This is a genomic window from Paraburkholderia sp. Ac-20340, assembly GCF_017104965.1.
Taxonomy (GTDB): domain Bacteria; phylum Pseudomonadota; class Gammaproteobacteria; order Burkholderiales; family Burkholderiaceae; genus Paraburkholderia.
The window spans coordinates 1-57,671 of record NZ_JAAGPR010000032.1; the positions used below are offsets into that span (position 1 = coordinate 1).

Genomic DNA, 57,671 nt, shown 5'->3' on the forward strand with positions numbered 1-57,671 from the left:
CGATCTGCTTGATACCGCCCGACGAGCCGATGCCTTGGTAGTTCACCTTGCCGCCGCCCGACTTTTGATAGGCATCCGCCCATTTCGTGTAGATCGGTGCTGCAAAGGTGCTGCCCGCGCCAGTGATATCGGCAGCGTGGGCGAGCGAAGCGAACAGTGCACAGGCGGCAACAACAAGAATCCGGTTTTTCATGACGACTCCATTCTTTTCGTGACAATTACAGCGTCGGCACGATAGGCGCGGAATATTTCAAAACCGTGAAACATGGGTAATTCGCTTCAAAGAATAATCCTCGACGCAGAGCCAGCATATTTAACTCATGAACTTGCTTAGGCGAACCTTAAGAAAGCGCCATGAATCCATGGTTTTTTGAATATTTTCTATCGCGCAAATCATTACAGATTGAACTGAAGATCACGTCGAGCGATCAGAAACGGCGAACTGAATGTTGTCGAATTATTAGGCTATTTTTACAATTATAAATTCACTTTTATGTGCCATGTAACTAAGTTTCTCTTAATAGTTGCGTTGTTATCGTGATGTCCGCTTACACAGTGCGTGCTGCTTCGATCATGAGACGCCGCTATCCAATACATCGCTCGTCCATTCGTTTGTCACCCAACTCCCTGCACATGGCCATCATTCAACGCAGTCTTGTTGCAACAGTCTGTTTGCTCATCGGCATTTCGGCTCAAGCAACAACTCCTCAGCCTGAGAAAACGCTGGCCATTCCCGGCGCCCCGCTTGCGAGCTTCGATATTGGCTTTGCCAGCCACGGTCTCTATGCGCTCGCGGATCGCTCGAATGCGTCCGTCGATCTGTTCGATACTCACACGCTTCGCTTCGAAGGGCGGCTGACGGGCTTTACCGGTGAGAAGGCGACCGATATGTCCGGGCCGAATGGCATCGTCATCGTCGGCAAGAAGATTTGGGCAGGAGACGGAAATAGCGATATCAAGGTCATCGATATTGCGTCGAAGAAGACGCTCGCGACGGTCTCGACCGGCGGCAGCAAGCGTGTTGACGAGCTGGCTTACGATCCTCAGGAGCAGTTGATTGCCGCCGCCAACAACGCTGACGATCCCCCTTTCGTCACGCTGATTTCAGCGCGAGCGCCCTACGATGTGAGGGCTAGACTCTTGCTGCCCCAAGCCACGGACGGCATCGAGCAGCCCGTCTGGGAACCGGCGACCAGGAAGCTGTTGCTTGCGGTGCCCGTACTCGACGGACACAAGGATGACGGCGGCATCGCCGTGATCGATCCGCGCAGCGCGAAGCTGGAGCGCATGATTCACGTCGCGCGCTGCATGCCCGCAGGACTGGCAGCGGGTCCGGATGGCCAAATCCTGGTCGGGTGCAGTAACGATGCTGTCGAAGCCGGATTTCCGGCCAAGTCGCTGCTGATCGATTCGCGTACTGGCACCGTCACTGCTTCACTCGACCAGGTCGGCGGTTCCGATGAAGTCTGGTATGACGCCAGCTCCGGGCGCTATGGTCTGGCCGCCGTCGCCAACCCCGGCGGCCCAGTGATGGGATTCGTCGACGCACACAGCAAGCGCTGGCTGGGCAATATCCCGACGGGCAAAGCGGCGCATTCGATTGCCGCCGACGACCACAAGTTTTTTGTGCCTGTTGCGGCAGGCGACACGACCTGCACGAGCGGTTGCGTCAGGGTATATCGTTAGTCCGTTGATACCGGGCAGGCTACGCGTATCGAGGCAGCGCCTCGATACGCTTTTCAGCAACGCGGCAACTCATTGCGATTTATGTGCAATTGGCCTGGGCTACCCGCTTGTGCCGGGCTGACTACTTGCAACGCTCGTCACCTGGTTCGCGAATCGCCCAATTCACGGCTGCGTCGAAAAGCGCGTTGCCATTGGCGCTGAGCTTTTCAAACGAGCGATTACCGAGAAACAGCGCGACACGACGCGCGGGCGCGACGAAATCGTAGTCCATAGTCGCCCCCTTCTCGTAAGCGAAAACCACCGCATGGGTCGGTTCGCCAGCGATGGTCGCAATGATTGTCGCGCCCGGCCCAGGCTTGCCCCATCCGATTTCGTCGTCTCGCGGATAGACCCAGCGCTTTCCGGCCGGCACGCCGCCCGCGAGCGGGCTCGGTGCATTCACAACGTTCACGTAGTGCTCTTTCACGACCTCGCCGAAGTCCTCGCCCTTTTTCTGACCGGTGAAGCGCAGCGAATCGAACAGATCCGATTCCCACGTCAAGAGTGGGACAGGGACGTCGCGAAACGGCGTCCCGACCATATCGCGCGCGCTGACTACCGACGAGATGATGACCAGGTCTTCGCCTTTCGCAGCCGAAACCGGCGCATCCTCGTCGACGAGTTTGACGACCATTCCGCGTTGCTCCAGATGCGCGACCACCTTGTCGTCTTCTTCCCGGTCGCGATGATTGAGTCGGGTAACGTACAGCACGTTCTTGCCGGTCGTGACTGCATCGGCGCCCGGCCCCGCTTCGCGAGGCGCCGCCGCGGCAGCCGTGCCTGCACCACCCAACGCGAGCAACGCAGCGAGCAACGAGGCCACCCGCAGTAGCGTGCCTCGCGACCCGCGCGACGCTGTGACGCGCGAACGCAATGACAGATTCATATTCATGGTTGTTCTCCTATCAGAAATCGATTGTCGAGGTCAACGAGATGGTCCGTTCGAGCCCAATACCCAATTGACTCGATCCCGCCGACGCCCAGTAGTGTTTGTTGAACGCATTCTCGACATTCAACTGAAACGTGGCGTTGCGTCCAAACAGACTCGTCTCGTAGCGAGCGCCAGCGGAGAACAGCGTGTAGCCGGGGATATAGGCCTGATTCGCGTCGTTGATCGGACGCTGGCCTACGAAATACGCACCGCCGTTGATCGAAAAGCCATAAAGATGCGGCACTCGATAATTCAGAAATACGCTGCCGGTGTAACGCGGTGTGTTTTCCGGGCGCTTGCCGAGCGTGGTGGAATCGGTGCTGTCGACGAGCGTCGCATCGAGCCACATTCCGGTCGTGACGATCGAGAGATCGCGCGTGATGTCGCCCTGATACGAAAACTCGATACCTCGATAGCGGCCCACACCGTTCAGGGCGTAGACGCCGTCAGCATCCGTGCTTGCAGACGGTTGCCGAATCTGGAACGCAGCGATCGACGCCAGGGCGCCGTTATTGAAGCGATGCCTCAGGCCGACTTCCACTTGTTTGCTCACCGCCGCGGGCAGAATCTGATACGCGTTTGTGGCCGTCGCGGGCGCAGTGCCAGCAGACTCAAGCCCTTCGATATAGCTCGCGTAGACGCTCGTTCTCGGCGTGAGCTTGTACACGATGCTCGCCGACGGCGACGTGTGGTTCACATCCTGCGTGACCGTTTTCGCTTGCGTAGCGTGATAGGACGAATACCGCACGCCCGCCGTGAAGTCGAGATGCTTCGTCAAGCCGATGCGGTCGAAAAGGTAGGCGCCCTGGTTACTGATGTGCTGCGCGTAAAAGGCCTTCGACGAACCTGGCGTCAAACTCGTGATACTGATCGGCTCATACAGATTCTGCGTCGCCGTGTAATAGTAAGTCGTGAAATCAGGCTGGAATAGCCAGTTTTCGTTGACGCCGAACGTGACGTCGTGCGTGACAGGCCCCGTGTCGAACAGGCCATTGATTTCCGCGCGCACATTCTTGTTCTCGTAGAACTGGCCATTCTGCTGGCTGCCCTGAACCTGGCCGGTTCCCGTATCGACGTTGTACTTCTGGAAAATCCAGAGCCATCGATTGCGTTGCGTGATCGATTGACCAATCGACACATTGGCGCTCCAGTTGTCGTTGATCAGATAGTCGGCGCGCAGAATCTGTGCAATTGCGGTGGATGTGGTGGGCTTGTCGTTCGGCACCAGCAATTTCGACGCGTCTGGCAGCGAGGGCAACGTGATGACGCCGTTGACGGCAGTGAGCGGCGTAATACCGGCCTGCTCGACCACACGCTGATCGATGTGCTCGAGGTCGTATTTGAGCGTCAATCGATTCGTCGGCTTCCAGTCGAGCGCGACGCTCTCGAACATGCGATAGCCGCGGTCGCCACTGATAGGCGTCTCGACATGTTCGGCCATCGCATTGACGCGAATACCGAACTGCTTGTCCGCACCGAAGCGCCGCGCAATATCGACGTGCGCGCCGACCGAACCATGCGAATCGACCAGCGTCGACACCGACGTCACCGGCGTGTCGCCCGCGCGCTTCATCACCATGTTGACGATCCCGGCCGGCGCCGCGAAGCCGTAGTACAACGCCGAAGCCCCCTTCAGCACTTCGACCCGCTCCTTATCCTCCATCGGCATCCAGATGTTGTTGTCGATGGGCAGTACGCCGTCGAGGTAATAGCTTTGACGGTTGTCCAGTGCAATGCCGCGAATGGAAAGCTGGTCATACGAAATACCGCTCAGCTGCTGGCGCGTGACGCCCGCTACATTGCGCAACGCGTCGTACAAACCCGTTGCGGCTTGCGCTTTCAGCACATCGCTCGTGACGACGCTCACGGTGGCAGGAACATCGAGCGCGTCGAGTCCGCGGTATTGACCCGTCTGAACGGTTTTCGGCGCGTAAGGGCTGACTGCCGACTCCTTCGCGGTCTTGACCACAATGGGCGCCAGCGTGGCCCCCTCTGCCGTCGCATTCGTCACGGTGGACGCCGACGCGGACGTGCTGGGAGCGGCAACCAGTTCGTCTCCGAAAGCGCGACCATCGGCGAACCCGCCATAGACGACCACAGACAGCGCAACGGCGATAGACCGGCGTCGTTTCAAGGTGGAGCGTTGCCGCGCCGAAGAGGCGCGACGGACCTGGCGAGAAGATCGATTCATGGCGGAGAAGGAGAAAATAACGAGCAAAGCTGCGCCATCGAACGTCTTGCGTTCGAATTGGCCGACACAGAGAAAATTGAAACAGGCAAGCCGTGGAAACGTCGTTCCACGCTTGCACCAAGGCGAAAATCGCCAAACGGCTAGCGGTTCAGCCTGAAGCGTGCACGACTGAACGTGCCACTGTCCGGTCGATTCCCTGCAATTGAGGCCCACGCATAGAAAGTAGGATTACTAATCGTCCTATCTGACAACATGAGCACACGTGCACGAGAACGCACCACACCACTCTGGCTGGTTTTCAGCAGTGAACAGCTCCGCTGACTGTCACGGAGGTCTGCTCGCTGCTAAAATGAGAATGGTTCGTATTTATACTTTAAAAATTCAGATTTGGCAATTCCCTCGCAAAATCAATGAGATGAACCGCGTTTAATGAACTTTATTTAATGTTCGGGGGACGTTTTGAGGGCTGTCCTGCCGATTTTTTGACGAGATTTCGCCATGCCAACAATACTTGTCGTCGAAGACGACGCGAAAACACTCCGCGAAATCAAGGCCGCGCTGGAGGATCACGGATATCTGGTCGAAACCGCGACGACGGGCGCGGAAGGACTCGCGTGCGCAACTTCGCGCAGCCTTGACGCGATCATTCTCGACCGGATGCTGCCAGGCGGGATGGATGGCCTCGAGGTGTTGGGCGCACTTCGCGACGCGGCATCAACAACGCCTGTGTTGATTCTCAGCGCACTATCGACCGTTGACGAGCGCGTGAAGGGATTGCGCACGGGCGGTGACGATTACCTCGTCAAGCCATTCGAATATATCGAGCTGACTGCCCGGCTCGATTCTTTGGTTCGTCGCGCGCAGACCTCTATCCAGGAACCAACGTATCGCATCGGCCAACTGCATGTCGACCTGGTCAGCCGCACTGTGCGATATGCAGGAAAGGAAGTCGAACTACTACCGCGCGAGTACCGGATTCTCGAGTATATGATCCGTCGCGAAGGGCAAGTGGTCAGCCGCACGATGCTGTTTGAAGCGGTCTGGAATTACCGCGTAGGCGAGCGCACCAATGTTATCGATGTACATATCAGTCGCCTGAGAAAGAAACTCGACCCGACGGCAACGGCGCCCATCATTCATACCGTTCGCGGATCTGGTTATGTCCTTCGTGCGCCTGATTGACCTTCGACGCACCACAAGCTTTCGGCTTTCGGTGCTATTCCTCGGCATCTTTGGCGGCATCTCGGTGCCTCTGTTCGCCTATCTGTATTTTTCGATTACCGGTTTCGAAACGAAGCGGGTGGATGACTGGCTAGGTCGCGAATACGTTGCCATGCAGCGCAGTTCACCAGCGAGACTGTCCGCTCTTTTCAATGTACTGGCTCAAAGCGACCCGGACCAGCAGCGCCCAAACGGTCTCTTCAAGAACGACGGTCAATATATCGCTGGCTCCTTGACCAGGCTGCCTCATGATATTGCCTCCGTGGGAGAGCCATTCACCATCCGTTTGCAGCAGGGACCCATCAATCAGACCGCGCGCTGTATTGCTGCGAATCTTCCGGGTAACCATATCGCGATGCGATGCCAGAACGCGCGCGAGCTGAACAGTTTCAACAGCGGCCTCGTCAAAGTGCTGTTGATAGGCGCGGCTATCGCCCTCGCAATTGGCCTGGTCGGTGCGGCGTTAATCGGACTGGGTTCACTTCGTCGCCTGGATGCCGTCACAGCGACAATCAGGCAAATCGTTGACGGAGACCTCTCGCAGCGTTTGCCGACGCATCGACGCCACGACGACCTCGAAAGCCTGGTACGAGTGGTCAACGGAATGCTCGACGAAATCGAGAGACTGATGAACGAAGTAAAAGGCGTCTGCGATGCGATCGCACACGACCTGCGTACGCCGCTAACGACGATGATTGCCGGGCTCGAGCGGGTGCAGCGGCGTGACCGGACGGTTGACGACTATCGTCAGGCGCTGAACGAAACCCTCATCGACGCCACGGACATGCTTCACACTTTCAACGCGCTGCTTCGAATATCGGAAATCGAAAGCGGTGTGCGCCGCGAATCGTTCGTGGAGGTCGATATGGCCGCGATCGTCAGTGACGTGTATGAATACTATGAGGCATCTGCGGAAGAAAAGCGCCTTACATACCGATGCGAAATCGAAGGCAATTGTGATTTTCACCTGAAAGGCGACCCGAATCTATTGTTCGAAGCGCTGGCCAATCTCATCGAGAATGCCATCAAATTTACGCCAACAGGAGGGCGGATCGTGGTCAGCCTGGTCCGCCTTGAAGGCCGCATTCAATTTTCTGTTCACGACAATGGCCCCGGCATCCCCGAAAACGAGCATCAAGCTGTGTTGCAGCGCTTTTATCGCGGCGAGACCAGCAGACATACTCCCGGAAACGGACTTGGGCTAAGCCTGTCGAATGCAGTCGCCGCAATGCACGGCATGACGCTGATATTCGATCGCGTCGCAAAAGGCTGCCGCGTTATGTTGATTGAAGCAGACGGAGCCGTCGACGTTCATGAGACCCGCATTCAAGGCAAGCGCACTGCAACACAATCCACCCAGAAAGCAACCTGGCAGTGAAACTTGCATGCGCCAATATCGGGCGCATCGGCCTCCTTCCGTGTGTTCGCTCAACTTCCTTAAGAAACGCTTAAGGAAATGCTCATTCGAAAAAAAACAACGGAGTAGTCGACGGCACCATTGAAATCGATGCCGCGAGCATCTTTTTCCTCATATGTATTGCGAACAGTTCTCATTCGCGCTATCGTTAACAAATTGAAAGGCACCGTCATCGCAAGAATTCATTAACAAAAACATAGACTTACGATCATGTCACTTCGGGTTCGTCAATCTCGTCAATCGCCACCGTCTTCCCGCAACGCCGCGCAATCACAGCACGCCTGGGCATACAAGCCGCTGGTTTCGGCCCTCCAGATTGCCCTCGCAACTGCTTGTAGTTTTTCGTTTAGTACCACTACGTATGCGCAGCTATCGGGGCAAACTGATTCGTCCAGCCCCGACCAGTCGAAAGCATTGCCAGCGGTGAAAGTGAACGCGAAGGCGACAGCCGACGAACTCCCCACCGCTTACGCGGGCGGCCAGGTTGCCACCGGTGGCCGTGTGGGCTTACTCGGTAACAAGAACGTGATGGACACGCCATTCAGCGTGAGCAGCTACACATCGAAGCGCATGCAGGACCAGCAGGCACAGACGCTGGCCGACGTGCTCAACAAAGATCCGTCGATTCGTTTCACCGGGCAGACCGGCGGCGTGACGGATTCGTTTTATATCCGAGGCTTTCCGATTAACGAAGGCAATGTCAGCGAATTTGCGTTCGATGGCGTGTATGGTGTCGTGCCGAATTATCACGTCTTCCCCGAGTACGTGGAGCGCGTGGAAGTTGTGAAGGGACCGGCCGCCCTGCTCTACGGCATGTCGCCCAATAGCGGCGTTGGCGGTGTGGTCAACGTGGTGCCGAAACGGCCGTTGGCGCAAGATCTCACACGCGTGGGCGTTGATTACACGTCGGATGCGCAGTTCGGCGAACATGTCGATCTGAGTCGGCGTTTCGGTAATGATCGCCAATTTGGTATTCGCTTCAACGGGCTGCATCGTCAAGGCAGCACGCCGCTCGACAATCAGCATTCGCGCTCGGAAGTGGGAGCGCTCTCGCTCGACTATCAGGGCGAGCGCCTTCGCGCGACGCTCGATTTCATCACGCAGTACCAATGGGTGGACGCACCGACGCGCCCCTTCCTGCTGACCTCCGGGCTGGCTGTGCCGTCCGCGCCCGATGGCGCGCGCAATGTCACGCAGTCGTGGGGCTGGTGGAAATCGCTAGATCAGTCGGTACTGCTGCACACCGAATACGACGCCAGCCGCAATGTCACGATCTTCGCCGATGCGGGCACCGCAAAGACGGACGTCTCGCGTCTGTCCGACCAGACGCCGACCATCCTCAACGCGGCCGGCGACACCCGCTCCACGCCGCAGAACTGGAAGTTCCAGGTCAATCGCTGGAGCGCCGATACGGGTGCCCGCGCCCACTTCGACACCGGGCCGGTTTCGCATCAGGTGACGTTGATGGCCAGCATCTACCGCGATCGCATTGCCAATGGCAGCAATTCCGGCTCGGCGATTCTCTCGAATATCTATTCGCCGATTGCAAGCCCGGAGCAGGACATCGCCTCGCCGTCGCGCGTGCCGAAAGTATCTTCGTCGCAACTTTATGGCGTGGCGCTGGCCGATACGCTCAGCGTCCTGAACGACCGCGTGCAATTGACCGCCGGTCTGCGCCAGCAGCAGATTGAATCGGACAACTTCAACACCAGCACGGGCGCGAAGTCGTCCTCATACGATAAGGGCGCGGTGACGCCACTGGTTGGCATCGTGTTCAAGCCTGTTCAATATGTGTCGCTTTACGCCAATTACGTCGAAGGCCTGAGCCGCGGCGATATCGCACCGACAACGGCGTCGAATGCGGGCCAGGTGTTCGCCCCTTACAAGGCGAAGCAGGAAGAATTCGGCGTCAAGCTGGACTATCACAGCGTCATGGCCACGTTGGCCGCGTTCCGTATCACGAAGCCGAGCGGCCAACTGTATGGCACCGTCTACGCAGTCGATAGCGAGCAGCGCAATCAGGGCCTCGAATTGACGTTCGCAGGTGAGCCGCTGAAGGGCGTCCGTCTGCTTGGCGGCGTGACCTATATCGATGCCGAACTTACGAAAACGAACAGCGCTTCGACCGTGGGCAATCGCCCCGTTGGCGTGCCGCGCTGGATGGCCAACCTGGGCACCGAGTGGGATCTGCCATGGGTGCATGGTCTGACGCTCACCGGTGGCATTAATTTCACTGGCCAGGAATACTTCGACCAGGCCAACAAGCAGTCTGTGCCCTCATGGACGACCGTCGATATCGGCGCACGCTACACCACGCCGATTTACGGAAAATCGACTACGTTCCGCGCTGGCCTGCTCAACGTCTTCAATCGCAATTACTGGTCGGGCGTAGCCTCGTACGGAACGATCTCGCTCGGCGCGCCGCGTACGGTGTTCGCATCGGCGAGCGTGGACTTCTGATTTTGAACCTCTGGCGGAGATGAGAATGCAAAGTGATGTGCTGCTCGAATTGAACAACCCCAACGATGCCTGCCTGTCGCCGCCCTTAACGCTTGCGCCTTTACTCGGCGAGGAACTGCGCCATTTGCTGCAGGATCCGCAGACCTCGCTGGCTGCCTTGACGCAGCAATATGGCTCGCCGCTCAACGTGGTCGTGCCTCAGGCGCTCGCCGGCAACGTCGAGCGTCTTCGGACGGTCTTCCGCCGTCATGGCGTGACGCACGAAATCTTCTATGGCGCCAAGGTCAACAAATCGCCGGCCCTTGTTCGGGCCGCGGTCGATGCGGGTGTCGGCGTGGACGTGTCGAGCATCTACGAGATGCGCGACGCGCTGCATGCCGGTATCGAACCACGCAATCTTTGCGCAACCGGACCGGCAAAAACCCGCGTCTTTCACATGGCGCTCGTGGCCAATCGAGCGCTGATTTCCGTCGATTCCGTCGAGGAACTGGACGATATCGAAGCTATTGCTCGCGAAGTACAACCGGAACAACCTGTACGTGTTCTGCTACGGTATAAACCGGCCGATTCGCAGGCAAGCCGGTTTGGTCTTGAGCAGGCCCAGCTTTTTTATTTACTCAAACGTTTGGCATACCTAAAAAATATCATTTCGTTTGAAGGTTTCCACTTTCATCTCGCCGGCTATCGTCACGAACCTCGGGTGGCGGCGCTCACACAACTCGTATCGTTAGTCGAAGCCGCACGTGAAATGGGATTGAATCCAGCCATGATCGATATCGGCGGCGGCCTGCCTGTTCGCTATGTCGATCAGGAGCGCTATCGCGCTTACCTCGAAGGGCAGAACCCGACGCACTATCGCAATGCGTCGGTCCCCCGCTCCTTTTATCCCTATGGCGGCGCAATAGATGCAGCCACATGGCTCGATCGACTGCTTGCCTCGCCCTGTATCAAAGGCTTATCGGTTGCGGGTTATCTGAAGTCCCAGCAACTCACGCTGGCCATCGAACCAGGGCGCAGTCTCGCCGACCAGGCTGCGCTTTCCGTGTTTCGCATCACGCGTGTCAAATCGCTTGCGGACAATGAAGCTGTGATTTTCGCCGAGGGCAGCAGCTTCAGCGCCTGCGAAACCTGGTTCGGTTCCGAATTCCTGATCGATCCGCAGCATGTGCCGCTTTCCGATGCGCCCGGACGCCAATCCGGGCCGGTGCGCGCCTGGGTTGCCGGTCATAGCTGCCTGGACGAAGACGTCATTTCCAATCGCCTGATTGATTTTTCCGTGTATCCGCATGCGGGCGATCTGCTGGTCTATGCCAACACGGCTGGCTACCAGATGGATCTGCTCGAAAACGAGTTTCATCGTCATCCCATGCCACGTCGCATCGCGGCGACGTTCGACGCGCGCGGCCAGATGACTTTCTCACCCGACGATCGAATGGAGGAACGCCATGATTTTGAATAAAGTCACTGACCTGATTGGCAACACGCCGATTCTTTGTCTCGATGTCCCCGGTAAGCACGCACGCCTGCTCTTGAAAGTCGAAAAGAACAATCCTGGCGGCAGTATCAAGGATCGCATGGCCCGCAACATGATCGTGGCTGCGCTGAAATCCGGTCGATTGAGTCCGGGCGGCGTGGTGGTCGAATCGTCGTCGGGCAATACGGGCATTGGGCTGGCGATAGCTGCGGTCGAATTCGGCCTGCGGTTTATCGCGGTGGTCGATCACCATGCGGCGCCCGACAAAATCGCTGTCATGCAGGCGCTGGGCGCGGAAATCCGCTATGTGGAAGGCCACTATCGCGAGGACGAGGTCGCCGTGGTCGAGCGGCAACGCATGGCTGCGGCACTGGCCAGCGAGATCCCGGGCGCGGTGTTCATGAACCAGTCGGACAATGCAGCCAATGCAGGCGGCTATTCGGAATTCGTGCGGGAAGTCGTCAGCGAAATCGGCGGTATCGATGCCTACGTGGGATGCGTCGGCACGGGAGGTTCGATGACCGGCATCGCGCGCGGACTCAAAGTCCACAATCCGCAAACGAAAACGATAGCTGTCGAACCGGAGGGCTCGATCGTATTCGGACAACCTGGTCATCCTTACTATCAATCCGGAACTGGCACACCGGCCGGCGACACGGTCGGACTGGTGCTGGATTACAGCTGCATCGACATGGGTGTGCAGGTATCCGATTCCCACGCGTTCGAAACCGCTCGCTATATCGCGCGACGCACCGGCCTGCTCGTGGGTGGATCGACGGGCGGCGTGATCTACAAGGCGCTGGAATTCATTCATAGCGGTGTGATTCGCGGCAATGTCGTGGCGGCTGTGGCAGATGGCGGCGAAAAATATCTGCATACCGTCTTCAGCGAAAACTGGCTCGAGGAGCGCAGTCTTCTCGATCCGCGCGTCTGGGAACGCCTCGACGGCTGGCTCGGCCAGGCAGACGCCGAAGAAGCGCCGCGCGAAGTGCCACGCCTGCACGCGGTCCACGCCGCATGAGCGCCGCTGCAACGGTTGACCCGCTCAACGTGGTGGTGTGCGGCGGCGGTCGCACAGGGCACCTCGCAGCGGTGCTGTTCGCTCGCCTGCCAGGCGTGCACGTCACCCTCTACACCAACAATCCCGCCGTGGTGGAAAACTACCAGCACGACGAAGGCGTGACTGCCATCCTGCCCGACGGAACCCGTTGTTCGGCGCAGCTCGACGCGGTGACAAGCGATCCCGGAGCAGCGTGCCGCGAGGCAGACATCGTCATCGTCACTGTTCCGGCCCACGTGCGGCCACAACTGCTGGAGCAGATCGCGTCCGGCCTGCCCTCGCACAAGCCGGTCTATGTGGGCGCGATTCCGGGATTTTGCGGCTTCGACTGGCTTGCCGAGAAAACGTTTGCCGATCGCGATAACGTGGTCATCTGGGGCATGAAGGACGTCCCGCATATTGCGTCCGATCTGTGTCCAGGCGTGTCGGTCAGAATGGGCGGCGCGAAAAGCGCCCTCTACGCCGCGACGCATTCGCGCGAAAGCAAGCACGCGCGCGAGGCGTTGCTCAGGCATCTTTCCCGGCTCTATGAAGCGAGCGTCGAATTGCTGGGCGACTACCTTGAAATCACGCTGACGCCCGGCAATCCGATCATGCACAGTTCGGTTCTTTACGGACTGATCGGACCCTACGGGCAATGGCACGAAACAACGTTCGCCCAATCGCTTTGCTGGTGGTCCGATTGCCCCGAACTCGGCGCGTATTTTCTCGAACGCAGCGACGAAGAGAATCAACGGCTCTGCAAGGCACTCGAACAGCGCCTCGATATCGACCTGTCATCGGTCAAGCCGTTGAAACAGGAAATTGTCGAGGCGTACGAGGAGCAGATTGCCGATCCGCGCACCATGCTCTCGGTGCTACGCACGAACCAGGCATACGACGCCATCGCGTTGCCGCTCGTGCACGAAGCACATCGCGACGGTTATGTCATCGATCGCGAACACCGCGCTTTTCACGAGGACGTAGCGTTTGGCCTTTCATTGCTCGTGGAAATGGGCCGCCGTCTCAACGTGCGTCTGCCGCATATCGAAGAAGTCTTTCAATGGAATGTGTCGTATATGCAGGGCCTGCGCAGGTCCGCACTCGACTACTTTCCTGAATCCTGGCCAGCCTGAAGGCGGAGTTTCATGAAATCCAATCTCTCCATTTTGCAGTCCAATCACGCGTTTTACGCCGAACACCGGCAAGACGCGGAAGATGCAGCGCGACGCAACGCGGTGCGACGTCTCGTGCGCTGCCTCTTTGCCGAAGGCATCCTCGATGCCCGGGCTCTCGAATTCTCAGCCGATGGACGCGGTGCGTCGCTTGCGTTAGCGAATCGCAATGCCCGGCTGCTTTTCACCGATCTCGAAGCGGCCCCTGCGAACACGTTCATCAATAACGGCGAACTGGTTCTTGCCGATGCCGACGGTACTCGCACCACCCTCAATCAGCCGGACCGGTTGATCGATGCGTTGTGCCCTTCTTTCGACTTCAAACCGGGCGACGACGGCGTCGCGGGTCTCAAAGCGGATATCGCCAATAGCGTCGCCAACGACGCGCTCGCACGTATCTATCGCGATGCCTGGAACGCGGATCTGCGCGAGCGCATCCGCGTGGCAGGATCAGGCGGCTTGCTGGGCTACATGCGCAAACATCTGAGCGTGCGTCAGGCCGCGGTGGAACTCGACCAATGGGGCTCGCTCGAAGGTCATCCGTTCTATCCCACGTGGAAGAGCAAGCCCGATCTCGATGCGGAGGAAGTCGCCGCGCTGTCGCCGGAATTCAACGCCCTTGTCAATGTGCGCGTTGCCGCGTTGCGCCGCGATATGGCCTACATCGAGCGAATGCCGCATGTAGAGAGCGTGCAGACCTGGTTCGCCGCCAACTTTCCCAACGTGTGGACGCGCTGGCGAGACGGCCTGAACGAACAGGGACTCGACGAGCACGACTGGCTGCCGCTGCCCATTCATAGCTGGCATCTCGAACACTTCGTTCGCCATGAATATGCCGCTGAACTGGAGGAAGGCATTCTGCTGCTCGATGGCCCGGATATCGAAACCTGGCCCACCATGTCGTTCCGCACGATGATGCCGCGTCTGCCCGGTCCGGTGCCGTTCATCAAATTGCCGGTTGCTCTCTGGCTCACAAGCGAGCAGCGCACACTGCAGGCAAAGTCGATTCATATGGGGCCGCGAATCAGCTGGCTCATGAAACGCATCCTCGCCGATGAGCGAGGTTTTGACGGCACGCTCGAAGCCTTTCCTGAAGAAGCCGCGTTCCATTACAGGCACGCTGTGCGTCAGGAGGACCGGCCCGGACGCCATCTATCCGTGGCATTCCGCGCGAGCGCCGAAGCACTGGACCGTACGGACGCGCTGCTGCCTGTCACAGTGGCGGCACTGTTCACGGCCTCGCCGGTGGACGGCCGTCCGCTCGTGACCGAACTCGTTGAAATGCAGTCGGGCACGCCCGCCGCTACATCGACCGTCGAAACCTGGTTCCGCAACTATGTTCGAGCTGTCGTGCATCCCGTCGTCGGCATCTATCTGCTCTATGGCATCGCGCTGGAAGCACACCAGCAAAATACCTCAGTGCTATTCGACGAAATCGGCATGCCGCGTAAAATGCTGATCCGCGATTTTGGCGACGGACGCACCTACGCGCCGCTGCTCAACGCCCGCGGCTATGAATTGAAGCCATACGTGCACCCGGGCATTCTGCCAACCGTATTTGATCAGGATATCGAACCTGTTCGCGCTTTCGTACTCGACGCCTGCTTCGTGTGTCATCTGCACGAACTCGCGCTGGCGTTGACGCGCGAATACGCACTGACGTCGGATCAACTCTGGCGTGTCATTCGCGAAGAAACCGCGCGTGCATTCGATGCGTTCTCATCTCGCGTGGAGCCTACGTTGTGGGCGCGCGAACTCGACGCGTTCCTCGAACAGCCCTGGCCAACGCGTTCGGTTCTGCGTATGCACCTCCTCAAGTATGCAGATTATCGTCTTCAGCACGATTTGCCGAATCCGCTGCCTGAGTTGGTCGAGGAGCAATAACTCATGATGAATGTCTCTGTCGCGCCCGAGCGCGCGGCACGCCTCATACACGTGCTGTTCGCGATTCAACTCGTATCGATGGGCGCGATGGAAATGAGCGGGCCCTTCTGGCCGCTGCATCTCAAGGAACTCAGCCACTCGGCGTTCGAATCGGGCTTTGCGGGCGTCGCGGTCTACGTCGGGCCGATGCTCGGTATCATGCTGACTAGCGCTTTCTGGGGCCGCATAGGCGATCGCACCGGACATAAGCTGATGATGATCCGCGCGCTCATCGGCCTTTCGCTCACCCAGTTTGCGCTGGCGTGGGCAAGCGATGTCTGGTCGATACTCGCGCTGCGCTTTCTGCAAGGCGCATGCGCGGGTTATATCGCACCCGCGCAGACTTACGGTGTTGGCATTATCGATCCATTGCGTCGTGGACGGCTCTTCGCGTATCTGCAGGTCTCGACGAATCTCGGCTCCCTGGTGGGCGCTGTCTTCGGTGGCGTCATCCTCGACCATTCGACTTTCGTCTGGATCAATATTGTTGCTGGCGTGTTGTGCCTGGCCAGTGCGCTTGCCGTCGCAACGATCCTGCCTGATGTCCGCTCTTCGCGTCCAAACGCGAGCGTGCAACCAGAAAAACAAGCCCTCGAACGCGGCGCCTCGCCGTGGCGCGGGACACCGATCGCCGGGCTTCTTGGCGTAATCGGCCTGCTGTTGATCAGCCGGATGTTCACGCAAACGCCGTTCTCGCTCTACGTCCGCACGACATTCAACGTCGACAACTGGGTAGTCGGTTTCTGCTACGGCATGCTGGCGTTCGGCTTTGTTGTTTCGGCCGCGCTGTGGGCACGTTTCTTTGAACAGCGTAGCCTTGCCGAAACATTGCGGCGCATGACCGGCATCGCGTTGGGCTGCTGTGCGCTGACGCTTGGCGCGGCACTCACACGAAGCGTCGAAGTGTTCGTCGCAATCCATTTTCTGTGGGGGATGTTGCTGGGCGCCACCACGCCTGTGCTGATGTCGCTGATTTCGCGGGCAGCCAGCGGTTCGCAGCAAGGCTATGTGCTCGGCGTGGCGCAGAGTACGACGCAACTGGCATCCATTCTGGGTATCGCCCTGGGCGGGTGGTTGACGGATGCGGCCGGGCTTCGCTACACGTACGTATTCGTCGGTGTCGCCTACGCCATGGCAACCGCCCTCATTTTGACGCTTGTGCGTGAGCGGCCCGCATCGATTCGTGCGCCAACAGAAGCGAGGGACACACCATGCTGAACGTAGAACAGTTGCGAGCAGACACTCCCGGGACCGCCGACGTCGTTCATTTGAACAACGCTGGCGCGAGCTTGATGCCGAATGTCGTGATCGATACCGTCATGGCGCACCTGCAATGCGAAACCCGTATTGGCGGCTATGAGGCAGCCGCCGCTGCTGATGCACGGCTTGAAGACGTCTATGCGTCGATTGCGCGACTCATCGGCGCGATGCCAGACGAAATCGCCGTTGTCGAAAATGCCACGCGCGCATGGGACATGGTGTTCTATTCGCTGCCGCTCAAGTTAGGCGACATCGTTTTGACGTCCACAACGGAATATGCTGGCAACTTTATTCCGTACCTGCAACTGAAGCGGCGCCTGGGCATTGAGATCGTCGTCGTGGAGAACGATCCGGGCGGCCAGATCTGCATGGATGATCTGCGACGCAAGCTTCAGCATCCGCGCGCGAAACTCGTCACGTTGCCTGTCATCGGCACGAATGGCGGCCCGGTTCAACCTGTCGAGGCGATCGGTAAGGAAGCCCGGCAGGCAGGCGCATGGTTCCTGCTCGATGCCTGCCAGGGCATCGGACAACTACCGCTCGACGTGCAGAAGATCGGCTGTCATGCACTCACGGCAACCAGCCGGAAATACCTGCGCGGACCGCGCGGCATGGGTTTCCTGTACGTCGAGCGCGACCTGTGCTCGCAACTGGAGCCAGCATTCCTCGACTTGCACGCCGCGCATCTACGCGGCCCCGATTCGTTTGAGCTCCGCAACGGTGCGCGACGGTTCGAGAACTGGGAATGCAACATCGCGGCCAAACTCGGCATGGGCGCGGCGGTCGAGTACGCGCTATCGATCGGCATGGATGCGATCTGGACGAGGATTCAAATGCTCGCGCACGCACTTCGTGCCCAGTTGCGCGACGTCGACGGCGTGCGGTTGCAGGACGTCGGCGCGATTCAATCCGGCATCGTCACGTTCACTTGCGACGGTATCGATCCCGACGACATCAAGCGCAAGCTCGCAAGCCTGCCAGAGAGAATCAACGTTTCCTGTTCGACCGACACATCGACGATGCTGGACATGCGCGCACGCGGCCTGAAATCGGTCGTACGAGCTTCCGTGCACGCCTATAACGTGCAGGATGAAATCGACGCACTCGTTTATGCCATCAATGAAATCTCTCTCCGGAGATAAGATGCCGAAGCAGAATCCCTATTGCGTCGCAGTGAAGCCGATCGAGTTTCTCGTCCAATCCGAAGCGGTCGACCACACCAATGTCGACAAACTGGTGTGTGAGATTCGCACATCAGGAAAATGGACAACCCCTATTCCCGTGAGTCGCGAAACCGGCATTGTCATGGACGGTAATCATCGCCTGACTGCTGCAGCCATTCTCGGACTTCGTCACCTGCCATGCGTGCTGCTCGATTATCTTGACCCCAGAGTGTCGGTAACCGAATGGAAGACCGGCATACCGTTCCAGGTAGACGCCATTCTTCAGCGCCTTCTGTGTGAAAAGGCCTTGTTCCCCTATAAGACCACACGGCATGCGTTCGCGCCTTCGCTGCCCGTGACCGATATACCGCTCGACATTCTGCAATGACGAGTCGATCGATTGCGCGTGCATGCATGCATGCCTGCCGTGCTGCTTCCCGACAGCACCGATATACTCGTCGCTCGTTGATTCGCGATATCGGCCCTTTCTGTAGTGCTCCCTAACCGCTCCATGACTTCGATCCGCCGCCGCCTGCTCACCTGGCTCGTATGCGGCTTCGCCATTGCTTCGTTGATTGCCGCCTACGGAATTTTTCGCACCGCCCGTCATGAGGCGGCCGAGTTGTTCGATTACGAATTGCGTGCAGTCGCGCTCTCCATCCCCGCCAATCTGGGTGTCGCCCAGCGTATCGAAGACGCGGAACGCGGCGGCAAAGGCTATAGCGGAATCGACGACGACGAAATTCTCATTCAGATCTGGGACGATCAAGGCCGCGAAGCCTATCACTCGCAACACGTCGTTTCACTGCCGCGCGGCGGCGCAGGTTTCAATGTATTACGGCACAACGGCGAAACCTGGCGCGTGTTCGGCCTCCAGCGGCCGGACGCTTTCGTTCAGGTAGCGCAGCCTTACGGCATTCGCGACAGCCTCGGTCGCCAGCTGGCGTTACACACAATCTGGCCGTTGGCACTGCTGGTACCCATGTCGATCGCTCTCGTTCTGTTTGTCGTCGCGCGCGGCCTGCTGCCGATACGCGAGCTTTCCACCCACCTCACGACGCGCAGTCTTTCCGCGCTTCATCCGCTGGTTCTCGACGCGGACACGCCTCTCGAGCTCGTCCCGCTCGTCCACGCACTCAACGATCTGCTTGCGAGACTCCGTCTCGCATCCCAGGCACAGCAGAATTTCATCGCCGACGCGGCCCACGAACTGCGCTCGCCACTCGCGGCACTCAGCCTGCAAGTACAGAGTACGATTCGCTCGGGCGAATTGCGTGGTGAAACGCATATTCTCGATCGAATCAGCGTGCGCCTTAGCCGTCTCGTTCGCCTCGTGCACCAACTGTTGAGTCTTGCCCACGAAGACTCTGATACGCCGGCGAAACTCAAACCTGCGAGTCTGCGAAAAATCGCGGAGACGATCATTGGCGAGTTTTCTCTGCTCGCAGAGGAAAAATCGATCGACCTTGGACTCGTCGTGCATTCCGATCGCCCGGGTCGTGATACGTTCGAGGCACGCGTTGACCCGCACGGCTTGCATACGCTCATCGGCAACCTGGTAGACAATGCAATCCGCTATGTGCCGTGTGGCGGCCAGGTCGATCTGGTGTTAGTCCACAACGGTGACGACACGTCTATTCAGGTAGTCGATAACGGACCCGGCATTCCCGAAGAACACATCGATCGGGCATTTGACAGGTTTTACCGGGCGAATGCGCCGCAAGGAACCGGAAGTGGGCTTGGCCTATCCATCGCCGCGCGTATCGCCGCACGCCACGGCGCGCAACTGACCCTCGCTAACAACGCTGACGGCGTCGGGCTCACAGCTTCGCTCACGCGACTCAAACCTCTGTGATCAGATCTGTCGCAGACGGATTTCGCGACGTCACCTTTGCACAATACAAGCGCGCCGTACTTGGCGCGTTAGTTCGAGACGTTAAGCTAACTGCCATTCGATTAAGACGCGGCGGTGAACGCCATGACAGACGGCAAGCTGTTCGACGGCGAGTGGGGTAATACGGATTATCCGGCGCGGTCGCAAGAGGCGGTCGAGGCGTGAAATGTGTGGGGCCGCGTATTTGCTACGAATAAAGCGGCCCCACAGCCCCTCTACTCCACCACGCGAAAATATTCACTCGGCGGCACGCCCAGCTGCTTGCGAAACATCGCGGAAAATGCGCTGGGGCTGTCGTAGCCCATATCGAGCGCAACATCGACGATACGCGCGCCCGACGCCAGGCGCTCCAGCGCCATCAAAAGCCGGGCCTGCTGCCGCCACTGACCAAACGTCAAACCAGTTTCCCGCATGAACAGACGCTGAATCGTCTTGACGTCGACGCCAATGACTCCCGCCCAATGAGCCAGGGTCCGGTTGTCGTCGGGCGCTTCCGCGATCGCGTTGCAGATCGTGCGCAGATACGGATGGTGGGGATTGGGCAGATGTAAAGGCAGAACGGGCAGAACCCGCAACTCGTCGAGTATCAGCCCCATCAAGCGGCCATCGCGCGAATCGGTCAGATAATCGCCGTCAATCTCAATCGCACTGACAATAAGCTGCTTGAGCAGATCGGAAATCGCCACGGTCGCGCAGGCTGCGGGCAATCCGCTAGCGGCCTCCGGCTGGATATAGAGCGAACGCATCGACACCGCGCTCACCATGCGGATCGTGTGCGACGTGAAGGCCGGCATCCAGATCGCGCGTGTGGGCGGCACGATCCACTGGCCCGCCTCGCTGCTCACGACCATCACGCCTTCGACCGCATAGATCAGCTGCGCCACGCCGTGATGGTGCGCGGGACGGACTTCGCCCGCGGGAAAATCGACCGAACGACTGCTTACCGCGGCAAGACGATGATGATGGTCGCGTCGCGGGGAATGCTGGGAATCTTGCGAAAGCGGGCTGAGCCTGGGCATGTCCTTTTTCCGACGATCGATTGGCTATTCGCGGGAGACGGATCGGTAGTGTAGCCCTAGACTGGATTTCCCATCCAGCGCATGCAGCGGGCTCCAGACCATGAAAAACGCAGCCACCCTGACCTCGAACGCGGCATCGTCGCGACCTGCGCCCTCCGGGCGACAGACGGCGTTCGGCATACTCGGCGTCATGAGCGCTTCGCACCTGCTCAACGACATGATCCAGTCCCTGATGATTGCGGTTTATCCGCTTTTCAAAGGCGGACTGCATCTGTCGTTTGGCGAACTGGGAGTGGTGACGCTGGCGTATCAATTGACCGCCAGTTTGCTGCAGCCGTTTATCGGCCACTACACGGATCGCACGCCCAGGCCCGGATCGCTGCCCGTATCGATGATCTTCAGCCTGTGCGGGCTGCTGTTGCTATCGCGTGTCGGCAGCTTTCCCGGCTTGATTTGCGCGGCAATGCTGGTGGGCACCGGCTCTTCGATGTTTCATCCCGAATCGTCGCGCGTGGCGCGCCTGGCTTCGGGCGGGCGGCATGGCCTCGCACAATCGATTTTCCAGGTGGGCGGCAATACGGGTAGCGCAATTGGACCACTGCTCGCGGCGCTGTTCATCGCGCCTCGCGGTCAACACGGCATTGCGTGGTTCGCGCTTGCCGCCGTGCTGGCCATGTTGCTGCTTTCGCTCGCGAGCCGCTGGTATCGGCGGGACATGGCGCAGCACGGCGCGCGCAAACGCAGCGCGACCGGCAAGGCAGCGCTCGACCTGCGCACGGTGGTGCCGGTTATCGCGATCCTGATGTTGCTGATGTTCTCCAAATACTTCTACACCGTGAGCATCAGCAACTATCTGATCTTTTATCTGCAAGGGAAATTCGGGCTGGGCGTGCAAGCGGCGCAACTGCATCTCTTCATATTCCTGGCTGCCGTGGCGGCGGGAACGCTGGTCGGCGGCCCGCTGGCCGACCGGATCGGCCGCAAGACCGTGATCTGGTTTTCGATCATGGGCGCCGCGCCCTTCACACTCGCACTGCCTTACGCGAGCCTGCCCGTCACGACGATCCTGCTGATTGCGATTGGCTTCATCGTGTCGTCCGCGTTTTCCGCGATTCTGGTCTATGCGCAGGAATTGATGCCGGGACGAATTGGTATGGTGTCCGGATTATTTTTTGGTTTTGCATTCGGACTGGGCGGCATTGGCGCGGCGGTGCTCGGTCGCGCCGCCGATCGCCATGGGATTCCCGCCGTCTACGCTGTGTGTGCCTGGCTCCCCTTGCTGGGTATCGCTGCGGCCTGGCTGCCCAGGCAACCGGGCGAGCGTGCTGACGCCGGTTCCGGCTCAGAGCAGCGTGGATGATGCGGGACGCCCTTTATCCGATGGGAGCCGTGCTGCTGTTTGCGCTCATATCGCATGCCAGCCTGAGCTTGCATATTCGCGCCATGAAAGCCGAAATCGACCGGCACCCATTCCGTCTATCAGGCGTGACACGGCATGAAGCGCAGCAACGGCTGCTTGAATGGCGTGCGCAAAGAAAGAGACTTTGGCCGACTGCTGTGTTGTTGATCGTGGTGATTGGCGTGGCAATGCATGGCTTTTGAAGTGAGGTAATGCGCTATTGACTGCAGAGCCAGTTCACTGCGGGCTGCACGTTCGACGGCGGATAGACAATCCTATAACGCCAGCCGGAATCCCGCGCCATAGACCGACTGGATCACATCCTCGTCCGGTGCGATCGATTCGAATTTGCGGCGAATCTTTTTGACGTGGCTGTCGATGGTGCGGTCCTCGACGATGCGGCCATCGGGATACAGCTGGTCCATCAGCGCATCGCGCGAAAACACGCGGCCTGGCCGCGCTGCGAGCGTCTTGAGCAAGCGGAATTCGATCGGCGTGAACTCGATCGTCACGCCGCGAAAGGTCGCCTGAAAACATTCTTCGTCCAGACTGAGCGGCACGCTTTCGGGCGCGCGCTCGAAGCGCGAGCGGCGCAAGATCGCCTTCACGCGCGCCACCAGCTCCAGCAGGCTGAAGGGCTTGCAGATGTAATCGTCCGCACCCAGTTCGAGGCCAATCAGCCGATCCACTTCCTCCACCTGCGCCGTCACCATGATGACCGGCACGTCGCTGTACGTGCGTAGATCGCGGCAGATATCGCGGCCGTCGCGGCCCGGCAGCATCAGGTCGAGCACGATCAGGCCCGGCATCTGGCGCTTCACTTCGCCCGCCACGGCCAGACCGTCGCCCACGCAGCGCGTTGCAAAACCCGCTGCCTGCAAAAAATCCGCCATCAGGCTAGCGAGTTTAGGTTCGTCTTCGACGATCAGAATATCGATCGGTGTTTCGTTAATCGCGCTCACTTCGGTTCCTGGCTGCTGTCCTGATCAATAACGGCGTAGGGCTGTCCTTCTCGGCGCCGTCTTTCCAACGCGGTAATTCGATGGCGATGCGCAAGCCGCCTTGCGGCGCGCGCGCCGCATCGATGTGCCCGCCATGCGCTTCGACAATGCCGCGACAGATCGGCAGGCCAAGTCCCGCGCCGCCGGTCGCGCGGCTGCGCGACGCCTCCACGCGATAAAAGCGCTCGAATAGCGATGGCAGATACGCATCGGCCACGCCCGCACCGTTGTCGTCGAATTCGATGCGCACCGTACTCGCATCCTCACGCGCGCTCACGAATACCGCACCGCCGCAATCGACGTAGCGCAGCGCGTTTTCAAGGATATTCGTGAAGACCTGCTGCAGCCGCCGCTCGTCGCCGCGCACCCAGAGCGGCGCATCGGGCAGACTGGCGTGCAGCGTCAGCCCCGCATCGCTCAGGCGGCGCGCGCCGCGGCGCAGCGCCGCTCGCAAGGTCTCGCACACATCGGTCTGTTCATGGTGGTAACGCAGCGCGCCCACGTCGGCGAGCGAAAGATCGTAGAGGTCGTCGACCAGCCGGCTCAGGCGTTTCACCTCGCCGCCCAGCGAGCGCACCGCCTCGACGCTCACAGGCCGCACGCCCACTTCGATCGCCTCGATTTCGCCGCTCATCACCGCAAGCGGCGTGCGCAGTTCGTGCGAAATATCGGCGACCAGCGCGGAGCGCATGCGTTCGGTGCTTTCCAGCGTCTGCGCAAGGTGGTTGAAATCGCGTTCGAGCTGGCCAATGTCGCCGCTCGATACCGTCGGCACACGCGCGCTCAGATCGCCGCCCGCGAGCGTGTGCGTGGCGCTGGCGATGCGCCGCAACGGCGAGGCCAGCGCGCGCGCCATCCACAAGGTCGTGAGAATCGCCAGCAGCGTGGCGGCAATCGCGATGATCCAGCTCGATTCGCGCTGGGTCTTCTGGAAGCGCAGATCGCCCGCTTCGGTGGCGCGCTCGAACGGCACCATCAGCAACCAGCCTACGGTCTTGCCGCTCACCACAATGGGACGGCGCGGCGAGCTATCGGCAAACGATGGATTGCCGAACACGTAACGGCCCTGGGCGTCGAGCAGCGTAAAGCGCGTATTGGTGCCGATCAGCGACGACACCGGCAGGCGCGGCAGCGGCGCGTGGCTCGACACCGGATACGAGGCGGGCGCGTAAGGCCGCATGATTTCGTGCCAGAGGCTGCGATTCTCCAGCAGAAAATCCCAGCTGCCGTGATCGCGATACGCCATGCCCAGCGGCCCGACGCTCGATTCGAGCCGCTTGATTTCCTGATGCTCCAGGTAGCCGAGAAAGCCGCGCTCGAAGCTGATCTGCGCGCCCACGGCCATCGCGCCGATCACCAGCACATTGACGACGAGCATCGCGGCAAACAGCTTGCCGGTGAGGCTCGAGCGTCGGATCGCGTGTATCGCGCGGGTCAGCACTGCTGGCATGTTGTTGCCTGGCGTCCTTGAGTCGGGAATCGTGCGGTCATGATACCCGTCGCGGCGGCGCTCAGCGGCTGGCCGCGGCGGCGTGGCTGGCGGCATGCGCGTCGTCCGCTTCCACGCCGCCGCCCAACGCCGCATAGAGCGTGATCAGGCTCGTTTGCGCCGAGAGTTGCGTGGCCACCAGCGATTGCTGCGCGCTATACAGCAGGCGCTGCTCGGTCAAGGCGTCGATCAGGCTGTCGCTGCCCTGCTGGTAGAGCGCCATCGTCAGGTCGTAAGCGTGCTGATCGGCCTGCACGGTGCGGGTCTGGGCGTCGAGCTGCGCGTCGATGGTCGCGCGCGTCGCCAGCGCGTTCGCGACTTCCTCGAAGGCGGTCTGGAGGGTCTTCTCGTAGGTTGCCACGTCGATCTTGAGCGTGACCTTGGCGGCGTCGAGCGTCGCGCGGTTTTCTCCCGCATTGAAGATCGGGATCACCGCGGACGGCTCGACCGACCAGCTGCGGTTGCCACCCGTGAACAGCTGCGCGAGCGCGGGACTTTCGAAACCCAGCGCCGCGGTCAGGCTGATGGTCGGGAAGAAGTTCGCGCGCGCCGCGCCAATATCGGCGTTATCGGCTTTCAGCGTGTGTTCGGCGGCCAGCACGTCGGGGCGGCGTTGCAGCACGGTCGACGGAATGCCCGCCGGAATCGTCGTGATGCTGGCGACGGGATCGACCTGCGCATCGGGCAGATCGGCCAGCGGCACCGGTGCGCCCACCACGAGGTCGAGGGCATTGCGCGCCTGTTCCACCGTCGTCTGCGCCTGGGCCACGGCATTGCGCGCGGACTGCAGGCTTGCCTGCGCCTGTTCGACATCGAGCGCGCTCGCCGCGCCCAGCCCATGCTCGCGATCGACCAGATCGAAGGTGCGCTGCTGGCTTGCTTCGGTTTCCTGATCGATCACCAGCAGGCGCTTGTCGGACGCAAGCGTGAGCCAGTCGCTCGCCACATCGGAAACCAGGCTGATCTGCGTGCTGCGGCGCGTTTCGATGCTCGAAAGATAGGTTTCCAGCGCCGCCTGGCTCAAGTTACGCACGCGCCCGAACAGATCGAGTTCGTAAGAGGTAAAGCCCAGATTGGCGCTGTAGATATGCGTGGTCGTGCCGCTCGCGGCGGTCGTGCCAGCGGATGAACCGGAGTCCGCGCTACGCACGGACGCGGGCGTGCGCTCGGCTTCTTCGGAGCCGCCCAGATCGATCTCGGGGAACAGCGCCGAGCGCTCGATGCGGTATTCCGCCCGTTCTTTCTCGATGTCGAGAATCGCAATGCGCAGATCGCGGCTGTTCGACAACGCGAGCGCAATCGTGCGTTGCAGACGCGCATCCACAAAGAACGTGCGCCAGCCGATATCGGCGGCCAGCGTCTGTCCGGTCTGCCCGGTCTGCGAAGCCGCTTGTTCCGTTGACGACGCCGCATCGGGCCACGCCGCCGGCACCGGCGCAGCGGGCCGCCGGTACTGCGGCGAGAGGTCGATACACGCGCTCAGCGCCACGACTGCCGCGCCAGCTACCATCCAGTTGAGTACGCGCCTCATGCTGCACCTCCATTCGCGGACAACGAGTACGCCTCGTTCTCCTTTGCCTCCTGCGAAGCGTGTTCGTTTTCGTGTTCGTGCTCGCTCACCTGCGCGCCGGTCGAGCCGGAATCGTCGGCGGGCGCATCGGCGCCGCCCGGACCGCGCGGCCCGCCTGGCGCGGCACCCTTGCCGCTCAACTTGCGCACCATGAAATACGAGAGCGGCGTGAAAAAGATCGCCAGCAGCGTACCCACCAGCGTGCCGCCGAACACACCCGTGCCGATCGACTGGCGCGCCGCCGCGCCCGCGCCGCTTGCCACCACCAGCGGCGCGACGCCCAGCAGAAACGCCAGCGAAGTCATCACGATCGGCCGAATGCGCAGCGCCACGGCCTGTTCGATGGCCTTGAGCGTGCTCGCGCCCTGCTTCTCCAGCATGGTTGCGAACTCAACGATCAGGATCGCGTTTTTCGACGACAGCCCCACCGTCACCAGCAGCCCCACCTGGAAATACACATCGTTCGACAGCCCGCGCAGGCTCGTGCCGAGTGCCGCGCCAAACACGCCCAGCGGCACGATCAGCAGCACCGCCAGCGGCACCGACCAGCTTTCATAGAGCGCGGCAAGACACAGGAACACGAACAGCACGGACACGGCGTAGAGATACGGCGCCTGGCCGCCCGACAACTGCTCCTGATACGACAGCCCCGTCCACGCGTAGCTGATGCCCTTGGGCAGCTTCGCAACCAGTTGCGCCATGGTCTGCATCGCCTGGCCGGAGCTCACGCCGGGCGCGGGATCGCCAACGATCTCGAACGACGATTGCGCGTTATAGCGGTCCAGTTCGGGCGGCCCGAAGGTCCAGTGCGAAGTCGCGAACGCGGAGAACGGCACCATCGTCCCGGCGGTATTGCGCACGTACCAGTTTTCCAGCGCTTCCGGCGACATGCGAAACGGCGCATCGCCCTGCACGTAGACCTTTTTGATGCGCTGATTGTCGAGGAATTCGTCGACGTATTCGCCGCCCAGCGCGTCTTCCACGGTCGTGTTGATATCCGCGGGCGCAAGGCCCATCGCGCTCGCCTTGCGGTCGTCGATATCGAGCGAGAGCTGCGGCGTATCGGCCAGCCCGTTAAAGCGCACCTGCCGCACGATGCCGCTGGCGTTGGCCATCTTGATCAGCTTGTCGCGCGCGGCGGCCAGTGCCGTGTGGCCCAGATTGCCTTCGTCGACCAGTTCCATGTCGAAGCCCGAACTGATGCCCAGCCCGCGCACGGTAGGCGGCTGCAGCACGAACACCTTGGCGTCGCGAATCTGCTGCGAGAGATCGCGCGAAGCCTTGGCGACAAAACCCTGCGCCGTGTCGTTCACCGCCGTGCGCTGGCTCCAGTCCTTGAGCTTCACCCACATCATGCCGACGTTCTGGCCGTTACTGCCCACCGCATAACCGGCGACGTTGAACACTTCGGAGACGGCCGGTTGCTTGAGCAGATAGTCTTCGACTTTCGCCATGGTCGCTTCGGTGCGCTCGCGCGTCGCGCCCACGGGCGCGGTCACGGTGACCATCAGCACGCCCTGATCCTCGGTAGGCAGGAACGAAGTGGGCAGGCGCACGAACAACAGCCCCGCGCCCAGGACCAGCAGCGCGTAGACGATGATCGCCGGCTTGCGGCGATGCAGCATCCTGTCAACGACGCGGCGATATTTGCCGGTCGAGGTGTCGAAACCGCGATTGAAGCTGCTGAAGAAGCGTCCCTTGGGTTTCTCGTGGCCGTCCTTGAGGAGGGTCGCGCACAGCGCGGGCGTGAAGGTCAGCGCCACCACCACGGAAAGCGCCATCGCCGAGACGACCGACACCGAAAACTGCCGGTAAATGATGCCGGTCGAGCCGCCGAAAAATGCCATCGGCAACAGCACTGTGGAGAGCACCATCGCAATCGCCACCAGCGCGCTGCTGATTTCCGTCATTGACTTTTTGGTGGCGTCGCGCGGCGAAAGATGCTCTTCCGTCATCAATCGCTCGACGTTTTCCACCACTACGATCGCATCGTCCACCAGCAGTCCGATCGCCAGCACCACGCCGAACATCGTCAGCATGTTGATCGAATAGCCGAACACGTCGAGGATGCCGAAGGTGCCCAGCAGCACCACCGGCACCGCAATCGCCGGAATCAGCGTGGTGCGCAGGTTCTGCAGGAACAGAAACATGATCGCGACAACCAGCACGATGGCTTCCGCGAGCGTCTTCACCACTTCCTCGATGGAGGTCGTGATGAACGGCACCATTTCGTAGGGGTATTCGACCTTCAACCCCGCCGGAAAACTCGCCGCGTGCTTGTTGAGGAAGTCGTGCACCTCCTTGTCGACCTGCACTTCGTTCGCGCCCGGCGCGAGTTGCAGCCCCAGACCCGAAGCGGGCTTGTTGTTGAAGTTGGTTTCGACCGTATAGGCCTGCGGGCCGAGCGAGACGCGCGCCACGTCGCCAAGCAGCACCTGCGAGCCGTTGGTTTCGGTCTTGAGCACGATGTCGCGGAACTGCTGTGCGGTGGTCAGGCGGCTGCGCGCCGTGATGGTCGCGTCGAGCTCCTGGCCCTTGACCGCAGGCGTATTGCCGACTTCGCCGGCCGCTACGTCGTTGTTCTGCGCGTCGATGGCGGTCACGACATCGGACGGCATCAGCGCGTACTTCTGCAGCTTGTTCGGATCGAGCCAGATCCGCATGGCGTATTCGTAGCCGAACTGCTGCGCCTGACCCACGCCGGGCAGTCGTTCGATTTGTTCTTCCAGATTGCTGTAGAGATAATCGGCAATGGCCGACTTGCTCATCTTGCCGTCTTCGGACACGAGGTTGAAAACGAGGAAAGTATCGGGCGACGCCTTGCGCACAGTCACGCCGCTTTCCTGCACTTCGGTCGGCAAGAGCGCGTTGGCCGATTGCAACTGGTCTTGCACCTGCACCTGGGCGGTATCGGGATTGGTGCCCGCCGAGAAGGTCAGCTTGATCGAAATATTGCCCTCGGAATTCGCCGAGGACGACATGTACATCAGATTGTCGAGACCGACCATCTGCTGCTCGATCACCTGCACCACCGCGTCCTGGTTGGTCTGCGCAGACGCGCCGTTATAGGTGGCCGTGATCTGGATCGTGGGCGGCGCGATGTCGGGATACTGGTCGAGCGGCAACTGGGTAATCGCGAACGCGCCGGCCAGCGACACGAGAATCGCGAGCACCCAGGCGAACACCGGGCGGTCGATAAAGAAATGAGCGATACGCATGCACTCGCCCCTTAGTTCGCCGCGGGCGCCGGCGACGCGGCCGACGAAGCGGCGGCGCTATCCGTATCGGCAGCGGCTTCCTGCTCCGCTGCAGGCGCTTCGACCGCCTTCACGGTGTCGCCGATACTGACGAACTGCGATCCGGCCACGACGATGCGCTCGCCCGTGGCGAGGCCGCCCGTCACCACCCATTCGTTGTTGTTCGCCGTACCGGCCAGCATCAGCGTGCGCTGCTCGATCTTGTCCTGCGCGTCGACCACCAGCGCCGTCGCGTTGCCGCGCTGATCGTGCGCCACCGCCTGCTGCGGGACCAGAATCGCGTTCTGGTTGACGCCCTGATCGATCACCGCATGCAGATATTCGCCGGGCAGCAGCAGCTTGTCCGGGTTCGGCACGATCACGCGCAAGGTGATGGTGCCCGTGGTCTGATCGACGCCCACGCCCGTGAATTGCAGCCTGCCTTCGTGCGCGTAGGTCGTGCCGTCTTCCAGCGTGATCTTGACCTTGGCGTTGCCGTTCGCGTCGGTCTTGTACGCGCCGCTCGCGAACTTCTTGCGCAGCGCGAGCACGTCCGTACTCGATTCGGTCACGTCCAGGTACATCGGATCGTAGGCGTAGATGGTGGCGAGCGCCGTGGTCTGATCGGCCGTCACCAGCGCACCCGGCGTATAGGCCGACGCGCTGATCGTGCCCGTGACCGGCGCGATCACGCGTGTGTAGCCCAGATTGATGCGCGCGCTTTCGAGCGCGGCCTTATCCGCGTCAATGGTGGCTTCGTCCTGCTTGAGCGTGGCTTCGGCCTCTTCGAGCGCTTCCTTGCTGATCGCGTCGATGGCGGCGAGCGAGCGGTCGCGCTCGGCAATCGGCTGGGCGGAAAGCAGCGCGGCCTGGGCTTTTTCGAGCTCGGCTTTATCGGCGTCGTAGGTCGCCTGATAAGGCGCGGGGTCGATCTGGTAGAGCACCTGCCCTTCGTGCACCACGCTGCCTTCGGTAAACAAACGCTTCTGGATCACGCCGGTCACCTGGGGCGTCACCGGCGAGGTCAGGAACGACGTGGCGCGCCCCGGCATCGACGACGACTGCGCGAACGCGACGGTCTTGACCGTTTCCACGGTCACCGTCTGCACTTTTTTCTGCACGCTTTTTTGCTGCTGCGAACACGCCGCCAATGCACAGGTCAGTAACAGAACGCCCGTGCGCCGACGCGCGGAAAGCCGGATTTGCATCATGTTGGCCTCAATACTGTGAGCGCGGTCCACGCCCGATTGCGGCATTATGCAAATCAAATTCGCAAGAAATTAGGATGGCCGGGAAAGCGCATCTTTTGCATGGACGACCGGTTTCCTATGACGCGAGAGCAGGCCAGTACTAACCAGTCTGTCAGGTCGAGCGCGTGATGAAATGATCAGCTGCGCCTTTTGGAAGACGAACAGCATCGAAGATGCTTGCGAACGCAACCAGCCCGATCAGTACGAACGCCAGCCGATACTCGATTCCACTGCCATGCCAGTCGGCCCGAAGCGCAACAAAGTGACCAAGCCGCACGCTTAGCGCGCCAAGCGTAATGCCAGCCGCCATCGCGATTTGCGAAGCCGTGTTGAAGAGACTATTGGCATCGGACATGCGCTCTTTCGCGACATCCGCGTAAGCAATCGTGCCGAGAACGGTGAATTGCATCGAGCGCGTCATGCCGCTGAGGAACAGCAGCAGCACCGTGATCGGCACGGGGGTATCGTGTTGCAGGAACGCGCATGCGGCAAGGAAGATCGCGCAGAACACGCCGTTCCAGAGCATGACCGGCCGATATCCGAAGCGCTGCAGTATAGGCGTGGTGAGCGACTTCATCGTGAGATTGCCCGCGAACACGGCGAGCAAAAGCAAACCGGAATGAAACGCGTCGTAGCCAAAGCCCACCTGGAACATCAAAGGCAGCAGAAACGGCGCGCTGCCGATCGCCATGCGCGCCAGCGAACCGCCCCGAAGCGCTGCGCGAAAAGTTGGAATCGAGCACGCAGAGAGATCGACAAGCGGAGCACGCGAACGCAATAAGTGGCGAACTGCTAACGCAAGGATTGCAACGCCGCTGGTCAGCATGCCGAGCGTGATGGCGTCGATTCGCGCGTCGGCGCGTTCGAGACCGGTCAGTAAAATGAATGTGCCGAAGCCACTAAGCAGGAATCCTGACCAATCGAAGCGACGCTCGCGCGCTTCCTGCGCATCCGGAATGATGAAGTAAGCAATCGCCAGTGCCACCAGACCGATCGGCACATTCAGATAAAAGATCCAGCGCCAGCCAAAGTGTGTCGTGATAAAGCCGCCAACCGGCGGCCCGAGCACCGGCGCGATCAGCGCGGGCCAGACCAGCGACTGCATCGCCGCCATCAGCCGCTCCTTTGGCGTGGAGCGCATGACGACGAGTCGGCCCACCGGCACCATCAACGCGCCCGCCACACCCTGCACCACGCGCAGGATAACGAAGCTCACGAGTCCATTCGACAGCCCGCATAACGCTGATGTCAGCGTGAACAAGGCGATCGCGAACGCAAACACGCGCCGTGCGCCAAAGCGGTCGACCACCCAGCCACTCGCGGGTACGAACACGCCAAGCGCGAGCAGATAAGCACTCACGCCGATATTGAGCGCGACCGCCGTGGTGCCGAACGAGCGCGCCATCGCGGGCAGCGCAGTGGCAATCACGGTGCCATCGAGAATCTCCATGAAGAGCGCCCCGGTGACGAGAATCATGATCGCCCGCAAGCGGGCGGGCGTGGGCGCGTGGGTATCGGCGGGGAACGGACGGTTCATGCGGTGAATGAGCATGCGCGAGCGCGAATCCTGCAGGAGCGCCGGCGCATCGATTCTGGATGTCGAAAAACATATCTTACGATAGTTTTGAAAATGGCATTAGCGGGACGCACGCTGCGTCTTAAGTCATGCCTGGGGCATACCCTGGCATTGACCACGCTCCATGATGAAGATCAAAATCAACCATATCGTGGACTGTATGTCCATATTATGGACGAATAACAAGGAGCCCTACATGCCAGACCAGGACTTTTCGCCGATGACGCCCTATCAACTGCCGTTTCCCAAAGACGCGCAGCAGGAGATCGTCGTGCCCTCCGCCATTCCCACGGACGAACGCGTCTGGGTGCCACAAGCCGAAAACGTATGGTTTCGCCCGCTCTGTCTGAACCGTTCGCAGGGTTACTGGATGAACCTGCTGCGCGTGCGCAAATCGGGCGTGCTGAGCCGGCATCGCCATCCGCAGGCCGTTCACGGCATGGTGCTCAAGGGCCGCTGGCGCTATCTGGAACACGACTGGGAAGCGACCGAAGGCAGCTATGTGTTCGAGCCGCCGGGCGAAACGCACACGCTCTACGTGCCCGACGACGTCGAGGAAATGATCACCTACTTCCAGGTGAACGGCGTGATGTTCTATTGCGATCCCTACGGCAACTACACGGGCTACGAAGACGTCTTCACGAAGATCGACATGTGCCGCAAGCACTATGCGTCGGTGGGTCTGGGCGAAGACTACGTGGACCAGTTCATCCGATGAGCGCCGCCCGCTACGATTTCGCCGGACGTGTGGCCGTCGTGACGGGCGCGGCCGGCGGCATCGGCCGCGCAATCTGCGACGCCTTCGCGGCATCCGGCGCACGCACGGTCAACTGGGACCGCGTGTCCGGCGAGACGGCTTCGCCTCGCGCTCCGCGCCACGTCGCCGTGGACGTCACGCGCCCGGAAACGGTCGAAGCCGCATTGGCCGCCACGCTCGAGGCATTCGGCCGGATCGACTTCCTCGTCAACAACGCGGGCTTCGCGGGTTCGACCGTGCCGCTCGACGCCTATTCGCCCGCCGAATGGCAGCGCATCGTCGAGGTGAATCTCCTCGGCACTTATCACGTCTGCCGGCATGTCGTGCCCGTGATGCGCGAGACCGGCGCGGGCCGCATCGTCAACGTGGCCTCGCTCGCGGGCAAGGAAGGCACGCCGAATGCCTCGGCCTACAGCGCGGCCAAAGCCGGTGTGATTGCGCTGACTAAATCGCTCGGCAAGGAACTCGCGCAGGCGGGCGTACTGGTCAACGCGATTGCGCCCGCGGCCGTGGACACGCCGTTGCTCGCACAGATGTCGCCCGCCCATGTGCAGACCATGATCGACAAGAGCCCGATGGGCCGTCTGGGCACGGTTGAGGAAGTCGCCGGGCTTGCACTTTGGCTCTGCTCGGATTCCTGCTCATTCAGCACGGGCGCGACTTTCGATCTTTCGGGCGGCCGCGCGACGTATTAGGTGCGCTGACCTTCGACACCGACAACAAACTACAGGAGACGAGCCATGCCGACCAAATCGCCCCGGCTCAAACGCATTCAGACGGTCGCCGTCGTGTTTCTCACGGTGGCCGGCATCGTCAATTATCTCGACCGCAGCACGCTGTCGATCGCCAATCATTCGGTCGCGCAGGAATTGCATCTGAATGCCGCTGAAATGGGCCTGCTGCTGTCGGCATTCTCGCTCGCGTATGCGTTCGCGCAGTTGCCGGTGGGCGCGCTACTCGACCGTTTCGGCTCGCGTGTGATGCTTGGGCTTGGCATGCTGGTCTGGTCAGTCGCGCAGGTAGCGGGCGGCTTTATCCAGACGCTCAACCACTTTCTGGCCGCGCGCATCGTGCTAGGCGTGGCCGAAGCACCGCTCTTTCCTGCAGGCGCGAAAGTGATCCACGAATGGTTTGCCGTGCGCGAGCGCGGCGGCCCCACCGGCACCTTTATCTCTTCATCGACGATCGCACCGATGCTCGCCCCGCCGCTGCTCACCGTGCTGATGCTCTCGTTCGGATGGCGGCCGATGTTCATCATCATGGGCGTGCTCGGCGTGCTGGTGTCGATCGGCTGGTATGCGGTCTATCGCAACCGCGATCAGATCGCACTGAACGCCGATGAAACCGCATGGCTCGAAGAAGGCGCAACGGAACCGCCGCGCGCAAAAGGCATCAGCTTCGCCGAATGGGGCATGCTGCTCAAGCTGCGCAACACCTGGGGCATGATTTTCGGCTTCATGGGCGTGATTTATATGGTGTGGCTCTACCTCACCTGGCTGCCCGGCTATCTGGAGAAAGAGCGCCACCTGAGCATCGCGCACACCGGCTGGCTCGTGGCGATTCCCTATGTGTTCGGCACGATCGGCATGGCGGGCAGCGGTTTTATCGCCGATTACCTGCTCAAACGCGGCGTCGCTCCGATCCGCAGCCGCAAGTGGCCCGTGTGCGTGGGGTTGATCGGCGCCGCAGCGTTCACCGTGCCCGCCGCGTACACGCCCAGCACCGCGCTCGCCATCACCTATGTGTCGCTCGCCATGTTCTTCGTGAACCTCGCCAGCGGCAGCGCATGGGCGCTTGTGAGCATCGCCGCGCCGCGCTATCTGGTGGCCTCGCTCGGCAGCATGCAGAACTTCGGCGGTTATCTGGGCGGCTCGTTCGCGCCGGTCATCACCGGCATCGTGGTCGACCAGACACATTCGTTCGTCAATGCGCTGCTGATCAGCGCGGCCATCGCGTTCGCCGCGGCCTTCGTCTATCTCTTCGTCGTGAAGGAAGTCAGGCCCGAGGACGCAACGCACGCCACCGCGCCGCAAACCACCTGAATTACGCCACTTTTATTCGAACTCACCTGTAACTATCACCATGACATTCCAGGCCAATCTTCTCGAAGGTAAAGTCGCGCTCGTCACTGGCGGCTTCTCCGGCATCGGCGCGGCGATCGCTAACCGGCTCGCGCAACTCGGCGCGCGTACGCACGCCGCCGGTTTGCCGCCGCCCGCCGCAACGCCATCGGCGCCCGACGCACTCGACGCCAATGTTCAGCGCGCCACGCTCGACGTGCGCTCTTCCGAAGATGTCGCCGCGCTGATCGGTCAACTCGACCGGCTCGATATCGTGATCAATTGCGCGGGCGTGATCAGCCGCGTGGAAGAACACGAAATCGAGGTATTCGAGCGCGTACTCGACATCAATCTCAACGGCACGATGCGGGTGTGTTCGAGCGCACGCGATCTGCTGCGTGCTTCGTCGGGCTGCATCGTCAATACGGCTTCGATGCTGAGCTTCTTCGGCGGCGGACTCGTGCCCGCCTATAGCGCGAGCAAGGGCGGCGTGGCGCAGCTCACGCGCTCGCTCGCCATCGCCTATGCCGCCGATCACATTCGCGTGAATGCCATCGCGCCGGGCTGGATCGCGACGCCGCTCACCCAGGCTTTGCAGGACGATAGCGGGCGCTCGCAAGGCATCCTCGATCGCACGCCGATGAAGCGCTGGGGTCTGCCCGAGGAAGTCGCCAACGTCGCCGCATTCCTGTGCTCGCCCGCCGCTTCGTTCATGACGGGCGCGATCGTGCCAATCGACGGCGGCTATCTCTGCGCCTGATATCGGCAAGCCGCAGACACGGACGGCACGAAATTTCGGCCGTCCGCTTTGGGGCATAATGGCGCGACCTGATGCCCGCGCCTGATAAGCCCGTTCGCCCGCCCGCTTCCGATGTCGATTTCCACCAAGCCCAATTCGCCCGCTCCCACCGCCGCCTCGGGCAGCACCGCCACCACGGCGGTGGCAGGCGCCGCCGCGTTCTCGAAGTTCATCGCCGTCCTGCAACTGATCGCCGACGCTGAAACGCCACCCAATATCGCGAAGCTCGCAACGGCCAGCGGTTATCCGCGCCCGACCGTGCATCGCATCGTCGCGGCCTTGCAGGCCGAAGGTCTCGTCGTGGCGCAAGGCGGCGGCAATACCTTCGCGTTGGGAGCGCGCCTCGTCAATCTCGCCAGCCGTAGCTGGGAGCGCTCCGATCTGCGCATCGCCGCCGTGGATGCGCTCATGGAGCTGCGCAACGTCACGTCCGAAACCGTGCATCTCGCGGTGCCGAGCGACGGCGCGATGGTCTACATCGAGAAGCTGGAAAGCCCGCATGCGGTGCGAATGGCGTCGCGCATCGGCACACGCGTCTCGCTGACGTCGAGTTCGGTCGGCAAGGCGTGGCTCGCGACGCTCACGCCCGACGAGCGCGAACCGCTACTCGAACGTGCGCCGCGCACGCGCTTCACGGAACACACGATGACCGATCTCGATGCGATTCGCAGCGAAATCGAGCTCACGGCCGAACGCGGCTATGCGGAAGACCGCGAGGAAAACGAGCAGTCGATCTGGTGCTACGGCGCGGCGATTCGCGGCGCGGACGGGCGCGCGGCGGGCTGCATCAGCATCAGCATGCCGATGTTCCGCCGCGAAGCCGACGCGCAACGCCACTACATCGAGCCGCTGCTCGCGGCCTGCCGCACGATCGCCGCCAGGCTCGGTCCTGTCGCGGGGCGTTGAGCGCGCGAAGCCTGGACAATAACGCCACCGCACGTGAGGTGCGTGGCGTGTGCGGTTTCATCGATGACCGCCCGGCGTGCGTTGCGTCCGCGCATCAAGCGGGCTATCGAAAGCCTCTGCATCCTCCGTGCTGACCGGGCCGCGCGCGCACAGTCCGATCAGCCCCGCGAGCAGCGCGGCAATGGCGAGAATCGCGAGGCCATGGCCGTAGCCGGAAGTCGTCGCGCGCACATAGCCGATCACATAAGGCCCCGCAAAACCACCGAGATTGCCGATCGAGTTAGCCAGCGCGATACCGGCCGCCGCTGCCGTGCCGGACAGAAAGGTTGTCGGCAACGCCCAGAATGCGGGCAACGCGCCATAGCCGCCGACTGCCGCCAGCACAAGTCCCGCGATCACCACGAGCGGTTGCGCAGATGACGCTGCGAGCGCCAGACCCGCCGCAGCAACCGTACAGGCGCAAGCCAGATCGATGCGATATTTGCCGCGCCGGTCGGCCAGACGCCCCCACACCAGCATCGTGATCGCACCCACCACGAACGGAATCGCATTCACAGGTCCGACCCAATGTTCGGCCAGCCCCAGTGCTTTCATGATCTGCGGCTGCCAGAGCACGAGACCGTTATTGGCCGTCACGATCAGGAAATAGACCGCGCCCAGCAGCAGTACATGCGGATTCGCGAGCGTTTGCCCGAGCGAAAGCTTGTGCTTGCGGGCGCGCTCGGCGGCTTCGCTGCGAATCTGCGTGTCGAGCCAGTTGCGTTCGCTATCGTCGAGCCAGCGCGCCTTCGCAGGCGCATCGCAAAGATAGCGCAGCGTCACGACCCCCATCACCACCGATGGCAGTCCTTCGAGGATGAAAAGCCACTGCCAGCCCGCCACGCCAAGCAGGCCGTCCATGCGCAGAATGAAACCCGAAACAATCGAACCCAGCGCAGTCGATACCGGATTGGCGAGCATGAATAGCCCGATAATCTGTGCACGATAACGCGACGGAAACCAGAACGTGAGATAGAGAATCACGCCAGGAAAGAAGCCCGCTTCAGCCGCGCCCAGAATGAAGCGCAGCGTCATGAAACTCGCCGGTCCTTTCACAAACGCGCCGCATGCCGAGACAATGCCCCACGTGATCATGATGCGCGCGAGCCAGATACGCGCTCCTGTTTTCGCAAGCGCCAGATTGCTTGGCACTTCGAACAGAAAATAGCCGATAAAGAAAATTCCGGCGCCCCAACCGAACAACGAAGCGCTCAAGCCCAGATCGCGATTCATGGTGAGCGCGGCAAAGCCAACGTTCACGCGATCGAGAAACGCGAAGAAATACAGCAGGATCAGAAACGGCATCAGCCTGCGTGTGACCTTGCTCATGGTGCGCTTTTCGAGCTCGGCATCGGTCTTCATGGCGGTGTTCATGGGTGTCTCCTCACCTCTGTCCAGCTTGTGTTGCTGTTTTTTCGTTGACGATATGAGGACCGCAGCGCACCAGCAGCGCGCTACGGTCCTTGCTGCTGCTCAGGTTCGAAGCCGTGCGGCTACGGCGTCGGGGCGCGGAATCGGCGCAACCGCACCGAAGCCTTGCGTCGACAGTGCCGCTGCGGCGTTGGCGTAACGTGCTGCCACTTCGGGCGCATCGCCTGCCGCGAGACGCGCGACGAACGCGCCATCGAAACAGTCGCCCGCGCCCGTGGCATCGACGACGCTGACTGCATGGCCTGCAATGCGCGTGCGCTGCCCCCCACGCGCGACCAGCACGCCGTCGCCGCCCATCTTCAGGCAGACGGTGCGCACACCGAGCGCGAGATAATGCGCGACGATCGCCTCCGCATCGACGAGACCCGTGAGCGTTTGTGCGTCTTCGAGACTCGGCAGAAGGTAATCGACCTCACGCGCGGTGGCTTCGATCACGGCACGCGCGCGCGCCAGCGGCCAGAGCTTCAGGCGTACATTCGGGTCGTAGCAGATCGTCGCGCCGGCACGCCGCGCATGCGCGATCGCCTCGAACACGGCATCGCAGGCGCTCGCGCTGATGGCCTGCGAAATGCCCGAAACGTGCAAAAAGCGCGCACGCGCGAGCAGATCGAGTGGCAGCGCCTGCGGTGACATCTGGCTTGCCGCCGAGTCCTTGCGCAGATAGCTGAACGCGTGGCCACGCGCATCGTGCGTCACGAAATAGACGCCGGTATGCGCCTGGGCATCAACGGCCACGCCCTGCACATCCACACCCTCTTCTCGCCACAGACCGAGAAACAAGCTGCCGAACGCATCGCCACCCACGCGCGTCACATAGCCGACGCTTGCGCCTTGTCGCGCGGCGGCCACGCAGAAGTTCGACGTGTCGCCGCCAAAACCCTGCAGGAACTGGCGCGCATCGTTGCCGGCCGACTGATTGAATTCGATCATCGGCTCGCCGAGCGCAAGGATCGCGGGCGAAATCTTGTTGACCTCAGATGCGGCCATATTTCGCCAGCCCCTTGCGCAGCGATTTTTCGCCGATGATCAGACGCGCCTGCTCCAGTTCGCGTGCATCGATCTCTTCCGACATCTTGAGCACGGCTTCGGCATGCTCGCGCGGCACCACCACGACACCGTCGATATCCGCAACGATGATGTCGCCGGGATTGACCTTCACGCCACCGCATTCGACTTCGATATTTGCGGCAAGCGTCGTGAAGCGACCCACGGTCGTGCCCGGCGAAACCGAACGCGAATAGACCGGGAAATCATAATCACGGCGGATTTCGGTGATATCGCGCACGCCGCCGTCGAGAATCGCGCCTGCATGACGATTGGCCACCGCGCCCGCCGTCATCAGACCGCCCCACACCGCCACATTCTGCTCGCCGTAAATGCCGATCACGATCACGCTGCCTTCGGCCGATTCGTCGATGGCGTCGAGCGCGTGCTGCGGCGGCACCTTCTCGTGCGTCGGGGCTTCGAGAATCGTCACGGCCGGACCGACGATCTTGCGTTCATTGATGCGCGGCTTGATTGTCTGATCCATATAGCCGCGGCGTCCCGCGATCAGATCCACGGCGTCGGCCACCGAGGCCGTCGCCACTTTTTCGAATCCGCTGATAAGGGCTTGCAGTTCCATCTATTCCACTCCTTTTTCAATACTTTCAGTAGCATGACTAAATGATTCGAACACAACGCCCACGTGAACAATGTCGGCGCTGCCCTCTTGCCTCGTGAATGCGCCCGCTTTACGCGACGCTCCACGGATTGACCCAATGCTTCGGTTGCTCGCCGCCGAGCACGCGCGCCACTTCCTGCGCCGCCTTGGTCTGCAACTCGGCGACCGAATCTTCCGAATACCAACCGGTGTGATCGGACAGCACGGCGTTTTCACACGCGAATAGCGGATGATCGGCGCGCGGCGGTTCGCTTTCGAATACGTCGAGACCCGCGCCGAAAATCGCACCACGCTGCAACGCATCGATCAGCGCGCTTTCGTCGATCAGACCGCCGCGTGCGGTATTCACGAGGATCGTCGTCGGCTTCATGCGCGCTAGACGCGGCGCGTTGATGAGCTTGCGCGTATCGGGCGTCAGCGGCGAATGCAGCGAGATGTAATCGCTTTGCGCGCAAAGCGTATCCAGATCGACGCATTCGACACCGTGCGCCTGCGCCGGATCGAGAAAAGGATCGTGCACCAGCACGCGCGCGACGCCCATGCCGCGCATCTTGCGCTCGAACGCACGCGCAATGCGCCCATAACCGACCAGACCCAGCGTGCGCCCGGCGATGCGATACATCTTCTGCTCGCGCGAAACATTCCACGCGCCGTTGCGCACTGCGCGGTCGCGGCGCACGGTATGGCGCGCGACGGCCATCAGGAGCACGAGTGCCTGATCGCTGACCTCTTCCACGCCGTAATCGGGCACGTTCGCCACATAGATGCGCTTCTCGCGCGCCGCGGCGAGATCGACGTTATCGACGCCGATGCCATAACGCACAATCGCGCGGCAGCGCTGCATCGCCGCCATTGCCATCGCGTCGACGGGCGATTCGCGCACCAGCAGCGCATCGGCGTCGATCGCCGCTTCGCGCACGCGGACCGCGTCGCCACGGCACGGCAGCACCACGACATCGGCGCCGACCTCCGCGAGAATCCGCTGCTCCGTTGCATACGATCCGTAACCATCGTCGATCACGACCACGCGCTTGCGACGCGCCTCGTGATCCGCTTCCAGACTTCTGCTTTCCACCCTTGCCTCCACGACTGCACGCGAATTCACCACGAACGCGCGCGAGTTTGCCTGGGCGCGCGCGACCGGTCTCCGGCCGCACGCCCCGCTTCACTGACGATTGATTCGCTTGCAAATAAAGGGCTGGCGCATCATTGCGCGCTATAGCTGCGCCCGTGTGCCTGCACCTTCCAGATGCGGAAATTCGGCACTGCCGGATGATCGAAATCCATAGCGTTGTCGACCCACAGATTCAGATGGCCCGCGACCACATAGAGATTGCCATCCGGGCCCCAGCTCAGCGTGTCGGGCCAGACCATCTCGGGATGAATCACGTAGGTCGAAATCTTGCCGGTCTTTGCATCGCGATACATGAGGCCGTTCATTTCCAGCGCCGTCATGTAGAGATTGCCCGCGCGGTCGGCGATCATGCCGTCGGTGTTCGACGGCAAGGTGGCGACGCGTTTGACTGCAGTGCGCAGCGCCGATTCGCTCGTATCGAAGTCGCGCAGCAAGGCCGTGTCGAGCGAATACAGCGTGTGGCCGGACAGATTGGTCCAGTAGAGCGTTTTCTTGTCGCCGGAAAGCGCAATGCCATCGGCACCGGTGCGCATCGGCGTCTTGCTCAGCACGTTCTGGTTATCGATGCGGAATTGAAAGCCCGCTTCGTCCGTGGTGAAAACGCTCTGGTCGAGCACGCGGCGCGCGCGATTGTGCTTGCGGTCGTAGACGATCAGGCCGCCGTGCAGGTGGTCGCAGAAAATCCCCGAATCGGTGATGTAGGCGAAGTCGCGATCGTTATCGACAACCACATCGTTGAGGAACGAGCACTTCTTGTCCGAATCGGCGTCGCTAAAGGTATAGCTCTGCAGTTCGCGATTCGTCTTGAGGTCCCATAGCACGAGCTTTTCCGCGCCGGGCGCAGAAGGCTGGCCGGCTATATGGCCCTGGTCGAGAATCCACATGACGTCGTTGCGATCGATCTCGAAGCCGAGCACAGATTGCAACGCCTGTGGATCGCCCACCTTGTTCATCGCGAGGCTCGGGAACGGCTGCAGCACCCATTGACCGTCTTTCTTCACCAGCTTCGACAGCGTCGCTGGCACTTCAGGGCCGCCCCAGCGCGCCGTGCTCACGTACATGTTGCCCTTCGAATCGAGCTTCACACCTTGCAGCAGCACTTTCTTGTAGGTGGCGTTGGCGTCGTAAGCCTGCTCGGCTTTCGGATCGCCGAGGTCATACGGCAAGCGGTTCCATTGCGCCACGACCTCGAGTTTCGGCACGGCGGGCGTTTGCTGTGCGCTCTGGACTGGCTGTTTATCCTGTGCAGCATGGGCGCCACCTGCCGCCAGCAACGCGGCGCCCGCGAGCAGCGCACCGATCCAGCCACGCGTCAGCGTCGTTTTGATCTCCTGCATTACCCATCTCCTCCGATCTGTCTTTCTCGTTTGACTTCTTCGTTTGACTTCTTCGGTGCCGTGCGCCGATTCACATGGAATCCGCGGTCGACAACTGATATCTTAGATGGCAGATCTCAATGCCACAAGGGGGCATGGTATATTTCGGCTCAATACGGACGACGTAACCAGCGGTTTGCCGCGTTGCAGGTCGCCCGAGTCCCCAACACGGCATCGCCTTCGTCGCCTGCCGATTACCCCGCCCACTGCCACTGGCTGACCATGAGTATCGAAAAACTGGGGGAACGCCCGAAGTCCCTCACGGCTATTGCGAAAGAAAGCATCCGGCGCGCGATCGTCGATGGCCATCTTGCGTTCGGCAGCCAGCTATCGGAGAGCGTGCTGGCCGGTCAACTCGGCGTGAGCAAGACGCCAGTTCGCGAAGCGCTGCTGCAGTTGAAGCTGGAAGGGCTGGTGGAAGTGCAGCCGCAATCGGGCACCTACGTGTTTCAGCCGACCGAGGAACAGGTTCGCGAGATCTGCCGCTTTCGCGAGATTATCGAATCGTCAGCGCTGGAACTGGCGATGAAAGGCGATACCGCCACGCTCACGCTGGCGTTGGCGCGCGCCCTGGCCGATACGCATGACGCAAGCGCCGAAAACGCGAAGGACGCAGATGACGGACGTGCACGCGATCACGACGCAGCGTTCCACGGCGCCATCGTCGCGGCGTGCGGCAACGGCTATTTGCAGCAGGCGTATCAACTGGTCGCCGACAAGATCCATGCGCTGCGCGCGCGCCTCTCGATCGCCGACGCGTCCGTCGACTCCTGCCAGGACACGCACGCGCACATCATGCAGTTGATCCGCGAGGGCAACGCGAAGAAAGCCTGCACGGAATTACGCGCCCATATTCGCAGCACGGAGCATTCGTATATTCGCGCCAGTCAGATGCAGACCGCCGACGAGAAAGCCTGAAGCAACACGCGCTGCAAGCTCATGCAGCCAACGGCAAGCTTGTTCTTTATCGGCTGGCGCGTCCAATCCGCATTCGCGATTTGTGATATCACGCGGCGTGATAATAGAAACGGCCCTGCGCGCTTATTCAGGCCTTCACTCAGGTCTGCAATGCGGGGCTCAGCGTTTCGACGAGAAAATCGATAAACACGCGCACGCGCGCCGTCATATGACGCTGGTTGCTGAAGATCACGTGAATATCTTCGATATCGCCGGGATTGTAGGCCGCCAGCAATTCGACAAGCCTCCCCGAAGCAAGATCGTCCTTGATGTGAAAGAGGCCCAACCGGCTGATGCCGAGGCCCGCCAGCGTGAGCTGGCGCATCGTCGCGCCGTTGTTGGTGAGGACGTCGCCGCGCACGGGAAAGTGAAACGTGCGTCCATCGATGCGAAACGGCCATTCATCCATCGACCGTCTGAAATTGAAGTTGAAACAGCGGTGGCCCGCGAGATCCTCCGGCGCCTGCGGAATTCCGTGCGCTTCCAGATAGCTGGGTGCCGCCACGACCGCGCGCCCCGTCGATCCCAGTTTGCGCGCGTGGAAATTAGCATCCGACAACGGGCCGGTGCGCACCGCCACATCCACACGTTCGCGCTGCAGATCGACCACGGCGTCTGTCAACGACAGATCCACCCGGATGCCCGGATAACGCGCAGTAAAGAGCGGGATCAGCGGCACGATGTAATGCGTGCCCATCGGAATCGACACGTTGATGCGTAGCACGCCATGCGGCGCCGTGATGCCTTCGGCGATACCCTGCTCGGCTTCGTCGATATCGTCGAGGATACGCACGCAGTTGTCGTAAAAGATCCGACCTTCCGTCGTCACTGCGAGATGTCGCGTGGAGCGCTGAAAAAGCAGCACGCCAAGCCGTTCTTCGAGCCGGCTGATCACCTTGCTGACCGCCGAAGGCGTTAACCCCAAAGTCTTGCCTGCCGACGAAAAGCTCCCGGTTTCGACAACTCGCGAGAACACCCGCATTTCTCCGCTTCGACTGTCCATACTGTCTCTGATTGCAGAAATTAATTCACAAATGATATTCCATTGCACTAGCTAGGAAAAGGAATCCGGCAGCGTCACAATTTATGTCTCGGAAGCGTGCACGCTCGATAACGCGCTCACGCCGCTGCATACCGCTGAACATGAAGGACGCACCATGACGACACTTTTCGACGCCTACGATCTCTGTGGCCGACCGCTGCGCAACCGCGTGGTGATGGCGCCGATGACGCGTGCGCGCGCACCGGGCCATCTGCCCAACGAGGAAACCGTCCGCTATTACGCGCAGCGCGCGAGCGCCGGGCTGATCGTTACGGAAGGCACACCGATCAGCCCCGAAGGCAACGGCTTCGTCGATTGCCCCGGACTCTGGAACGATGCGCAGGTCGCCGCCTGGCGCCACGTCACCGATGCCGTTCACGACCTCGGCGGCACGATCTTCACGCAGATCTGGCACGTTGGCCGCATGAGCCACGTGTCGCTGCAGCCGGGCGGCGCGCAGCCGGTCAGTTCGACCTCGGTGCAGGCAGCGAAAAGCTCGGCGTTCGGCTACGACGAAGCGGGCAAGCCCGCCTTCGTGACTGCGAGCAAGCCGCATGCGCTCACGCTCGAAGAAATCCCGCGCGTGATCGAAGACTTCGCCACTGCGGCGCACAACGCCGTGGCCGCAGGCTTCGACGGCGTGGAAATCCACGGCGCGAACGGCTATCTGGTCGAGCAATTCATCAACGGCGCTGTGAACGACCGCACCGATGCGTATGGCGGCAATAGCGTGGAAAACCGCGCGCGCTTTGCGCTCGAAGTCGTGGACGCGTGCATCGCGCGAATCGGCCGCGAACGCGTTGGCATCCGGCTCTCGCCGTTTGGCCGCCTTCACGAACTCGGCGACTTCGAAGGCGAAGCCGAAACGTTTCTCTATCTCGCCCGCGAACTGGACGCGCGGGGCATCGCTTACGTCCACATCATGGATCAGGCCAGCCGCGGTGCACCTGCGATGCCAGAGGGTTTTCTCGAACGCTTCCGCGAGACGTATCGCGGCACGCTGATCCTGGCGGGCGGCCTCGACTACCGCAAAGCCAGCGCGATGGTCAGCAATGGCACCATCGATCTCGCGGCATTCGGCGCACCCTATATCGCGAATCCGGATCTCGTCGAACGCCTGCGGCACGGCTGGGCGATCGCGAAGGTCGATCAGAGCACGTACTACGGCGGCAACGCGCGCGGTTATACCGATTATCCGCATTACACGGGCGAAGGTGCACGCTAATACCGTGCAGTCCAAAGTCATTTCTCTCTTATCGGCAGCACGATGAAACCTGTACTTTTTGTAATGACCAGTCACGGCAGCAAAGGCGAAGGCGGCGATCCGACGGGCTTTTACCTGTCGGAAGTGACGCATCCGCTCGCAGTGCTCGAAGCCGCCGGTATCCCGGTCGCATTTGCGTCGATCAAGGGCGGCGAGCCGCCCGTAGACGGCCTCGATCTCGACGATCCGATCAACGCCCGTTACTGGAAGGACGCGCAGTTTCGCGCGGCCATAGCCCAGTCGAAGGCGCTTGCCGATGTCGATGCAGGCATCTATTCCGGAATTTTCTTCGCAGGCGGCCACGGCGCGATGTGGGACTTTCCGACGAGCGCGGCCGTCAACGAAAAGACCCGCCAGATCTGGGAAGCGGGTGGCGTCGTAGGCGCGGTCTGCCATGGCCCGGCGGCGCTCGTGAATGTCACGTTAAGCGACGGCAGCTACCTCGTCGCAGGACGCAAGGTCGCCGCATTCACCGACGCGGAAGAAGAAGCCGTCGGCCTGACGCAGGTCGTACCGTTCCTCTTGTCCAGCACGCTCGCACAGCGCGGCGCTGAGATGCAGGCTGGCGCCGAATGGACGCGCACTGTCGCGGTCGACGGCATGCTCGTCACGGGGCAAAACCCGCAGTCGGCGACAGGCGTGGGCGAAGCCATCCGCGACCTGCTCCTGTAACGGCGCGAACCTGGTGGGCGGGCAAACATCACCCGCCACGAAGCGCATCGAGCGCCTGACTCAAGTGCTTGTCGCTCTCGCCGCGATAGCCGACATTGAAACGACACCACGGCGACGTCCCCAGCAGATTCGGTGAAACACGGCTCCGGGCGCGAGAATCAAGTCCTGCTAGAAAATGGCCGTGGCGAGTTTGATCGAAGCGCTCCAACCGGGCAGCGCCGCCTACAAATGCAGGCTATGCTCGTTCTCCCCGTAGATCGTAGCGCCGACACTATCCGGCATGTGAATCGTCACTTCGGCGGTGCACCGCGATTCCCCTGCAGATGATTGGTGTCGCACAGAAAATGCCCGTAGCTGACGATGGCGTCGAGTGTGAGTTCGAAGCACTCCGAACTACTGACGTGCGCGAGCAATTTGATGCAGGCACGATTGCTGGCCGGGTTTCGGCAGTCACCCGGCGAGCCGTGCGCTCGACCTGCCACTGAAGATCCGCCGCAACGTCCACCAGAACATGACACACCGGCCATCGCCGACGCGTTGCCGAAGTTTGGGCCGCTGACCCGCGCCCTGCAGAGCTAGCAGAGCTGCCGCGAAATTACGGTTATAGTCCGGCCACCGTTTCAGCGAAAGGCAGCGCGCCGTCGGGCGCGCGTTGCGCTTAATCACCGAAGCGCTCGGTGCGCTCCTCGGCACCATCCGCGCTCCAATATCGCCAAAGCCCGGATTGCTCGCCACCGACATAGGCGCCTTCGGCAGCCAACTGGCCGTTTTCGTGAAAATCCCGCCAAACGCCCTCTTCCTTGCCGTGGGCATAGTGCCCTTCCGAGGCCAGCGTGCCATTCTCGTGAAAGGCGGAGAAGAGGCCGTGCCGGATCCAGCGGGTCTTATCGGCGGACATCATCCGTGAGTAACGGAATTTGATGCCACCGGATTCGTGGGGAATTTCGACGATATGCAGATCGGCTTCGATGGACATGTTGTTCCCTATTATCTTCCGTACGCCGGCACATGGCGGCGCTATTGGTATTACTGCCAGATTATTTACGGACCTAGCAGCGCTGCAAACTTGTCGGCTAACGTTGGTCTGGATCGATGCGGCCAGATTGCACTCAGCTCGAAGCGTGGCAGTACATTCTCCTCACGAACCTCGCACACGCGCACGCCTTCGAACTGGATCGCCTTGACGGATTCCGGCAACAGCGAAGCACCACAGCCGGCAGCAACGCACGCAAGCACCGTCAGCGATCGATTTGCGTCCTGAACAATGTTGGCTTCGCAACCAAACTTGCGGAACGCACTGAGGATACCGGCTCGCACCACGGGAAGTTGTCCGTGGGGAAACCACACCAGACCGATACGCGCGAGGTCCTCAAGGCCAAGTTTGCCATCTGCGCCCAGAGGATGCGACGCCTGCACGACGGCCAGCAACTTCTCGCGCACGATTAGCTTCTCGCGCATCTGGCCACGCACCGCAACCGGCGTATGCAGCAAACCAATGTCGATTTCGCCGGATTCGAGAGCGCTGGCCTGCTCTGCATTGCTCATTTCGCGTAACGTTAGTTCGACATTCGGGACCGCTGCACGCAATGCAGCGATGGCCTTGGGCATGACCTGAAAAAGCGCCGCAGACGCAAAGCCGATGATCAGCCTGCCGCCACGCTGGGCGCCAATATCGCGCGCTCTCTTTTCCGCCGCATCGAGCCGTGAAACGCTCACGCGAATATCTTCGGCGATAGCTTCACCGGCGGGCGTGAGCGCAGCGCCACGACGTGTGCGGGCTAGCAGCTTTACCCCCAAATCCGCTTCGAGTCGCGTGATCGCCTGGCTGAGTGCGGGCTGCGCCATGCCGAGTTGGGCGGCCGCGCCTGTGACGCTTCCCGCATCCACGATGGCCAGGAAGTATTTCAGAACACGTATCGACTCCATGATCCGCTTTCCATATCAAAATGTTATGAAAGAACAACATTTCCATAGTATGCACGCGATCCTGGCTTTCCTAGAATGGCTGCAAATCGATTAACAGCGACCGCCCATCGACCTTCGCGCGCGGCACGCACCAGGAGACGACAACCATGCGCTGGTATCACGAAATCACGCCCGTCGAAAAGCGAACATTGTGGAGCTGCTTTGGCGGATGGGCGCTCGACGCGGTCGACACGCAAGTGTTCTCCCTCGTCATTCCGTCACTGCTCGCCACATGGAGCATCAGCAAAGGCCAGGCGGGACTGATTGGCGGGGCCACGCTCGTGGCTGGCGCTCTCGGCGGATTACTCGCTGGCATCCTGTCCGATCGCGTCGGCCGGGTGCGCGCTTTGCAGATCACCGTGATCTGGTTCTCGCTCTTCACGTTTCTGAGTGCGTTCGCCCAAAGCTTCGAGCAACTTCTCGCATTGAAGGCGCTGCAAGGTATTGGCTTTGGCGGTGAGTGGACGGCTGGCGCGGTTCTGCTCAGCGAAACGATGAATCCCAGGCATCGTGGCAAAGCGATGGGCATCGTGCAGAGCGCATGGGGATTCGGCTGGGGCGCCGCCGTGCTGCTCTATATGGCGGTCTTCTCCTTCGTGTCGCCGCAATGGGCCTGGCGTGTTCTGTTTGCGATCGGTCTTGTGCCTGCCCTGCTTGTGCTCTACATGCGACGCAATGTGGTCGAGCCGCCGCGCGAACCCCAGATGGGGCGCGACGACATCGCCCGGCGCAGCACATTCAGCATCGCTGCGGGCATTTTCGATCCCGCCGTGATCCGTACCACCCTTGTCGGCGGCCTGATCGGACTGGGTGCGCATGGTGGCTACCACGCGATCACCACCTGGCTGCCGACATACCTCAAAACCGAGCGCCATCTTTCGGTGCTGGGCACTGGCGGTTATCTCGCGGTCGTCATCGTGGCATTCATCGTCGGTTGTTTCGTGAGCGCCTGGTTGCAGGACCGCATCGGGCGACGCTGGAACGTGATTCTCTTTGCCATCTGCTGCGCGGTGATGGTCAATATCTACACGCTCCTGCCGATCAGCGACACCACCATGCTGATCCTGAGCTTTCCGCTCGGCCTGTTTTCGGCGGGCATTCCCGCAACGCTCGGCGCGCTGTTCAACGAACTGTATCCTCAAGGCGTGCGCGGCACGGGTGTTGGCTTTTGCTACAACTTTGGACGCATCGTATCGGCCGGATTCCCGGTGCTCATCGGCCACATGAGTGGCTCGATGTCGCTGGGCGCCGCCCTCGGCATCGACGCGGGACTCGCCTATGGCCTTGTCGTTGTCGCCGCCCTGATGCTGCCCAATACACGCGGCCGGGTCGTTACCTCGCCCCAACATAGCGGCGCGTGCAACGATGCGCCGGCCGTGTCACGCAATTGAGCGCACTGCGCGTTTGTCCGTCTATTCACCGTCGCATCGCTCAGCGTCAACCGAACTCAGGCACTCCCAACGATGGACCGCTTCCAGCCCGCAATCCCAGCCGATGCCTTCGCTGGTCTTTCGCCGACGTCCATCGCATGGCTCGACGAAGACACGACACGCACGACGGGAATCGATTCGCACGCGCACATCTTTGTGCAAGGTCTTCCGCTCGCTGCACAGCGCCGTCACGCACCCGACTACGACGCGACGCTCGATCAATACATCACGCAACTCGCAGCGCACGGTATGTCGCACGGCGTACTGGTGCAGCCGAGCTTTCTCGGAACCGATAATTCGTTCCTCAGTGCGGTGTGCGCGCGCTTTGCTAGTCGCTTTCGCGGTGTGGCCGTTGTCGAGCCGGATATCGCGGACGCCGATCTCGAAGCGCTTGACGCCGCGAACATTGTCGGTGCGCGTCTGAATCTGATCGGGTTGCCGTTGCCGGACTTCCGGGAACGCCGATGGTCCTTTCTCCTCTCGCGCTTGAACGCTCTGCGCTGGCATGTCGAAGTACAGGCGAATTCCGCCGAGCTGCCATTGGTTCTTGATCCGCTGCTCAAGCACGGATGCACGGTGGTCGTCGATCATTTCGGACGACCAGACGCACGCCACGGCGCGAATGACTCAGGCTTTCGATATCTGAAATCCAGCGCATCCTGTGGAAAGGTGTGGGTCAAGCTTTCTGCGGCATATCGGAGCGCCGGGAACTCGGGCGGCACGGAAAGTGGCGGTGCTCTCTGCTCCGCGTTGCTCGAATCATTCGGACCTGAACGGCTTGTATGGGGCAGCGATTGGCCTCACACGCAGCATCGTCACGTGATCGACTATGAAGGGACAGTGAAAGCACTGGAACAGTGGATTCCAGACGAGACAGTGAGAGCCAAAGTACTGACGACGTCCGCCACAGAACTGTTCCGTTTCTTCTCTACCAGCAGCTCCATGCATTGCAACAGAGGCGCGGGGACGGTACCAATCGCACAAAATGATGCCCGATCATTGTCTTGACCGCATGATCCTGGTTTCTCTCTAGTCCGTCCTATGTTGCTGCATGGCGATGCGACAAGTTGGTTCCTGAAGCGGGTTCCGGAAGATGTATGAAGCGATCTGGCTCTCGAAGCACTCGGAAAGACCACGGCGTTGTCCGTCACTTCGTTGCTGATCTATCCAGGCGATCCCGCCTATCGCCAGGCAGACGGAGAAACCTTCGACGCGACACTCGACCTCAGGACCATTCGAGCGATGAAGTCCGTATGGCTGCAGTTGATGACCTCTTCCAAAGCAGGCGTCGCGTTGAGCGGCAAGACTGCGCCGCATAGCTTTGCACGATATCGTGCAAGGGAGGCTCCCTGTCTTTCTGGCCTTGTTTGCGTAACCCAGCTCCTCGAGTCGGCGCGTTATCATTCGCTTCGAGCGCGCCTGCAACGGACGCTGCAATGCTTCCCTGCATTCGCCGTTTTGCATGTAGGGGCTAACCGAACTGACTCGAAGAGGTTGATATATGAGTGTGAAATGTCCGCAGCGCTATTCTGTCTGGGAAAACGACAAGGGCGTAAAGATCTTCATTGAGGAAGCCGACTACGTGGAGGACGAGGACGAGGACGAAGGTGAGGAACCGTTTTTCACCGTTAGCGTGGTCGCGTATGGCGATCGGGACGACATGAACGCGATGGGCGATCAAATGGACCCTGAAGAATGGGCAGACTTCATCGAAACAAACGGATTCCGACAAACCGGAATCGAGCCGCCCAGCTCCGATTGATGCGATCTTTTTGGAATGACACGGCATGGCGGCCTCTTCTATCTCCCCGGACGAATTGATTGATTGCCGCCGAATGCACGTAGTGCGTCACGCTTAATCGGCGCGACTTCGTGCCGTGCCTCGCGCCGGTCCATTTTCCAGAATTGCTGCGCGGAACTGACACCTGCTACAACCGCAGATGTCGCCGCAGCAGCCGACCGCGCCTTCCGTTCCATCAGCATATTGGCGCGCGGTGTCGGCCGGAATTTCGGCCGACACCGAATCGACAGGCAGTCTTGGCACTGGCTTTTCGCGGCGAAGGGGGAAATTACACGGCCATTAGGATAATCCTTAATTCTCACAACCAGCCTGCGGACGCAAACCCGGATTCCTTCAGCCCGCCATCGGATTGCTACCAGCAACTTCAGCTTTCAAGCGCCTCCGCGAGAAAATCGATCAACGCCGTCACGCGCCGGCCAGGCGATTCTGCGGGATAGACGGCGTACAGATCGACGTGATCCGCTACAAAGTTATCGAGCACGGTTTCGAGCGTGCCTACGGCCAGCTCGGCGCGGATGTCCCAGCGGTTTTTGATGATGACCCCCAGCCCTGCCACGGCCCACTCGCGCAATACTCCACCGTCGCTCGCCTGACGGTCGCCCGACACTTTCACGTTGTGCGGTTTGCCATCCACGACGAATGGCCAGCTTGCCAATGGCGCGCCTGGGCGTGCAAGAATGAGGCAATTGTGTCCGCCAAGGTCGTCGGGCGTGACCGGCTTGGTGCGCTCTCGCCAATAAGCCGGCGACGCACACACGAGCCGCTCGCCGCGCACAAGAAGTCGGGCAAATAGGCCGGAATCCGCGAGCGGGCCATTGCGCAGCGCAAGGTCGATATTTTCATCGATAAGATTGGCGGTACTGTCGCTCAACACCAGGCTCATATGAATCCCTGGGTGAAGCGCCTGGAACTGATCCAGCAGTGGGCGCAACTGGGTGCGACCGAAATCGTTCGTGGCGGTTACACGAATCGGCCCACTTAGCGGCCCCTCGTCGTTGAGTCCCGCAACGGCCGCATCCCATTGCGCAACGATGCGTCGCGCGGTTTCGAGCAACTGCAAACCTTCGTGCGTGAACACCAGGCGACGTGTCGAGCGCGTAATCAGCGTGGCCCCGAATTCTTCCTCCAATTGCTTGACCGCCAACGTGACCGATGACGGCGCGATGGCTCGCTGCCGGGCAACGGCAGAAAAATTTCCGACCTCCGCGACCTCGATCAGCATCCTCAATGCGTCGATCCTGTCCATCTTTTGAATTACTCGTAAAGTGAATTGGATTCCGGCTGATTATCAGATGTCGGCCGGCTCAGTATAGTTGCGACAGCTTCCCCCCATTTTTCACGCTGTTTGCGCTCCCTTTTCCATGAAAACGCTAGTCATCATTGCTCACCCCGACATCGAACATTCGCGCGGCAACAGGGCCCTGCGCGACGCCATCGCGCACGATCCGAACGTGACCGTGCGCGAACTCTACAAGCTCTATCCCGACTTCAGGATTGACGCCGCGCTGGAGCAACAACTGATCCGCGAGCATGGCAACATCGTGCTCCAGTTTCCAATGTACTGGTACAACTGCCCGCCTCTTCTGAAGAAATGGCTCGATGATGTCATTAATGACACGTTGTTCGGCAGCGCGCCAGAAAAGTCGCTGGTTCTGAAGGGGCGCACGCTTCAGCTCGCCGTCACGATTGGCCGCGTCAGCGAGCGCTATTTCCCACCCACGCGTGATTACGTCTGGGCGGACGACGTGGCGCGCCCCTATCTCAAGCCCGAACTACTCGACCGTCACGGAACGGACATCGTCGAAGTCCTGCTAACGCCATTCGAGCAGACCGCACACCTCGCGGGCATGGAATATGGCCACCCGTTCGTTACGTATAACGTGGGACCACTCGCGCGGATGGGGTCGATCAACGATCAGGACATGCTCGCACGTGCACAGGAATACCTGCAACTATTGCAACGCCTTGATCCGGTCACACAGGAAGCCTGATCGTTCGTCACATTTGAAAGAGCACGGCTTATCGTCAAGATGCCACCATTTTTCACAGTAATCCTTATCGATTGCCTTTAGCACCCAATTCTGAAAATGTCATTTTCCGAATACCCCATCGATAGGTCCCCCCTCGACGTTTAGTCTGGCAACCAAGGTCCCTTCCAAACACAGGAATGCTTGAATGACAACGCGCGTTCCCTTCAAGGTCGCGGTGCTCGACGACTATCAGCAGGTCAGCCATAGCATGGCCGACTGGTCCCCGCTCAAGGGTTACGTCGACATCACGGTATTCGACGATCATCTTGCAGACCCGGATGCAGTAGCCGCCCGCCTGTTCCCCTTTGACGTCGTCTGCGTGATGCGTGAACGCACACCATTACCGCGTCACATCCTCGCCCGTCTACCCAATCTGAAACTGATCGTCTCAACGGGCGCGGGCAACGCCTCGATTGATGAAGCTGCGGCGGCAGCGTTCGGCATCGAGGTCTGCCATACGCGTTACTGGTCCACGCCGACGATCGAATTCACGTGGGCCCTGATTCTTTCCATGGCCCGCAATCTTCCACGCGAACATCAATCGCTGCGCGATGGCGGCTGGCAGGTTTCGGTCGGCGATGAAATTGCCGGCAAGACACTCGGACTGCTTGGACTTGGCCGCGTAGGCTCCGCCGTTGCCCGGATCGGCCAGGCATTTGGCATGAACGTGATGGCCTGGAGCCAGAATCTGACCGTGCAAACCGCAGCGGAACACGATGTGAAGTATGTGACGAGAGACGCACTGTTCGAGCACTCGGACTTTCTCTCGATCCATGTGCGCCTGAGCCCTCGCACACAACATCTCGTCGGGGTGCCGGAACTGGCGCGGATGAAATCGACAAGTCGGCTGATCAACACGTCTCGCGGCCCCATCGTCGATGCCACCGCGCTGGTCCATGCGCTCGAATCGGGCGCCATCGCCGGCGCCGCGCTGGATGTCTACGATATCGAGCCACCGCCCGCACAACATCCGTTGCGCACGCTGCCAAATGTACTCGCGACGCCACACATCGGCTACGTATCGAACGAACTGTACCGGACGTTCTATAGCGATACCGTACAACACATCGGGAACTGGCTCGAACGCAGTCGACCGTGAATTCATGGGCAAACCTCGACGTCGCATCCAGGTCTGCGACGCCCGTTTAACGTTGAAGAAGGACTCAATCATGACTGAAGCAAGCACCCGAAAGCCGGACGAACAGGCCATTGCCTATCAGCACGCGCAACCGGCCGACATGGTCGCCGACATCGTGCATCCCGGCGTGCTCGATACGTGGCTCGAAGACGATCACCTGTGGGTTCCCACGACGAAAACCGTTTCGTTCAAACCGCTGCTGTTGAGCGCCAGCCAGGGGTACTACGTCAACCTGCTGCGCGTGCGTCAGTCCGGCATTCTCTCGCGCCATTGCCATACGGGCCCGGTGCATGCCATGGTCCTGCGTGGACGCTGGTACTACCTAGAACACGACTGGGTCGCCGAGCAAGGCTCCTACGCTCATGAACCCGCGGGCGAAACGCATACGCTCTACGTGCCCGAGGAAGTCGATGAAATGATTACGTGGTTCCATGTCACTGGCGGCTACACCTACGTCGATCCTCAAGGTGTCGCGCTGGGTTACGAAGATGTATTCACGAAGATCGATGCTGCCCGTAGGCACTACGAATCGATTGGTTTGGGTGCGGACTATGTCAAACGGTTCATCCGCTGAATGATGCCGGCACCACCACAGTGCCCTGAACAGAGTTCTTGATCATGCAAAGAAAGACTATAAACGTAGACGGCGTCGCCGCGAGCTATCTCACTGCAGGCGATGCCGGCCCCGTCGTGCTGATGCTTCACGGCACGTACTGGAGCCGCGTATGGCAACCCGTTATCGACGATATGGCTGCTGCGGGCTTGCGCCCCATCGCCGTGGATCTGCCTGGATTCGGCCGCTCGGCGGGCGAACTGAGCGTCGCCGACGCCTCGATTCCCGCACTCGCGGACTGGGTGGTGCGCTTCGCCCACGCGCTCGGCATCAGCGGACCTGTCGGCGTGGCGGGACATGACATCGGTGGCGGTATCGCACAGCATCTGCTGGTTGACGGCAAGCTCGAGGTAAGCCGCCTCGCGCTCATGAACGCCGTCATGTTCGACTCGTGGCCGGTGCCCGGCGTCGCGCGTTTTCGCGATCCCGCAGTCGCCGCCGCCACGACGCCGGCTGACATCCTTGCGGCGCGACGCAAGTCGGTCATCACAGCGCTCGCGCGCCCCGCATCGGAAGCGGAGATCGTCGAATACCTGGATCCATGGACCGAACCGCGCGTCGCCCGTTCATGGCTGGCGTTGGCCGGCGCGGCATACAGCCACTTTACGATGGACCTGGTGCCCGCGCTGCGCACCTCCAGCGTGCCCAAACTGCTGATCTGGGGCGAAGACGACAGCTTCCAGCTCGTCGAGCATGCGCAGCGCTTCGTGAATGAAATGCCTCACAGCCGGCTCCTGCGGATTCCCGCCGCCGGTCACATCCCGACCGAGAACGACCCCAGGACGATTGCAAACGCGCTGGTCGACTCCTTCCGTTGAGCACGAACAGGCCGCTCCGGAATTGGGGCGGCCGCCGCCCTGCCCGCGGTTCACCGCACGTCGCGCTTTGCCGTGGCGCCGCTCTCTGCGCGCTCATTTTGCTCGATGATTTTCACGATTTCAGCGTCGGCCTGCGCGCCAACCCTGGCGAAGACATCCGTCTGATAGTTCGTGTTCACCGCGGCTCCCAACTGCGTGCCCGAGTCGTCATGAGCGTCCACTTCGACCTGCATGGAAAGGCCGATACGCAGCGGATGCGCTTCGAGTTCGCGCGGATCGAGTTGCACACGCACCGGCAGGCGCTGCACGATCTTGATCCAGTTCCCGGTGGCGTTCTGCGCGGGCAACACTGAGAATGCACTGCCCGTCCCCGCTGAAAAGCCCAGCACGTGGCCGTGATACTTCACACTGGAACCGTAGACATCAGCGCTCAGCGTAACGGGCTGCCCCACACGCATATGACGCAACTGAACCTCCTTGAAGTTCGCATCGACCCACACGCCGTCGAGCGGTACGATAGCCATGAGCGGCGTGCCCGCTGCAACGCGCTGGCCGACCTGCACAGAGCGGCGCGCGACGTAGCCCGTGACCGGCGCTGGCAAGGTGTCGCGCGCATAGGCGAGGTACGCGTCGCGTACTTTCGCTGCTGCGGCCTGCACATCGGGATGCTGTTCGATTGTGGTGCGATCCGTGAGCGCGCGATTGGCCGCTTCCTGTTGACGCGCCGCATCCAGCGCGGCCTGCGCGCCATGGACCGCGTCACGGGCGTGCGCGATATCCTCGTCCGATACGGCTCCGGTGCCTGCAACCGCCTGGCGGCGCTTGAGGTCGTCGACGGCGCGCGCAAGATCGGACTCGCGCTGCGCGACCGTCGCCGCATAAAAGTCGTTGTTGGCATAGAGGCCGCTCACCTGGCGCACCGTCTTGCCGAGCGTGGCCTGCGCGTTCTGCAGCGCGATGGCCGCGTCGGCGGGATCGAGCTTCACCACCGGGTCACCGGTCTTCACGATCTGTGTGTCGTCGGCGTTGACGGCAACCACGGTGCCCGTTACCAGCGGCGTGATCTGGACGAGATTCCCGCTCACGTAGGCGTCATCAGTCGACTCGTAAAAGCGCCCAACGCTGTAGTAGTAAGCGCTCCACGCCGCGCCGGCGGCGACCACCGCGCCCACCAGCAATGCAAGCAGGCGCTTGCGCGTTGACCGGTTCGCGCCAGCCGGCGGCACCTCGTTGTCCAGCGCAACTGGCGCACCGGTTGCTTTAACTTGCTCTGCCTGCACGGCCCCGGTGTTCGTCGACGTGCGCTCTGCCTGGATGGTATCGATCATTTCCGTACTCCTAAGTGTGACTGGATCAATCGTG

At 61.0% G+C, this 57,671-nt stretch carries 48 protein-coding genes and 1 pseudogene; 29 read left to right on the forward strand and 20 right to left on the reverse strand.

Annotated features, from left to right (window positions below; all coding sequences use genetic code 11):
* Positions 1–193, reverse strand: a pseudogene (locus G3N59_RS29400) (substrate-binding domain-containing protein); the annotation flags it as partial.
* A 440-nt stretch (positions 194–633) separates the two neighbouring features.
* Between G3N59_RS29400 and G3N59_RS29405 the strand changes: the two are divergent.
* Positions 634–1,686: a cytochrome C nitrite reductase gene (locus tag G3N59_RS29405; protein ID WP_241024388.1), complete on the forward strand. Its 1,053-nt coding sequence runs from the start codon at positions 634–636 to the stop codon at positions 1,684–1,686.
* Positions 1,687–1,807: 121 nt separating this feature from the next.
* Here G3N59_RS29405 and G3N59_RS29410 read toward each other — a convergent pair whose 3' ends face one another.
* Complete coding sequence (locus tag G3N59_RS29410; RefSeq protein WP_241024390.1) at positions 1,808–2,617, reverse strand: hypothetical protein; 810 nt, start codon at positions 2,615–2,617, stop codon at positions 1,808–1,810.
* 13 nt (positions 2,618–2,630) lie between these two features.
* Positions 2,631–4,790 carry a TonB-dependent siderophore receptor gene (locus G3N59_RS29415; protein WP_241024392.1) on the reverse strand — a complete coding sequence of 720 codons (2,160 nt, stop codon included), beginning with the start codon at positions 4,788–4,790 and terminating at the stop codon, positions 2,631–2,633.
* Positions 4,791–5,345: 555 nt separating this feature from the next.
* Between G3N59_RS29415 and G3N59_RS29420 the strand changes: the two genes are divergently transcribed.
* From G3N59_RS29420 to G3N59_RS29470, 11 genes are all read left to right on the forward strand, one after another.
* Entirely contained in the window at positions 5,346–6,029 is a 684-nt protein-coding gene (locus G3N59_RS29420; protein WP_205986348.1) for a response regulator transcription factor, read from the forward strand.
* Positions 6,007–7,446, forward strand: a complete 1,440-nt coding sequence (locus G3N59_RS29425) for an ATP-binding protein (RefSeq protein WP_205986349.1) — start codon at positions 6,007–6,009, stop codon at positions 7,444–7,446. The genes G3N59_RS29420 and G3N59_RS29425 overlap by 23 nt, the downstream gene beginning before the upstream one ends.
* Before the next feature lie 249 nt (positions 7,447–7,695).
* Positions 7,696–9,945, forward strand: a complete 2,250-nt coding sequence (locus tag G3N59_RS29430) for a TonB-dependent siderophore receptor (protein WP_205986350.1) — start codon at positions 7,696–7,698, stop codon at positions 9,943–9,945.
* Between the two features lie 25 nt (positions 9,946–9,970).
* The gene (locus G3N59_RS29435) at positions 9,971–11,404 is read left to right on the forward strand and encodes a Y4yA family PLP-dependent enzyme (protein ID WP_205986351.1); all 1,434 of its coding nucleotides are present in this window, start codon (positions 9,971–9,973) and stop codon (positions 11,402–11,404) included.
* Positions 11,391–12,440, forward strand: coding sequence for a cysteine synthase family protein (locus tag G3N59_RS29440; RefSeq protein WP_205986352.1), 1,050 nt, complete (start codon positions 11,391–11,393; stop codon positions 12,438–12,440). The genes G3N59_RS29435 and G3N59_RS29440 overlap by 14 nt, the downstream gene beginning before the upstream one ends.
* Complete coding sequence (locus G3N59_RS29445) at positions 12,437–13,594, forward strand: NAD/NADP-dependent octopine/nopaline dehydrogenase family protein (RefSeq protein ID WP_205986353.1); 1,158 nt, start codon at positions 12,437–12,439, stop codon at positions 13,592–13,594. Before G3N59_RS29440 ends, G3N59_RS29445 begins: the two co-directional genes overlap by 4 nt.
* 12 nt (positions 13,595–13,606) lie before the next feature.
* Positions 13,607–15,517, forward strand: coding sequence for an IucA/IucC family siderophore biosynthesis protein (locus tag G3N59_RS29450; protein ID WP_205986354.1), 1,911 nt, complete (start codon positions 13,607–13,609; stop codon positions 15,515–15,517).
* A gap of 3 nt (positions 15,518–15,520) precedes the next feature.
* Positions 15,521–16,774, forward strand: a complete 1,254-nt coding sequence (locus G3N59_RS29455) for an MFS transporter (protein WP_205986355.1) — start codon at positions 15,521–15,523, stop codon at positions 16,772–16,774.
* Positions 16,768–17,958, forward strand: a complete 1,191-nt coding sequence (locus G3N59_RS29460; RefSeq protein ID WP_205986356.1) for an aminotransferase class V-fold PLP-dependent enzyme — start codon at positions 16,768–16,770, stop codon at positions 17,956–17,958. The genes G3N59_RS29455 and G3N59_RS29460 overlap by 7 nt, the downstream gene beginning before the upstream one ends.
* Position 17,959: 1 nt before the next feature.
* Complete coding sequence (locus G3N59_RS29465; protein ID WP_205986357.1) at positions 17,960–18,367, forward strand: ParB N-terminal domain-containing protein; 408 nt, start codon at positions 17,960–17,962, stop codon at positions 18,365–18,367.
* A gap of 123 nt (positions 18,368–18,490) precedes the next feature.
* Positions 18,491–19,834 (forward strand): ATP-binding protein, encoded by a 1,344-nt coding sequence (locus G3N59_RS29470; protein WP_205986358.1) that lies wholly within the window; start codon positions 18,491–18,493, stop codon positions 19,832–19,834.
* A 254-nt stretch (positions 19,835–20,088) separates the two neighbouring features.
* Here G3N59_RS29470 and G3N59_RS29475 read toward each other — a convergent pair whose 3' ends face one another.
* Positions 20,089–20,892: a helix-turn-helix transcriptional regulator gene (locus G3N59_RS29475; RefSeq protein ID WP_205986359.1), complete on the reverse strand. Its 804-nt coding sequence runs from the start codon at positions 20,890–20,892 to the stop codon at positions 20,089–20,091.
* A 100-nt stretch (positions 20,893–20,992) separates the two neighbouring features.
* Between G3N59_RS29475 and G3N59_RS29480 the strand changes: the two genes are divergently transcribed.
* Both G3N59_RS29480 and G3N59_RS29485 read left to right on the forward strand, forming a co-directional pair.
* Positions 20,993–22,252: an MFS transporter gene (locus G3N59_RS29480; protein ID WP_205986360.1), complete on the forward strand. Its 1,260-nt coding sequence runs from the start codon at positions 20,993–20,995 to the stop codon at positions 22,250–22,252.
* Positions 22,249–22,494, forward strand: a complete 246-nt coding sequence (locus tag G3N59_RS29485; RefSeq protein WP_205986361.1) for a hypothetical protein — start codon at positions 22,249–22,251, stop codon at positions 22,492–22,494. The genes G3N59_RS29480 and G3N59_RS29485 overlap by 4 nt, the downstream gene beginning before the upstream one ends.
* A 72-nt stretch (positions 22,495–22,566) precedes the next feature.
* On the opposite strand, the gene G3N59_RS29490 is transcribed toward G3N59_RS29485, so the two are convergent.
* The 6 genes from G3N59_RS29490 to G3N59_RS29515 form a co-directional block, all read right to left on the reverse strand.
* Positions 22,567–23,253 (reverse strand): response regulator, encoded by a 687-nt coding sequence (locus G3N59_RS29490; RefSeq protein WP_346777959.1) that lies wholly within the window; start codon positions 23,251–23,253, stop codon positions 22,567–22,569.
* A complete protein-coding gene (locus G3N59_RS29495) occupies positions 23,240–24,742 on the reverse strand; it encodes an ATP-binding protein (RefSeq protein ID WP_205986362.1) in 1,503 nt (500 codons plus the stop codon). Before G3N59_RS29495 ends, G3N59_RS29490 begins: the two co-directional genes overlap by 14 nt.
* Positions 24,743–24,803: 61 nt before the next feature.
* Positions 24,804–26,312: an efflux transporter outer membrane subunit gene (locus tag G3N59_RS29500; protein ID WP_205986363.1), complete on the reverse strand. Its 1,509-nt coding sequence runs from the start codon at positions 26,310–26,312 to the stop codon at positions 24,804–24,806.
* The gene (locus G3N59_RS29505; protein ID WP_277397948.1) at positions 26,309–29,569 is read right to left on the reverse strand and encodes an efflux RND transporter permease subunit; all 3,261 of its coding nucleotides are present in this window, start codon (positions 29,567–29,569) and stop codon (positions 26,309–26,311) included. The genes G3N59_RS29500 and G3N59_RS29505 overlap by 4 nt, the downstream gene beginning before the upstream one ends.
* Positions 29,570–29,580: 11 nt before the next feature.
* Positions 29,581–30,708 (reverse strand): efflux RND transporter periplasmic adaptor subunit, encoded by a 1,128-nt coding sequence (locus G3N59_RS29510; RefSeq protein ID WP_205986364.1) that lies wholly within the window; start codon positions 30,706–30,708, stop codon positions 29,581–29,583.
* Positions 30,709–30,949: 241 nt separating this feature from the next.
* Positions 30,950–32,389, reverse strand: a complete 1,440-nt coding sequence (locus G3N59_RS29515) for an MFS transporter (protein WP_241024394.1) — start codon at positions 32,387–32,389, stop codon at positions 30,950–30,952.
* Between the two features lie 220 nt (positions 32,390–32,609).
* On the opposite strand from G3N59_RS29515, the gene G3N59_RS29520 reads away from it, so the two are divergent.
* The 5 genes from G3N59_RS29520 (at position 32,610) to G3N59_RS29540 (ending at position 36,935) form a co-directional block, all read left to right on the forward strand.
* The gene (locus G3N59_RS29520; protein ID WP_205986365.1) at positions 32,610–33,131 is read left to right on the forward strand and encodes a 2,4'-dihydroxyacetophenone dioxygenase family protein; all 522 of its coding nucleotides are present in this window, start codon (positions 32,610–32,612) and stop codon (positions 33,129–33,131) included.
* Positions 33,128–33,865: an SDR family NAD(P)-dependent oxidoreductase gene (locus G3N59_RS29525; protein WP_205986366.1), complete on the forward strand. Its 738-nt coding sequence runs from the start codon at positions 33,128–33,130 to the stop codon at positions 33,863–33,865. Before G3N59_RS29520 ends, G3N59_RS29525 begins: the two co-directional genes overlap by 4 nt.
* Before the next feature lie 45 nt (positions 33,866–33,910).
* Positions 33,911–35,212: an MFS transporter gene (locus G3N59_RS29530; RefSeq protein ID WP_205986367.1), complete on the forward strand. Its 1,302-nt coding sequence runs from the start codon at positions 33,911–33,913 to the stop codon at positions 35,210–35,212.
* A 40-nt stretch (positions 35,213–35,252) separates the two neighbouring features.
* Positions 35,253–35,990, forward strand: coding sequence for an SDR family oxidoreductase (locus G3N59_RS29535; protein WP_205986368.1), 738 nt, complete (start codon positions 35,253–35,255; stop codon positions 35,988–35,990).
* 111 nt (positions 35,991–36,101) lie between these two features.
* A complete protein-coding gene (locus G3N59_RS29540) occupies positions 36,102–36,935 on the forward strand; it encodes an IclR family transcriptional regulator (RefSeq protein ID WP_205986369.1) in 834 nt (277 codons plus the stop codon).
* 57 nt (positions 36,936–36,992) lie between these two features.
* Here G3N59_RS29540 and G3N59_RS29545 read toward each other — a convergent pair whose 3' ends face one another.
* The 5 genes from G3N59_RS29545 to G3N59_RS29565 form a co-directional block, all read right to left on the reverse strand.
* Positions 36,993–38,348: an MFS transporter gene (locus G3N59_RS29545; RefSeq protein ID WP_241024396.1), complete on the reverse strand. Its 1,356-nt coding sequence runs from the start codon at positions 38,346–38,348 to the stop codon at positions 36,993–36,995.
* Positions 38,349–38,447: 99 nt separating this feature from the next.
* Entirely contained in the window at positions 38,448–39,392 is a 945-nt protein-coding gene (locus G3N59_RS29550) for a sugar kinase (RefSeq protein ID WP_205986370.1), read from the reverse strand.
* Positions 39,379–40,029 (reverse strand): RraA family protein, encoded by a 651-nt coding sequence (locus G3N59_RS29555; protein ID WP_241024398.1) that lies wholly within the window; start codon positions 40,027–40,029, stop codon positions 39,379–39,381. The genes G3N59_RS29550 and G3N59_RS29555 overlap by 14 nt, the downstream gene beginning before the upstream one ends.
* A 109-nt stretch (positions 40,030–40,138) precedes the next feature.
* Positions 40,139–41,143, reverse strand: a complete 1,005-nt coding sequence (locus tag G3N59_RS29560) for a C-terminal binding protein (protein ID WP_346777960.1) — start codon at positions 41,141–41,143, stop codon at positions 40,139–40,141.
* 131 nt (positions 41,144–41,274) lie between these two features.
* Positions 41,275–42,540: an L-dopachrome tautomerase-related protein gene (locus G3N59_RS29565; protein WP_205986371.1), complete on the reverse strand. Its 1,266-nt coding sequence runs from the start codon at positions 42,538–42,540 to the stop codon at positions 41,275–41,277.
* A gap of 261 nt (positions 42,541–42,801) precedes the next feature.
* Between G3N59_RS29565 and G3N59_RS29570 the strand changes: the two genes are divergently transcribed.
* Positions 42,802–43,497 carry a GntR family transcriptional regulator gene (locus tag G3N59_RS29570; protein WP_205986372.1) on the forward strand — a complete coding sequence of 232 codons (696 nt, stop codon included), beginning with the start codon at positions 42,802–42,804 and terminating at the stop codon, positions 43,495–43,497.
* 139 nt (positions 43,498–43,636) lie between these two features.
* Here the strand turns inward: G3N59_RS29570 and G3N59_RS29575 are convergent, their stop codons facing one another.
* Positions 43,637–44,539, reverse strand: coding sequence for a LysR family transcriptional regulator (locus G3N59_RS29575; protein WP_205986373.1), 903 nt, complete (start codon positions 44,537–44,539; stop codon positions 43,637–43,639).
* Positions 44,540–44,693: 154 nt separating this feature from the next.
* On the opposite strand from G3N59_RS29575, the gene G3N59_RS29580 reads away from it, so the two are divergent.
* A complete protein-coding gene (locus G3N59_RS29580; RefSeq protein WP_205986374.1) occupies positions 44,694–45,803 on the forward strand; it encodes an alkene reductase in 1,110 nt (369 codons plus the stop codon).
* A gap of 42 nt (positions 45,804–45,845) precedes the next feature.
* Positions 45,846–46,514, forward strand: coding sequence for a type 1 glutamine amidotransferase domain-containing protein (locus tag G3N59_RS29585; protein WP_205986375.1), 669 nt, complete (start codon positions 45,846–45,848; stop codon positions 46,512–46,514).
* 658 nt (positions 46,515–47,172) lie between these two features.
* Here the strand turns inward: G3N59_RS29585 and G3N59_RS29590 are convergent.
* On the reverse strand, positions 47,173–47,490 hold the full coding sequence (locus G3N59_RS29590) for a hypothetical protein (RefSeq protein ID WP_205986376.1): 318 nt from the start codon (positions 47,488–47,490) through the stop codon (positions 47,173–47,175).
* A gap of 65 nt (positions 47,491–47,555) precedes the next feature.
* Positions 47,556–48,440 (reverse strand): LysR family transcriptional regulator, encoded by an 885-nt coding sequence (locus G3N59_RS29595; protein ID WP_205986377.1) that lies wholly within the window; start codon positions 48,438–48,440, stop codon positions 47,556–47,558.
* A gap of 146 nt (positions 48,441–48,586) precedes the next feature.
* Between G3N59_RS29595 and G3N59_RS29600 the strand changes: the two genes are divergently transcribed.
* The 3 genes from G3N59_RS29600 to G3N59_RS29610 all read left to right on the forward strand — a co-directional run bounded on the left by G3N59_RS29600 (position 48,587) and on the right by G3N59_RS29610 (position 51,671).
* Positions 48,587–49,870, forward strand: a complete 1,284-nt coding sequence (locus G3N59_RS29600) for an MFS transporter (RefSeq protein ID WP_205986378.1) — start codon at positions 48,587–48,589, stop codon at positions 49,868–49,870.
* 72 nt (positions 49,871–49,942) lie between these two features.
* The gene (locus tag G3N59_RS29605; protein ID WP_205986379.1) at positions 49,943–50,917 is read left to right on the forward strand and encodes an amidohydrolase family protein; all 975 of its coding nucleotides are present in this window, start codon (positions 49,943–49,945) and stop codon (positions 50,915–50,917) included.
* A 493-nt stretch (positions 50,918–51,410) separates the two neighbouring features.
* Positions 51,411–51,671 carry a hypothetical protein gene (locus G3N59_RS29610; RefSeq protein WP_205986380.1) on the forward strand — a complete coding sequence of 87 codons (261 nt, stop codon included), beginning with the start codon at positions 51,411–51,413 and terminating at the stop codon, positions 51,669–51,671.
* A 403-nt stretch (positions 51,672–52,074) separates the two neighbouring features.
* Here the strand turns inward: G3N59_RS29610 and G3N59_RS29615 are convergent, their stop codons facing one another.
* On the reverse strand, positions 52,075–52,956 hold the full coding sequence (locus G3N59_RS29615; RefSeq protein WP_205986381.1) for a LysR family transcriptional regulator: 882 nt from the start codon (positions 52,954–52,956) through the stop codon (positions 52,075–52,077).
* A 115-nt stretch (positions 52,957–53,071) separates the two neighbouring features.
* On the opposite strand from G3N59_RS29615, the gene G3N59_RS29620 reads away from it, so the two are divergent.
* The 4 genes from G3N59_RS29620 (at position 53,072) to G3N59_RS29635 (ending at position 56,309) form a co-directional block, all read left to right on the forward strand.
* Positions 53,072–53,701, forward strand: coding sequence for an NAD(P)H-dependent oxidoreductase (locus G3N59_RS29620; RefSeq protein ID WP_205986382.1), 630 nt, complete (start codon positions 53,072–53,074; stop codon positions 53,699–53,701).
* A 184-nt stretch (positions 53,702–53,885) separates the two neighbouring features.
* The gene (locus G3N59_RS29625; protein ID WP_205986383.1) at positions 53,886–54,839 is read left to right on the forward strand and encodes a D-2-hydroxyacid dehydrogenase family protein; all 954 of its coding nucleotides are present in this window, start codon (positions 53,886–53,888) and stop codon (positions 54,837–54,839) included.
* A 70-nt stretch (positions 54,840–54,909) separates the two neighbouring features.
* Positions 54,910–55,452, forward strand: a complete 543-nt coding sequence (locus G3N59_RS29630; protein WP_205986384.1) for a 2,4'-dihydroxyacetophenone dioxygenase family protein — start codon at positions 54,910–54,912, stop codon at positions 55,450–55,452.
* Positions 55,453–55,496: 44 nt separating this feature from the next.
* On the forward strand, positions 55,497–56,309 hold the full coding sequence (locus G3N59_RS29635; RefSeq protein ID WP_205986385.1) for an alpha/beta hydrolase: 813 nt from the start codon (positions 55,497–55,499) through the stop codon (positions 56,307–56,309).
* A 50-nt stretch (positions 56,310–56,359) separates the two neighbouring features.
* Here G3N59_RS29635 and G3N59_RS29640 read toward each other — a convergent pair whose 3' ends face one another.
* The gene (locus tag G3N59_RS29640; RefSeq protein ID WP_205986386.1) at positions 56,360–57,637 is read right to left on the reverse strand and encodes an HlyD family efflux transporter periplasmic adaptor subunit; all 1,278 of its coding nucleotides are present in this window, start codon (positions 57,635–57,637) and stop codon (positions 56,360–56,362) included.
* Positions 57,638–57,671 lie beyond the last annotated feature (34 nt).

What these genes read in the sequence shown, in the direction of transcription:
- G3N59_RS29405 (WP_241024388.1), top strand. Translation starts at nt 634, where the DNA reads ATGGCCATCATTCAACGCAGTCTTGTTGCAACAGTCTGTTTGCTCATC.
- G3N59_RS29410 (WP_241024390.1), bottom strand. Translation starts at nt 2,617, where the DNA reads ATGAATATGAATCTGTCATTGCGTTCGCGCGTCACAGCGTCGCGCGGG.
- G3N59_RS29420 (WP_205986348.1), top strand. Translation starts at nt 5,346, where the DNA reads ATGCCAACAATACTTGTCGTCGAAGACGACGCGAAAACACTCCGCGAA.
- G3N59_RS29425 (WP_205986349.1), top strand. Translation starts at nt 6,007, where the DNA reads ATGTCCTTCGTGCGCCTGATTGACCTTCGACGCACCACAAGCTTTCGG.
- G3N59_RS29430 (WP_205986350.1), top strand. Translation starts at nt 7,696, where the DNA reads ATGTCACTTCGGGTTCGTCAATCTCGTCAATCGCCACCGTCTTCCCGC.
- G3N59_RS29435 (WP_205986351.1), top strand. Translation starts at nt 9,971, where the DNA reads ATGCAAAGTGATGTGCTGCTCGAATTGAACAACCCCAACGATGCCTGC.
- G3N59_RS29440 (WP_205986352.1), top strand. Translation starts at nt 11,391, where the DNA reads ATGATTTTGAATAAAGTCACTGACCTGATTGGCAACACGCCGATTCTT.
- G3N59_RS29445 (WP_205986353.1), top strand. Translation starts at nt 12,437, where the DNA reads ATGAGCGCCGCTGCAACGGTTGACCCGCTCAACGTGGTGGTGTGCGGC.
- G3N59_RS29450 (WP_205986354.1), top strand. Translation starts at nt 13,607, where the DNA reads ATGAAATCCAATCTCTCCATTTTGCAGTCCAATCACGCGTTTTACGCC.
- G3N59_RS29455 (WP_205986355.1), top strand. Translation starts at nt 15,521, where the DNA reads ATGATGAATGTCTCTGTCGCGCCCGAGCGCGCGGCACGCCTCATACAC.
- G3N59_RS29460 (WP_205986356.1), top strand. Translation starts at nt 16,768, where the DNA reads ATGCTGAACGTAGAACAGTTGCGAGCAGACACTCCCGGGACCGCCGAC.
- G3N59_RS29465 (WP_205986357.1), top strand. Translation starts at nt 17,960, where the DNA reads ATGCCGAAGCAGAATCCCTATTGCGTCGCAGTGAAGCCGATCGAGTTT.
- G3N59_RS29470 (WP_205986358.1), top strand. Translation starts at nt 18,491, where the DNA reads ATGACTTCGATCCGCCGCCGCCTGCTCACCTGGCTCGTATGCGGCTTC.
- G3N59_RS29475 (WP_205986359.1), bottom strand. Translation starts at nt 20,892, where the DNA reads ATGCCCAGGCTCAGCCCGCTTTCGCAAGATTCCCAGCATTCCCCGCGA.
- G3N59_RS29480 (WP_205986360.1), top strand. Translation starts at nt 20,993, where the DNA reads ATGAAAAACGCAGCCACCCTGACCTCGAACGCGGCATCGTCGCGACCT.
- G3N59_RS29485 (WP_205986361.1), top strand. Translation starts at nt 22,249, where the DNA reads ATGATGCGGGACGCCCTTTATCCGATGGGAGCCGTGCTGCTGTTTGCG.
- G3N59_RS29495 (WP_205986362.1), bottom strand. Translation starts at nt 24,742, where the DNA reads ATGCCAGCAGTGCTGACCCGCGCGATACACGCGATCCGACGCTCGAGC.
- G3N59_RS29500 (WP_205986363.1), bottom strand. Translation starts at nt 26,312, where the DNA reads ATGAGGCGCGTACTCAACTGGATGGTAGCTGGCGCGGCAGTCGTGGCG.
- G3N59_RS29505 (WP_277397948.1), bottom strand. Translation starts at nt 29,569, where the DNA reads ATGCGTATCGCTCATTTCTTTATCGACCGCCCGGTGTTCGCCTGGGTG.
- G3N59_RS29515 (WP_241024394.1), bottom strand. Translation starts at nt 32,389, where the DNA reads ATGCTCATTCACCGCATGAACCGTCCGTTCCCCGCCGATACCCACGCG.
- G3N59_RS29520 (WP_205986365.1), top strand. Translation starts at nt 32,610, where the DNA reads ATGCCAGACCAGGACTTTTCGCCGATGACGCCCTATCAACTGCCGTTT.
- G3N59_RS29525 (WP_205986366.1), top strand. Translation starts at nt 33,128, where the DNA reads ATGAGCGCCGCCCGCTACGATTTCGCCGGACGTGTGGCCGTCGTGACG.
- G3N59_RS29530 (WP_205986367.1), top strand. Translation starts at nt 33,911, where the DNA reads ATGCCGACCAAATCGCCCCGGCTCAAACGCATTCAGACGGTCGCCGTC.
- G3N59_RS29535 (WP_205986368.1), top strand. Translation starts at nt 35,253, where the DNA reads ATGACATTCCAGGCCAATCTTCTCGAAGGTAAAGTCGCGCTCGTCACT.
- G3N59_RS29540 (WP_205986369.1), top strand. Translation starts at nt 36,102, where the DNA reads ATGTCGATTTCCACCAAGCCCAATTCGCCCGCTCCCACCGCCGCCTCG.
- G3N59_RS29545 (WP_241024396.1), bottom strand. Translation starts at nt 38,348, where the DNA reads ATGAACACCGCCATGAAGACCGATGCCGAGCTCGAAAAGCGCACCATG.
- G3N59_RS29550 (WP_205986370.1), bottom strand. Translation starts at nt 39,392, where the DNA reads ATGGCCGCATCTGAGGTCAACAAGATTTCGCCCGCGATCCTTGCGCTC.
- G3N59_RS29555 (WP_241024398.1), bottom strand. Translation starts at nt 40,029, where the DNA reads ATGGAACTGCAAGCCCTTATCAGCGGATTCGAAAAAGTGGCGACGGCC.
- G3N59_RS29565 (WP_205986371.1), bottom strand. Translation starts at nt 42,540, where the DNA reads ATGCAGGAGATCAAAACGACGCTGACGCGTGGCTGGATCGGTGCGCTG.
- G3N59_RS29570 (WP_205986372.1), top strand. Translation starts at nt 42,802, where the DNA reads ATGAGTATCGAAAAACTGGGGGAACGCCCGAAGTCCCTCACGGCTATT.
- G3N59_RS29575 (WP_205986373.1), bottom strand. Translation starts at nt 44,539, where the DNA reads ATGGACAGTCGAAGCGGAGAAATGCGGGTGTTCTCGCGAGTTGTCGAA.
- G3N59_RS29580 (WP_205986374.1), top strand. Translation starts at nt 44,694, where the DNA reads ATGACGACACTTTTCGACGCCTACGATCTCTGTGGCCGACCGCTGCGC.
- G3N59_RS29585 (WP_205986375.1), top strand. Translation starts at nt 45,846, where the DNA reads ATGAAACCTGTACTTTTTGTAATGACCAGTCACGGCAGCAAAGGCGAA.
- G3N59_RS29590 (WP_205986376.1), bottom strand. Translation starts at nt 47,490, where the DNA reads ATGTCCATCGAAGCCGATCTGCATATCGTCGAAATTCCCCACGAATCC.
- G3N59_RS29595 (WP_205986377.1), bottom strand. Translation starts at nt 48,440, where the DNA reads ATGGAGTCGATACGTGTTCTGAAATACTTCCTGGCCATCGTGGATGCG.
- G3N59_RS29600 (WP_205986378.1), top strand. Translation starts at nt 48,587, where the DNA reads ATGCGCTGGTATCACGAAATCACGCCCGTCGAAAAGCGAACATTGTGG.
- G3N59_RS29605 (WP_205986379.1), top strand. Translation starts at nt 49,943, where the DNA reads ATGGACCGCTTCCAGCCCGCAATCCCAGCCGATGCCTTCGCTGGTCTT.
- G3N59_RS29610 (WP_205986380.1), top strand. Translation starts at nt 51,411, where the DNA reads ATGAGTGTGAAATGTCCGCAGCGCTATTCTGTCTGGGAAAACGACAAG.
- G3N59_RS29615 (WP_205986381.1), bottom strand. Translation starts at nt 52,956, where the DNA reads ATGGACAGGATCGACGCATTGAGGATGCTGATCGAGGTCGCGGAGGTC.
- G3N59_RS29620 (WP_205986382.1), top strand. Translation starts at nt 53,072, where the DNA reads ATGAAAACGCTAGTCATCATTGCTCACCCCGACATCGAACATTCGCGC.
- G3N59_RS29625 (WP_205986383.1), top strand. Translation starts at nt 53,886, where the DNA reads ATGACAACGCGCGTTCCCTTCAAGGTCGCGGTGCTCGACGACTATCAG.
- G3N59_RS29630 (WP_205986384.1), top strand. Translation starts at nt 54,910, where the DNA reads ATGACTGAAGCAAGCACCCGAAAGCCGGACGAACAGGCCATTGCCTAT.
- G3N59_RS29635 (WP_205986385.1), top strand. Translation starts at nt 55,497, where the DNA reads ATGCAAAGAAAGACTATAAACGTAGACGGCGTCGCCGCGAGCTATCTC.
- G3N59_RS29640 (WP_205986386.1), bottom strand. Translation starts at nt 57,637, where the DNA reads ATGATCGATACCATCCAGGCAGAGCGCACGTCGACGAACACCGGGGCC.